General features: G+C 45.9%; 41 protein-coding genes and 1 pseudogene (2 of these 42 cut by a window edge). 26 read left to right on the top strand and 16 right to left on the bottom strand.

The genetic code is table 11. From position 1 onward, the window contains the following. Both ACN6NF_RS01200 and ACN6NF_RS01195 read right to left on the bottom strand, forming a co-directional pair. On the bottom strand, positions 1-707 hold the start of the coding sequence (locus ACN6NF_RS01200; protein WP_474314413.1) for a methyl-accepting chemotaxis protein. Its footprint begins 805 nt before the window's first position; only the first 707 of its 1,512 coding nucleotides appear in the window; its start codon is at positions 705-707; its stop codon lies off the left edge, out of view. A 258-nt stretch (positions 708-965) separates the two neighbouring features. Further along, complete coding sequence (locus ACN6NF_RS01195; protein ID WP_474314411.1) at positions 966-2,219, bottom strand: cation:dicarboxylate symporter family transporter; 1,254 nt, start codon at positions 2,217-2,219, stop codon at positions 966-968. A gap of 212 nt (positions 2,220-2,431) precedes the next feature. On the opposite strand from ACN6NF_RS01195, the gene ACN6NF_RS01190 reads away from it, so the two are divergent. Then, positions 2,432-3,736 carry a sensor histidine kinase gene (locus ACN6NF_RS01190; RefSeq protein ID WP_474314410.1) on the top strand — a complete coding sequence of 435 codons (1,305 nt, stop codon included), beginning with the start codon at positions 2,432-2,434 and terminating at the stop codon, positions 3,734-3,736. Between the two features lie 5 nt (positions 3,737-3,741). Next, positions 3,742-4,671, top strand: a complete 930-nt coding sequence (locus tag ACN6NF_RS01185) for a response regulator (protein ID WP_474314408.1) — start codon at positions 3,742-3,744, stop codon at positions 4,669-4,671. A 101-nt stretch (positions 4,672-4,772) separates the two neighbouring features. On the opposite strand, the gene ACN6NF_RS01180 is transcribed toward ACN6NF_RS01185, so the two are convergent. Together ACN6NF_RS01180 and ACN6NF_RS01175 are read right to left on the bottom strand one after the other, a co-directional pair. Continuing rightward, positions 4,773-5,255, bottom strand: coding sequence for a MarR family transcriptional regulator (locus ACN6NF_RS01180; protein WP_474314406.1), 483 nt, complete (start codon positions 5,253-5,255; stop codon positions 4,773-4,775). 102 nt (positions 5,256-5,357) lie between these two features. Next, a complete protein-coding gene (locus tag ACN6NF_RS01175) occupies positions 5,358-6,857 on the bottom strand; it encodes a monooxygenase (RefSeq protein ID WP_474314404.1) in 1,500 nt (499 codons plus the stop codon). Positions 6,858-7,164: 307 nt separating this feature from the next. On the opposite strand from ACN6NF_RS01175, the gene ACN6NF_RS01170 reads away from it, so the two are divergent. From ACN6NF_RS01170 to ACN6NF_RS01160, 3 genes and pseudogenes are all read left to right on the top strand, one after another. Then, the gene (locus ACN6NF_RS01170) at positions 7,165-7,662 is read left to right on the top strand and encodes a DinB family protein (RefSeq protein WP_474314402.1); all 498 of its coding nucleotides are present in this window, start codon (positions 7,165-7,167) and stop codon (positions 7,660-7,662) included. Positions 7,663-7,851: 189 nt separating this feature from the next. Then, positions 7,852-8,004, top strand: coding sequence for a hypothetical protein (locus ACN6NF_RS01165; protein WP_474314400.1), 153 nt, complete (start codon positions 7,852-7,854; stop codon positions 8,002-8,004). Further along, positions 7,986-8,465 (top strand): annotated as a pseudogene (locus ACN6NF_RS01160) (MFS transporter); the annotation flags it as partial. The gene ACN6NF_RS01165 and the pseudogene ACN6NF_RS01160, both read left to right, overlap by 19 nt. Before the next feature lie 30 nt (positions 8,466-8,495). Here the strand turns inward: ACN6NF_RS01160 and ACN6NF_RS01155 are convergent. Further along, entirely contained in the window at positions 8,496-9,317 is an 822-nt protein-coding gene (locus tag ACN6NF_RS01155) for an endonuclease/exonuclease/phosphatase family protein (protein ID WP_474314399.1), read from the bottom strand. Positions 9,318-9,322: 5 nt separating this feature from the next. Beyond that, on the bottom strand, positions 9,323-10,987 hold the full coding sequence (locus tag ACN6NF_RS01150) for a PTS transporter subunit IIBC (RefSeq protein WP_474314397.1): 1,665 nt from the start codon (positions 10,985-10,987) through the stop codon (positions 9,323-9,325). 244 nt (positions 10,988-11,231) lie between these two features. Here ACN6NF_RS01150 and ACN6NF_RS01145 point away from each other — a divergent pair, with 244 nt between their 5' ends. From ACN6NF_RS01145 to ACN6NF_RS01105, 9 genes are all read left to right on the top strand, one after another. Beyond that, complete coding sequence (locus ACN6NF_RS01145; RefSeq protein ID WP_474314396.1) at positions 11,232-12,239, top strand: LacI family DNA-binding transcriptional regulator; 1,008 nt, start codon at positions 11,232-11,234, stop codon at positions 12,237-12,239. Between the two features lie 154 nt (positions 12,240-12,393). After that, on the top strand, positions 12,394-14,676 hold the full coding sequence (locus ACN6NF_RS01140; protein ID WP_474314394.1) for a glycoside hydrolase family 65 protein: 2,283 nt from the start codon (positions 12,394-12,396) through the stop codon (positions 14,674-14,676). A 24-nt stretch (positions 14,677-14,700) separates the two neighbouring features. Beyond that, positions 14,701-15,366: a beta-phosphoglucomutase gene (gene pgmB / locus ACN6NF_RS01135; RefSeq protein ID WP_474314543.1), complete on the top strand. Its 666-nt coding sequence runs from the start codon at positions 14,701-14,703 to the stop codon at positions 15,364-15,366. Positions 15,367-15,530: 164 nt separating this feature from the next. Then, positions 15,531-17,009: a spore germination protein gene (locus ACN6NF_RS01130; protein WP_474314393.1), complete on the top strand. Its 1,479-nt coding sequence runs from the start codon at positions 15,531-15,533 to the stop codon at positions 17,007-17,009. Beyond that, positions 16,978-18,168: a Ger(x)C family spore germination protein gene (locus ACN6NF_RS01125; RefSeq protein WP_474314390.1), complete on the top strand. Its 1,191-nt coding sequence runs from the start codon at positions 16,978-16,980 to the stop codon at positions 18,166-18,168. The genes ACN6NF_RS01130 and ACN6NF_RS01125 overlap by 32 nt, the downstream gene beginning before the upstream one ends. Then, complete coding sequence (locus tag ACN6NF_RS01120) at positions 18,168-19,286, top strand: GerAB/ArcD/ProY family transporter (protein ID WP_474314389.1); 1,119 nt, start codon at positions 18,168-18,170, stop codon at positions 19,284-19,286. Before ACN6NF_RS01125 ends, ACN6NF_RS01120 begins: the two co-directional genes overlap by 1 nt. A 206-nt stretch (positions 19,287-19,492) precedes the next feature. Continuing rightward, a complete protein-coding gene (locus ACN6NF_RS01115; protein WP_474314387.1) occupies positions 19,493-21,148 on the top strand; it encodes an SWIM zinc finger family protein in 1,656 nt (551 codons plus the stop codon). Then, the gene (locus ACN6NF_RS01110; RefSeq protein ID WP_474314384.1) at positions 21,145-24,108 is read left to right on the top strand and encodes a DEAD/DEAH box helicase; all 2,964 of its coding nucleotides are present in this window, start codon (positions 21,145-21,147) and stop codon (positions 24,106-24,108) included. The genes ACN6NF_RS01115 and ACN6NF_RS01110 overlap by 4 nt, the downstream gene beginning before the upstream one ends. Before the next feature lie 112 nt (positions 24,109-24,220). After that, the gene (locus ACN6NF_RS01105) at positions 24,221-24,565 is read left to right on the top strand and encodes a hypothetical protein (protein WP_016820169.1); all 345 of its coding nucleotides are present in this window, start codon (positions 24,221-24,223) and stop codon (positions 24,563-24,565) included. Positions 24,566-24,656: 91 nt separating this feature from the next. Here ACN6NF_RS01105 and ACN6NF_RS01100 read toward each other — a convergent pair whose 3' ends face one another. Continuing rightward, a complete protein-coding gene (locus ACN6NF_RS01100; RefSeq protein WP_474314380.1) occupies positions 24,657-26,750 on the bottom strand; it encodes a pectate lyase family protein in 2,094 nt (697 codons plus the stop codon). Positions 26,751-27,091: 341 nt separating this feature from the next. Between ACN6NF_RS01100 and ACN6NF_RS01095 the strand changes: the two genes are divergently transcribed. The 8 genes from ACN6NF_RS01095 to lacZ all read left to right on the top strand — a co-directional run bounded on the left by ACN6NF_RS01095 (position 27,092) and on the right by lacZ (position 38,530). Further along, complete coding sequence (locus ACN6NF_RS01095) at positions 27,092-27,613, top strand: ClbS/DfsB family four-helix bundle protein (RefSeq protein ID WP_474314378.1); 522 nt, start codon at positions 27,092-27,094, stop codon at positions 27,611-27,613. 75 nt (positions 27,614-27,688) lie between these two features. Further along, entirely contained in the window at positions 27,689-28,324 is a 636-nt protein-coding gene (udk, locus tag ACN6NF_RS01090; protein ID WP_013368919.1) for a uridine kinase, read from the top strand. A gap of 236 nt (positions 28,325-28,560) precedes the next feature. Then, positions 28,561-30,126 carry a response regulator transcription factor gene (locus ACN6NF_RS01085; protein WP_474314375.1) on the top strand — a complete coding sequence of 522 codons (1,566 nt, stop codon included), beginning with the start codon at positions 28,561-28,563 and terminating at the stop codon, positions 30,124-30,126. A 39-nt stretch (positions 30,127-30,165) separates the two neighbouring features. Next, positions 30,166-31,980: a cache domain-containing sensor histidine kinase gene (locus ACN6NF_RS01080; protein ID WP_474314373.1), complete on the top strand. Its 1,815-nt coding sequence runs from the start codon at positions 30,166-30,168 to the stop codon at positions 31,978-31,980. A gap of 345 nt (positions 31,981-32,325) precedes the next feature. Then, positions 32,326-33,615 (top strand): ABC transporter substrate-binding protein, encoded by a 1,290-nt coding sequence (locus ACN6NF_RS01075; RefSeq protein WP_474314372.1) that lies wholly within the window; start codon positions 32,326-32,328, stop codon positions 33,613-33,615. Positions 33,616-33,716: 101 nt separating this feature from the next. Continuing rightward, on the top strand, positions 33,717-34,613 hold the full coding sequence (locus ACN6NF_RS01070; RefSeq protein ID WP_474314371.1) for a carbohydrate ABC transporter permease: 897 nt from the start codon (positions 33,717-33,719) through the stop codon (positions 34,611-34,613). Then, positions 34,610-35,434: a carbohydrate ABC transporter permease gene (locus ACN6NF_RS01065; RefSeq protein ID WP_474314369.1), complete on the top strand. Its 825-nt coding sequence runs from the start codon at positions 34,610-34,612 to the stop codon at positions 35,432-35,434. The genes ACN6NF_RS01070 and ACN6NF_RS01065 overlap by 4 nt, the downstream gene beginning before the upstream one ends. Before the next feature lie 51 nt (positions 35,435-35,485). Continuing rightward, positions 35,486-38,530 (top strand): beta-galactosidase, LacZ type, encoded by a 3,045-nt coding sequence (lacZ, locus tag ACN6NF_RS01060; RefSeq protein ID WP_474314367.1) that lies wholly within the window; start codon positions 35,486-35,488, stop codon positions 38,528-38,530. A 95-nt stretch (positions 38,531-38,625) separates the two neighbouring features. Here the strand turns inward: lacZ and ACN6NF_RS01055 are convergent, their stop codons facing one another. From ACN6NF_RS01055 to ACN6NF_RS01045, 3 genes are all read right to left on the bottom strand, one after another. Further along, on the bottom strand, positions 38,626-39,441 hold the full coding sequence (locus ACN6NF_RS01055; protein WP_474314365.1) for an alpha/beta fold hydrolase: 816 nt from the start codon (positions 39,439-39,441) through the stop codon (positions 38,626-38,628). Positions 39,442-39,670: 229 nt separating this feature from the next. Continuing rightward, complete coding sequence (locus ACN6NF_RS01050; RefSeq protein ID WP_474314362.1) at positions 39,671-40,609, bottom strand: YwqG family protein; 939 nt, start codon at positions 40,607-40,609, stop codon at positions 39,671-39,673. 114 nt (positions 40,610-40,723) lie between these two features. Further along, a complete protein-coding gene (locus ACN6NF_RS01045; RefSeq protein WP_474314360.1) occupies positions 40,724-41,617 on the bottom strand; it encodes an AraC family transcriptional regulator in 894 nt (297 codons plus the stop codon). Positions 41,618-41,747: 130 nt separating this feature from the next. Between ACN6NF_RS01045 and ACN6NF_RS01040 the strand changes: the two genes are divergently transcribed. Beyond that, the gene (locus ACN6NF_RS01040; RefSeq protein ID WP_474314358.1) at positions 41,748-44,006 is read left to right on the top strand and encodes a beta-L-arabinofuranosidase domain-containing protein; all 2,259 of its coding nucleotides are present in this window, start codon (positions 41,748-41,750) and stop codon (positions 44,004-44,006) included. A 219-nt stretch (positions 44,007-44,225) separates the two neighbouring features. On the opposite strand, the gene ACN6NF_RS01035 is transcribed toward ACN6NF_RS01040, so the two are convergent. Next, positions 44,226-45,374, bottom strand: a complete 1,149-nt coding sequence (locus ACN6NF_RS01035) for an RDD family protein (protein WP_474314355.1) — start codon at positions 45,372-45,374, stop codon at positions 44,226-44,228. After that, positions 45,358-46,224 (bottom strand): LysR family transcriptional regulator, encoded by an 867-nt coding sequence (locus ACN6NF_RS01030; RefSeq protein ID WP_474314354.1) that lies wholly within the window; start codon positions 46,222-46,224, stop codon positions 45,358-45,360. The genes ACN6NF_RS01035 and ACN6NF_RS01030 overlap by 17 nt, the downstream gene beginning before the upstream one ends. A 134-nt stretch (positions 46,225-46,358) precedes the next feature. On the opposite strand from ACN6NF_RS01030, the gene ACN6NF_RS01025 reads away from it, so the two are divergent. Continuing rightward, complete coding sequence (locus ACN6NF_RS01025) at positions 46,359-47,348, top strand: zinc-binding dehydrogenase (RefSeq protein ID WP_474314353.1); 990 nt, start codon at positions 46,359-46,361, stop codon at positions 47,346-47,348. Between the two features lie 86 nt (positions 47,349-47,434). Here the strand turns inward: ACN6NF_RS01025 and ACN6NF_RS01020 are convergent, their stop codons facing one another. The 3 genes from ACN6NF_RS01020 to ACN6NF_RS01010 form a co-directional block, all read right to left on the bottom strand. Beyond that, on the bottom strand, positions 47,435-48,826 hold the full coding sequence (locus tag ACN6NF_RS01020) for an MATE family efflux transporter (protein WP_474314350.1): 1,392 nt from the start codon (positions 48,824-48,826) through the stop codon (positions 47,435-47,437). Between the two features lie 277 nt (positions 48,827-49,103). Beyond that, positions 49,104-50,474 carry a glycoside-pentoside-hexuronide (GPH):cation symporter gene (locus tag ACN6NF_RS01015; protein WP_474314348.1) on the bottom strand — a complete coding sequence of 457 codons (1,371 nt, stop codon included), beginning with the start codon at positions 50,472-50,474 and terminating at the stop codon, positions 49,104-49,106. Positions 50,475-50,501: 27 nt separating this feature from the next. Next, positions 50,502-52,445: a glycoside hydrolase family 127 protein gene (locus ACN6NF_RS01010; RefSeq protein ID WP_474314346.1), complete on the bottom strand. Its 1,944-nt coding sequence runs from the start codon at positions 52,443-52,445 to the stop codon at positions 50,502-50,504. Positions 52,446-52,638: 193 nt separating this feature from the next. On the opposite strand from ACN6NF_RS01010, the gene ACN6NF_RS01005 reads away from it, so the two are divergent. Together ACN6NF_RS01005 and ACN6NF_RS01000 are read left to right on the top strand one after the other, a co-directional pair. Then, on the top strand, positions 52,639-53,514 hold the full coding sequence (locus tag ACN6NF_RS01005; protein WP_474314344.1) for a helix-turn-helix transcriptional regulator: 876 nt from the start codon (positions 52,639-52,641) through the stop codon (positions 53,512-53,514). A gap of 109 nt (positions 53,515-53,623) precedes the next feature. Continuing rightward, the gene (locus ACN6NF_RS01000; protein ID WP_474314342.1) at positions 53,624-55,021 is read left to right on the top strand and encodes a phytase; all 1,398 of its coding nucleotides are present in this window, start codon (positions 53,624-53,626) and stop codon (positions 55,019-55,021) included. Positions 55,022-55,173: 152 nt separating this feature from the next. Here the strand turns inward: ACN6NF_RS01000 and ACN6NF_RS00995 are convergent, their stop codons facing one another. Beyond that, positions 55,174-57,671 carry the 3' portion of an alpha-L-arabinofuranosidase C-terminal domain-containing protein gene (locus ACN6NF_RS00995; protein WP_474314339.1) on the bottom strand. 1,243 nt of this gene lie beyond the right edge of the window, so only the last 2,498 of its 3,741 coding nucleotides appear in the window; its start codon lies off the right edge, out of view; its stop codon occupies positions 55,174-55,176.

Below are 57,671 nucleotides of genomic sequence, written 5' to 3'. Positions count from 1 at the left end.
CAAAATATATTATCCGGGTGCTCAATGTCTCCATCCACCAGAATGACGTCATAGGGTGCCTCCACCAAAACACGATTGATGAGATCAAATCTGGTAACTAGAGCCTGAAGCTCCTCGGACTTAATCTTCTGATCGTGCACATCCAACAGAGCGCCTGCAATCCGAAGTGGCACTCCCTTCTCGTCGCGGATCGTCGTTCCGGTAGCCCGGAACCAGCGGTATTCTCCATGCTTCAGCTTCAAACGATACTGTACGTCATATGGCGTCTTTCCCGTAAAATCCAGCAAATGATCAGACAATTCTGCCAAAGACCTGTCATAATCTTCGGGGTGCAGTCGAGATGACCAGCTATCCAATACATTGGGGAAGTCCTTTTCGCTCTGATACCCCAGCATAGCACGGAATTCTTCTGACCATGTGAACGTATTATTTGGATTGACGGGATCACCCGCAATAACCTCCATGTCCCATAAGCCAATCTCTATCGCCTTGGTAACAAGCTTCAAACGGATATCAACATGTTGAGCATCATTTTTCATGGACTCTATCGCTTGGTTAACATTGTTTGCGATTTCTTGAACCTCAGGAGAAGCTGAGGAAACCTGTATTGCAGCAGCATAATCTTTTTGCTGTATTCTTTGTGAAAGTTTGCGGCTTTCTTCTACTAAAGGAGCAAGTGATTGGGACTCATTTTTCTTGAGAAACATACATGATCTTCCCTTCTAAGCCAATATATAAAACGGTATAATTTAATATCGGAATTTTATTAAGAATCATTATAATTAAATTTTTAATCACATAGGTATTAAGACTTATTTTTCATGTCCATATACCTATAATCCCATACATAAAACATCGAAAAATGTCGAAAAAGGAAGCGGGTTAACAAGTCTGGAAACAAAAAGAACACCTCTGCATTACTTCGCAAAGGTGCTCTTGTTATCTGATAATCAGTTCAATGTACTTCATTTAATTGAGGCAACGTATTCCTCGCCTTTTTCTTTATCATATTGTCCTTCCCATTTGGACATGACTACAGCCGCAAGCGAGTTCCCTAAAACATTGACTACCGTACGCGCCATATCCAGAATGCGATCGATACCCGCGATAAAGGCCAAACCCTCCAGCGGGAGATTCACTGCTCCCAGCGTAGCAAGCAACACGACAAAGGAAGCGCCCGGCACGCCTGCAATACCTTTGGAGGAAATGATCAGCACGAGTACCAGCGTGATTTGGGTCGTGATCGGCATATCAATGCCATACATTTGGGCAATGAAAATTGCAGCCAGTGCCTGATACAGCGTGGAGCCGTCCAGATTAAAAGAATATCCGATCGGGATGACAAAGGACGTGATCCCCTTCGGACATCCGAATTTCTCCATCTTCTCCATGATCTTAGGCAGAACACTTTCCGAGCTGGCCGTCGAATATGCAAGCAACAGCTCACTCTTCAAAATCTTAACCATAGTCCAGAGACGGGTACCGCAAAGCTTGGCGATAATTCCGAAGACAATCACAATGAACAGTAACATGGAGCCGTACACTGACAGTACAAGCTTCAATAACGGCCATAACGAAGCTAATCCAAACTTGGCCACTGTCGTTCCAATCAGTGCAAATACACCGAACGGAGCGAGGCGCATAACCTGATTGGTTACCCAGAACATAGCGTCGGCTACACCTTCAAAGAAATTCAGCACAGGCTTGCCCTTGTTACCAATCGCAGCTACTCCTAGTCCAAACAACACGGAGAAGAATATAATAGCCAGCATATCTCCTTCGCCCAGGGCTTGAATAACATTGGTAGGTACAATATGCACAATCGTATCTATAAAGCTATGACCTGACTTTTCCGCAGTCTCCACATAGGAATGGATATCGCTCTTAGCCAGGTGGGACATGTCCACGCCATCACCGGGTCGAACCAGATTGGCCACAAGCAGTCCAAACAGGATCGCAATAGTCGTTACAATTTCAAAGTACAGAATCGACTTCCCGCCGAGTTTCCCCAGTTTCTTCATATCTCCGACGCCGGCTACACCGATAATGAGTGTTGAGATAACAATAGGTACGACAATCATCTTGATCAAGCGGATGAAAATATCACCGATCGGCTTTAGGTAGACTTCCACCCCTGAATTGCCGTAAAATAAGGCACCAACAATAATACCTAAAGCCAGACCGATAAAGATTTGCATGGTTAAATTAATCTTTTTCACTTCGTGTCCCCCCCTGGCTGGTTTGTATATTTTCGCAGTATGCAGCTCTTAATATTCAAATGATGTTATTTATACTACAATCCGAACTATAAAAACCGACAGTTATCTACACATGTATTTGTTTTTTTCTATAAATTCACAAACATTAATGTAGAGCCTGTGAATTTATCTTACATTGCTTTTCTGAAACAAATACACGGAGGTGAATATGGATGAAACTGAATACCCTTCTTTTCCTGCTGATGCTTATCTTTGTACCCCTGGCAGGTGAGTTGAATATTCACCCGTTCGATAATACATTTCGTCTCAGCTTCGGTACGCCTGTATTTTTTTTCTTTCTGTTATCTATACGTCATATTCCGCCTGCACTTTCGGGAGTGTTTGCAGGGATAGCAGTAGTCGCATTTCGCATTTCACTCAATCATTACCTCCATCCCGGTTTTTCCTTTGAAGAGTTGATGACTTTGCATGGACCTACCTTTTTTTATTACATGGTCTATGGTTTGCTCTTTCAGGTCCTTAACATTAATGCTGAGCCTTACCGCGCACTCCGCGTGGGCATCCTCTCTGTGGGGATTGAAGTTGCCGCAAGTGTGGCGGAGCTAAGTGTCCGGCGAAGCATTGACGGGGATTTCTGGGACATCATTAAAATCAGCAAAGTAGCTTTCATGGCCATGATCCGCAGCTTCTTCGTGCTTGGGTTCTATAATATAATTCGATTAAATCAGTCTGTTCAGCATGAAGAGGCACAAAGACAGCAGACGGAGCGAATTTTACTCCTGGTATCAGACTTGTATGAGGAGTCAGTCCAGTTAGGCAAAACCCTGTCGCACGCAGAGCAAATTACCCGTGAAAGCTATGAACTGTACCGTGAGCTGCAGCAGGATGAATCTCTGAAAGATAGAGAACATTACGCCAGACAGGCGCTTCGTATTTCTGGACAAGTCCATGAGATTAAGAAAGACAGCCAGCGGATTTTTGCCGGTTTGTCCAAGCTCATTGATTCCGAAAGCGACGTGCATTATATGACTTCGCAGGAACTTGGCGAGCTGATCGTCCGAACGAACAGCAAATACGCCCAATCGCTGGGCAAGTCCATCCGCTTCACGCTGAATTTCGATCCTTTGTTACCCAAACTGCATGTTTATACAGCTCTCACTCTGATTAACAACCTGACATCCAATTCAGTGGAAGCGATGAAAGACAGCGGAAGGATTGACGTTTCCATTCAATTTCTGCCGGGACAAGAGGATATAATATCCTTTAGTGTCACCGATAACGGTCCAGGTATTCCTCAGCGCAAACGGGAAATGATCTTCACACCGGGATACACGACCAAGTATGATGAGGTAGGACAGCCTTCGACCGGCATGGGCTTATTTTATGTTCGTGAAGTCGCGGAGAGCCTTGATGGAACGCTTGAACTACTACAGAATGATGATGAGCATACAGATAGATTGCAGACCACTTTTAGAGTCATATTGCCTTTACGGAAACTGACGGAGAAAGGAAGATAGCCCGGATGCGTTTTTATATTGTAGATGACGATCAGGGGATTCGTTCTATGCTGGCAGACATTATTGAAGACGAGGGTTTAGGGGAGGTCGTTGGGGAAGCGGAGGATGGTTCCTACGTGAATAGCGGCCTGCTGGAGCTGAACCGGATTGATGTGTTGCTGATTGACCTGCTGATGCCACTTCGTGACGGCATTCAGACCGTGCGTGCACTCGGTGATCAATTTAGCGGAAAAATCATTATGATTTCTCGGATTGAATCCAAAAATATGATCGGCGAAGCGTACTCGCTCGGTATTGAATATTATATCGCCAAGCCCTTGAACCGACTGGAAATCATTGCAGTTATCCAAAAGGTGATCGAACGCCTGCGCATGCAGCAGTCGATTACAGATATTCAGCGCACACTGCAAGGACTGTCGATGTTCACATCGAATAGCCCATCATCTACACTGGAACCGACTCGAAACATTGTAAGTTCGGGACAGTTTCTGCTCTCCGAAATGGGAATGATTGGCGAAGCCGGAAGTGTAGATTTACTGGACATGCTGGAATACCTGGACCAATATGAGGAGGAAACAGGTAACCTCTCCCCCTATCTGTTCCCCTCGCTAAAGGATATATTTGCCAATATAGCGTTGAAGCGATTAGGAGACTCGGCCTCAGCAGTAGAGCTGAGCAAGGAAATCAAGGCATCGGAGCAACGTGTCCGCCGCGCCATTTTCCAGACATTAAGCCATATTGTATCGCTCGGATTGACCGACTATACCCATCCTAAGTTCGAAAATTATGCATCCAAGTTTTTTGATTTTACAGAAATCCGCAAAAAAATGCTAGAACTGCAAAACAATGTGGAGCCTTCCCTGTCGCAAGCCCGCATTAATACGAAAAAGTTCGTGCAGGTGCTCTATATGGAAGCCAAACGACTATTGCATTAAAAAGAAATGCACCTGCATCTCCCCATGTAGCTATCACACGGAGATTAACAGGTGCACACGTTGATGATTTAAATGTCCCTTGATTCGAGACTCTTGTTCTGCTACTCCATAGCTTCCAAGAAACCTACACCATCGGACAACAGACGTTTCAGGACATTCAGCTCCTCCGGGCTGTAGCGATCTAAAAATTGAAATAACTGCTGCTGTACCTTAGCATGCAGCCGCTCATGTACAAGAAAGAGCTTTTTCCCCAACGGGGTTAGCCGAAAATAAATTTCTTTTTTGTTGTCGTTCAGCTGGGTTCTGCGAATCCAGCCCTCCCTGAGCAGCTTGGTGCTCACTTTCGAAACGGTACCTTTGCTCAGCTCCATGCGCTCCGCTAATGACGTAACATTGATCGGCTCATGCCTCCCAATGCAATCCATAACGTGCACATCCGTCATATTGAGCGAAGTCATTCCATCAAAGTGCTCGCGGATTTCCTTGAGAAAGATCATGCCCTCTCTCTGCTGATGCTGCTCCAGCTGGTGATTCATCTTAATAAGCAAATCATAGACATGCTGAACCGATGTCGCCTTCTCCATACGAACAAGTAGTCACTCCTTTGGCATACTCCTCCTCTCATTATAGCCCACATTTGTTTCACAGGAAACAATATGACCATGTCATGATCATCCCTTTTTCCTTTATACGAACGTCGCAATACCATCCTTAATAACACTCAATATATCCGTTTGTTTCAAAGAAATGGCCCAAGCGATATACCCATCCGGACGGATGAAAACCGTATGCACATCCCTCCATCCAGCAGGCAATTCATCGGCTACGGCCTCCACGTATGAAATATGTGAAAGTGAGATATCGCGAAACTCATTCGATACCTTAGCATCCTGTGCAAGATGGAGAAGCACAAACCGGCCTTCATGAAGAAGATCGTACGCATACGATGTCACTCCGTCAGGCAACCGCAATTCAAAATCAGCAAACCGTTTCCCGTTCAGCGGATGCTGCGGTATAATTTCAGCCCCTGGATAACACACATCCAGTGCGCTGATCTGCTCTGCCATAGATTGATTGATTTCCGGATGGCGGAACCATTCCTCATGTAATTGGCGGTGCGCCAAGACAGCAGGTGTAAAATCCATTAAGCGGGTCTGAACCTCGGTATTCCGTAAAAACTGCGTATTAACCGGATAGCGTTCGTTATGATAGCTATTCAGCAGCGTGTCTGGAGCCCAGCCACGAATCACTCCTGCTAGCTTCCATCCCAGATTCGCAGCCTCTTGCAAGCCAACATTCATTCCCTGTCCACCTGCCGGGAAGTGGATATGGGCAGCATCACCTGCTAGCAGGATTCTCCCTTTACGATAGGTCTGCGCCTGCCGCGTTGCATTCCCAAATCGAGATAACCAGCGAGGATTGAATACGCCAAGATCTGTACCAAGCAGATCGTACAGCTCTGTGCGCACTTCTTCCAGCGTTACAGGTACGTCTTTCGGGACATTCATCAGCCGAGGTGTGGTCAAAATGACCCGATAAATATCTGAAGACACAGGAGCAATCATCACCCCACCTCGTTCACTATATTCGGAATGTACGCCGTTTTCAGGCGGATTGGCTAACTCTACATCCGCTAATACAGCGGTCAGAGTAGCATCCGTGCCCGGAAAAGCAATCCCCGCTTGTTTTCGCACGATGCTCCCGGCCCCATCCGCTCCTACGACATAGGCAGCAGTCATCACCGATACATTGGCTTGTGGTCCAGACGCGCGTACACTCACCACTTCTACGCCCTGCTCCTGCTCCCGCACAGATACCACTTCCATGCCACGATGAACGACAACTCCCAGCTTGAGCGCATGCTCCTCAATCAACTGCTCTGTAATCACCTGTGGGATAAACAGCGTATAATTGGAGGAACTATCAAGCACAGAAAAATCCAAGCGGGTATCCAGCATGGCAAAGTGACCTGTACGTATCGGTCTGCCGTGCTTCATAAACCGCTCCTTCAATCCACGCATATCAAACATCTCAAGCGTCCGTGGATGTAGCGTAAGCGCACGCGACTGGCGAATAGGCTCCTCCAAACGTTCAATCACACATACGCTTACCCTCGCCAATGCCAACTCAGCAGCTAACCACATCCCAACAGGTCCGCCGCCTACTATAATCACTTCATAATCCATGTTCACACCCCTATCTAAAAACTTTATTTCCATCATCAATTGTTTCACAAGAAACAATATATACATACGGAAAGCTCCCCTTTACATTTCCGTATATATTTAAAAACATATCATGCTTTTATTTATTGTTTCGATAGAAACAATTTTATTGTAATTTAATTGAGAACAATTATCAAACATTTTATTTAAATGATTTTTACCCTTTCCTTTAAACCACACCTCCATTTACATTTTGGGAAATATAATTGTATAATCGTAAAATAAGACTAGGCTAGAAACAAGCTCTCCATAGAAGGGATGATCATACATGTCGGATGCCAACCAATTATTCGGTCAAGCGCTGGTTAAATCACTGGTCGGGGAACGTGGACATATTCGCGTGGCTCGGGCTTTGCCGGACATTGACGTCGAGCTGGCAGGGAAGAAACACGCGGAAATGCCCTACAGCATTTATCAACTGCTGAAACATATGATTTACTGGCAGCAATTTATGCTGGAGCATTTGGAAGGACGAAAGCCCCAGCTTCCAGGTAATGTCATGGAAAGCTGGCCCGAAGAAACTGGACCGCAAAGCGAAGAGGCATGGCAGGCTGTCATTAACGAATTTTTACAGGGTGTAGATCGGGCTGTGCAAATTGCCGAAACCGCGCAGCTGGATGAATCACTGGCTCATTTTCCAGGTGAAACAAAAGCGGGGCTGCTGCGGAATATAGCTTCCCACAATTCCTATCATTTGGGTGAAATCGTACTGTTGCGCCGCATTTATGGAGCTTGGCCACCACCAGGAGGCGGCTTTCCTGCTTAAAAGCTACACCACATCCTTATCATACGTGTCACACCTCTAAAATCGCATTGGGATTTAGGCACAGCATGGAGTACGCCTGCGTATCCTATGAAGGAACCCACTGGCTCGAATGGAAGCCGTTCATTCATAATCAGGAGTCATCGGGTAAACGGTTCCTTTGATGCAAGCTCGAAGAGAGGTTTCGAGGATATGGTGAGACACTTATATTTAAATCGTAATATTGCCTGTATGATCGTGATCAGCCTTATTGCTAACATGAGTGGAAGCATGATCCTTCCACTCTTTGCTATTTATGTAGAGCAATTCGGGATATCTACACTTGGCTCCATTGGAGTCCAGTAGAAATCAGCTTAGCCTTTACAATCATCGGCATATAGACCTTTGTATCAGCACCCTTTATTGGCAAAATATCTGATATACTCTAGGATCGCTTGCTGTTATGTATCATCGGTCTATTATTGATCATGCTGGAAATTATCTTATTTTTATGGTTCACAGAACCGTGGATCGTATACTTTGGGATGTTCATCGGAGGTATAGGAGGAGCCAGCTACCTAGATTCCTTTTACTCGCAGCTAGGGGATGTTATTCCTGAAGAAAATAGAAGCTCATTTATCGGCAACGTCGTATCTTTGTCCGAATTGGGGGCCATTGTGTCTCCAATCATTGCAGGCGCACTCATGGACCGTTTTAGCCTCAATACCCCCTTTTATTACAATATGATATTAGTAATGATTGCGATTGTTATTCAATATGTAATTCGATTAAAATCGAAATCCGTAAGAAAAAGGCCAATTGCATAAGCAAGTGGCCTCCTTTGTGTTTTGTGTTCATCACAGCTCCAACTCGACTGCAACGCCGAAATGATCGGATACCACGGATCCTGTTTTCCCGTTCAGTACAACCGTTGAGGATTGAACCTGTACTGTCTTATTGGAGAAAATATAATCAATACGGAGCGGCTCTGCGTTACTTTCCCAGCCTGCAATAGCTTTGATGACCGTGTGTCCTGCATCACGTACTACTGCATTCGGATGGGTGTCTGACCAACCGGATTGCAGTACATAGTCATATCCTTCTCCGCAGACTTCAGCTGCGTTGTTGAAATCACCCATTATAAACACAGGAGTCGGAGCAAAAGAATCGAGCACTTTTGTTGTACGATCCCATAGTCCACGGAAGGATTCCTCATCATTCCACCAGTTATAGTGTCCACTGACAAACCAGGCCTGCACTCCGTCCACTACAGTCTGAATGCCCACAATTTTACGCGAGCGGTAGTTGTCATAATCCTGTATTGAGGAAACGTATTCGTTCACCGTACCTGTAATCGGTGTTTTGGACAGAATCGCCAAACCCTCGTCATATTTAGCAAAACCAATATGCGCGGGAGCCCACGTCCAGTGATAAGCTTCGGACAATAGATCGTTCAGCACATAAGCATAGTTATCACGTTTAATGACAACTTCAGGATCTGCACTATAGTACGCGCCCAAATCGTCCGATGACAACGGAGTCTCTTCTATGGACTGGTTGACTTCCTGCAAAGCAATGACATCAAACTGCTGTTCATCAATAAAAGCAGCCAATTGCTTCAGCTTATCGTGCTGGTTTTCTTCCATCCAAGCATGTGCATTTAAGGTTAACAATTTCAAACGAATCACCTATTGAGTATGTCTTGTATATCTGATTTAAGCACATCGGCCTTTGGTCCGTAAACCGCCTGTACCCCATTATCTACTTTAATTAAGCCCAAGGCGCCTAACGCTTTCCACGTTTTTTCATCCCCGACAGCTTCTGTATCCTTCACCGTCACACGCAGACGGGTCATGCAAGCATCCACCTCGACAATATTCTGCTCACCCCCAAGTGTCTTAATGATATCCGCAGCCAGTTGATTTTGAGTTGAAACCGCTGCCACGCCATCCGTTAATGTACTATCTGCCTCGGAAGTCGCTTGAGGCTCCTCATCTGTATAATTCCCCAGTCTTCCCGGCGTAGCCATTTTGAATTTGCCGATCATAAAATACGCGATAAAGTAGGTTGCTACCGCAAACACAACGCAAGTCAGCACGAAGTTGATTATATCCTGTACCAACCCCGCATTTATAGACAATGGCAATCGAGTCAGCAGTTCAATCATACCAAATGAATGTAAACGCAGATGTATGATATCAGCCATTCCGAACGCGATTCCGGTAAGAATAGCATAAACTACATACAACACGGGCGCTACGAACATAAACATGAATTCCAGCGGCTCCGTCACCCCTGTTAAAAAGACCGCTGCAGCAGCTGAGAAAATCATCGACTTGTACTTGCTCCGTTTATCTTTATCTACACGGCGATACATAGCTACTGCCAGCCCCATAAGGATGCCAGCTCCGCCGATCATTTGTCCTACCTTGAAGCGGGCAGGCGTTACGTCTCCCAGCAAGCTGTTGTAGGCTGCCGGATCAGTACCACGAAGCGCACTGAGATCACTAGCCCAAGCCAGCCACAGCGGGTCTTGCCCAGCAACAACGCTTCCTGCTCCAGAACCCGTGAGCACCGTGTAAACGCCACCAAGTTGAGTATAGTTAATAGGAACGGTCAGCATATGATGAAGACCAAAAGGAATCAACAGTCTCTCCAGTGTACCATAGACAAACGGCGCTACAAAAGGAGCCGACTCTCCCGAAGTCGCCAACCAGACGCCAAATTGGTTAATCCCTCCTTGGACAAATGGCCAGACAGCAGACATGATCAAACTAACGATTACAGACCATAAAATCACGACAAAAGGAACAAAACGCTTACCGTTAAAAAAGGCTAGAGCATCTGGAAGTTTGCGGTAATTATAATATTTATTAAATACCACGGCCCCGACAAAGCCGGAGATGATACCGACAAACACGCCCATATTGAGTGCAGGCGCCCCCAAAATAGAGGTGAAATAACCACTAACCGGAATCGTTGCACCGAAGAGGGTATGGGTAGTTGCTCCCTCTTGGGTTAGCATCTTCGAGGATACGCCCAAAATCGTTCCTGTTGAAATATTGATGAGAACAAAGGCAATTAAAGCCGCAAAAGCGCCGCCCGCCCGTTCCTTAGCCCAGGAACCACCAATCGCCACGGCAAACAGGATGTGTAAATTGTTGATAATGCCCCAGCCCAGATTCTCCATGACCCCGCCGACAGTCACCCAGAAATGAATATCGCCAGCCAACATCGCCACTACTTTACCAAGTGAAATCATAATCCCGGCTGCTGGCATGACAGCAACAACCACAAGAAGTGCCTTCCCAAGCTTTTGCCAAAAATCAAATGATAGAAGTTTTTTCATGCTCGTTCAGTCTCCATCCCTTATAGTATGTATAGCATGGGTAGTGCTCAATAAAAAAATTATGCAATCGGTTGCACGATTATTATAATGATATCGCTTTCTATTGGCAATACCCTAGTTATAAATATCTTGGTTAATGATGATAGAAATACTCGAAAAAGCCGCTAATTTGTTGAAATTGGAGCAATATCGTATGATAGAACATAATATTTTCTGCTTGAGATAGCAAAAGGAGACGAAGACGATGGCAGTAACCATCAAAGATGTCGCAAAACGTGCTAAAGTTGCTACTTCCACCGTATCCCGTGTCATTCAAGACAGCCCCAAAATCAGCGAAGCCACCAAGGCACGCGTTCGCAAAGAAATGAAGGCGCTTGGCTATGAACCCAACTATTCCGCTCAAAGCCTGGCTAACCGTGTCACACAGTCGATAGGCATTATTATGCCTGAATCGGACGTGGCGATCTTTCAGAATCCTTTCTTTCCGGAAAGCCTACGCGGGATCAGCGAATGGGTAAACGAGCACAACTATACACTGTCGATTGTCACAGGCAAAACGAGTGATGAATTGCTATCCCGCGTAAAGCTGATGACCCGGACCGGACGCGTTGACGGCTACATTGTCCTGTACTCCAAGCAAAAGGACAGCATCGTGGAGTATCTTCATAAAGAGAAAATCCCCTATACCGTCATCGGCAAGCCTCAGCAGTTTGTCAGTGAAACTACCCATGTAGACAACGATAACTACCAGGCTGCCAAGGATGTGGTCACTTATTTGACGGGGCTGAATCATGAGCGCATTGCTTATGTTGGCGGTGATCAGGAACACATCGTAAATCTTGAAAGGCTCCGAGGCTACCAAGATGCGCTACGAGAAGCTGGCTTGCCTCTACCAGAAGAATACGTGGTCAGGGAGCCCTTTAATCTGGAGGAAATGCGCACGTTATTACAGGCTTCCCCGCCACCTACAGCGATGATCGTTAGCGACGACCTTGTAGCCATGGCCGTACAGAAAATGCTTGCTCAGTTAGGCGTATCCATGCCAGAGCAGCTCTCCATGGTGAGCTTTAATAACTTGATGCTGGCTGAGCTGATGAATCCCCCTCTTACTTCCGTGGATATTGATATCTTCAGCCTTGGTTATCAGGCTGCCAAAAGTCTGATCGAAAAAATTAAAGACCCGAAAGAATTGACCAAGCACATCATTGTTCCCCACCGAATTGTAGAGCGCAAATCAAGCCAGACACTATGAATCTCTAAGAAATGAACAAGAACTGATTTTGTGGATATTCATAAAATCAGTTTTTTTGCGTTGACAGGGCAAACGGTTGCACTATATACTGAACTCGCTCATATATTGGTTCCGTTAAAACAACGATCTCATTTTCCGAGAGGGGTACGCAATCATGGTTTACAACCGATTATTTGACGTAGATAGTTGGAAGCTGACAACACACACTCTACATAGCACACACATGCGATTACAGGAAAGCTTAACGTCCATAGGCAACGGTTATATGGGCATGCGCGGCAATTTTGAAGAAACTTATTCAGGGGATCATCATCAAGGGACGTATATCTCTGGCATATGGTTCCCTGACAAAACAAAGGTAGGCTGGTGGAAGAACGGCTATCCTGAATATTTCGGCAAGGTCATCAATGCCATGAATTTCATCGGCATCCGTCTGATTGTAAATCAAGAGGAAGTGGACTTATTTACGGCACACATCAGCGATTTTGTACAGGAACTGGACATGAAGCAGGGAATCCTGCGGCGCGCTTGTACTGTGAACGACCAGATTCGTATCACTACAGAGCGTTTTCTGAGCATTACTACACGTGAATTATGCCTGATTGATTATCAGGTCGAAAATATAAGCGATCAGCCTTTAAGCATTGAGCTTGTTCCTTATTTGGACGGCAATACGAAAAATGAGGACACAAACTATGACGAGGTATTTTGGCTGGAAGAGGCCCGCGAGGTTCAAGAGAAATTCATCAGCCTGTCCACAACGACGATAGATAATCCCTTCGGTATTCCGCGCTTTACCGTAAACGCTACCATGGGTATTGTAACCGAGGGGCAAGATGAGCAGACGACGGAAGAGAGCTTTTTGTATGCTGCACGCCACTATCAATATAACGTCTCGCCAGGTGACCGTATCCAACTGCAAAAAATTGTAGCCGTCACCACTTCACGCGATATGGAAAAGGATGCATTGATTCCGCAAGGTGAACGCATCGCCGTGGAAGCTGTCAACAAAGGCTACACCTCTCTTAAGCAAGAGCATATCGACGCTTGGGCCAGACGCTGGGACAAGGCAGATGTCGAAATCGAGGGAGATACGGAGGCCCAACAAGGAATACGCTTTAACATTTTCCAGCTATTCTCTACGTACTACGGTGAAGATGCCCGTCTGAATATCGGACCGAAGGGCTTTACGGGTGAAAAATATGGCGGTGCCACCTATTGGGATACAGAAGCATATGCCGTACCTATGTACCTGGCGCTTGCAGACCCGGACGTAACGCGAAATCTGCTGCTGTACCGTCACCAACAACTGGAAGGTGCCAAGCATAACGCAGCCCAGCAAGGGCTTCGAGGGGCACTGTACCCTATGGTCACTTTTACAGGCGTGGAATGCCATAACGAATGGGAAATTACCTTCGAGGAGATTCATCGTAACGGTGCGATTGCCTATGCCATTTACAATTACACCAACTATACGGGGGACTTGACTTATCTGCATGAATACGGAATCGATGTACTGGTCGAAATTAGCCGCTTCTGGGCCGATCGGGTTCATTTTTCCAACAGTCGTCAGCAGTATATGATCCACGGGGTTACCGGGCCGAACGAATACGAGAATAACGTCAATAACAACTGGTATACCAATACTTTGGCTGCATGGGTTCTGAAATATACATTATCGGTCTTGCCTCAAATTTCGACTGAGAAAGCGCAGCGCCTGGCAGTTACAGCTGATGAGCGTGCACATTGGCAAGATATCATCAACAACATGTATTATCCGTATGATGAAGAGCGAGGCGTCTTCGTACAGCACGATACCTTTATGGATAAGGATTTGCAGCCTGTATCCACTTTGCATCCTAGCAATCTGCCACTTAATCAGAAATGGTCATGGGATAAAATCCTGCGTTCCTGCTTCATTAAGCAAGCGGATGTGCTGCAAGGGCTCTATTTCTTTGGAGACCAGTTCACGCTGGAGGAAAAAGCGCGCAACTTTGCCTTTTACGAGCCAATGACCGTTCATGAATCCAGTCTGTCTCCTTCGATTCATGCCGTGCTAGCCGCTGAACTCAAAATGGAGGATAAGGCAGTCGAAATGTATAAACGGACAGCTCGTCTGGATCTGGATAACTATAATAATGACACCGAAGACGGACTTCATATCACTTCCATGACAGGAAGCTGGCTGGCGATTGTACAGGGATTTGCCGGGATGAGAACCTATAATGAAACACTCAGCTTTTCCCCTTTTCTGCCGAAGGACTGGAATAAATATACGTTTAAAATCAACTATCGCGGCCGCTTGCTAAGTATTCTCGTACAGGAGGGTGAAGTAGTCATTACCCTGCTGGACGGAGAACCGCTGACACTGGAGTTGTATGGACAGCCAACGCACATTACCAGCGGGCAGCCGTTGATGGCGAGCAGTACTTCATAAATGAACCAACCAGGGGGTAAGCAAATGAAGGCAGTCATTTTCGATTTGGACGGAGTCATTACAGATACCGCTGAATATCATTTTCAGGCATGGGGTAGCTTGGCAGCAGCGCTCAGCATCCCTTTTGATCGCGAATTTAATGAACAGTTAAAAGGAATCAGCCGTACGGAATCGCTCGACAAAATACTGGCGCGCGGTAACCTGTCCAATACGTTTTCAGAAGAAGGCAAGCAAGATCTAGCCGTGCGAAAGAACACCGAGTATCAGCGGCTCATCTCGGCTTTGACTCCCGCAGACGTTCTGCCGGGCATTCGGGCGCTTCTGAAGGAGCTTCGTGAAGCAAAAATCGGCATCGCGCTGGCTTCTGCGAGCAAAAATGCAGCGTTTATACTGGATAAGCTGGAGCTGGCACACTATTTTGACAGTGTGGTGGATGTCACTGCCATTCGGCATGGAAAGCCTGACCCGGAAATTTTCCTCGCTGGGGCCGCAAATCTGGGCGTTCAGCCTGCCGACTGTATCGGTATAGAAGACGCACAGGCTGGCATACAGGCGATCAAGGGTGCCGGGATGTTCGCGGTCGGGGTAGGCACGCCTTCGCAAATGCAAGGTGCGGATATCGTGGTAGCTACTACAGCCGAGCTTTCTTTGAGCATGCTGGAGGAACATTTTTACGAGTTCAAAAAATGATCCAATTCAGAAAAGTTCATATAACGTTATATATGACTAAAGACGGACACCATTAGGTGTTCGTTTTTTTTCTTGTACTGGAAAAAGAATAAATGAATATTTATCACTATTTTACACATATTACATGCATATCATGCTTTAAGCTTTTTGAAGGAGGATGAGTCATGGCAAGATCACTCGAGGCGAAATTGGACCATCTAAAAAAGACCCTGGGTCATCTTCCTGATGTCGTCTTCAAGAAAATGAATGTGGGCCAAACGGGGATTCATGTCATTATGATCTATCTCTCCGGTATTGCGGATACGAGCATCATTAACGAACAAATCGTCAAGCCGCTCATTTTAACTGGAGTCCGTGAAAGCCACTCTCAAGTTAATCCTGAGAAAATAAAGGAGGAGCTGATACAACAGACAGCATTTACGATTGATATGGAAGAAGAGACAGACCTTGAGACGTGTGTACACGAAGTGTTATCGGGAAATACCTGTCTGCTGATCGAAGGAACCAATGAAGTCTTTTTTGCTTCTACGGGCCAGTTTCCGTCACGAAGTGTCGATGAACCAAGCACCGAAACTTTGGTTAGAGGGCCGAGAGAAGGTTTTATTGAAGATTTGGAAAGCAACCTAGCAATGGTAAGGCGGCATATCAAAGATCTAAGTTTCAAAATAGATAAAATAACCATAGGAAGGAGATCTTCACGGAAGTTAGCGATCTTGTACATATCAGATATCGCAAATCCGGTGCTAGTTCAGGAAGTTAAACGAAGAGTCGAAACGATTGATGTGGACGATGCTCCCGATACCGGGATTATTGAGCAATGGATCGAGGAACATCCATGGTCTCCGTTTCCCCAGATTCAGGCCTCTGAACGCTCGGATAAAGCCATAAATGCTTTAATGTCCGGAAGAGTTGTCATTATGCTTGATGGCACTCCTTTTGTCCTGATTGCTCCCATGACCTTCTGGATGCTGGCTCAATCTCCAGAGGATTATTACGAGCGTTTTCCTTTAGGAACATTTTTCCGTATGCTTCGTTTAATGGCTCTGTTCATTGCAACATTTCTGCCTTCGCTGTACGTTGCACTTATTTCTTTCCATCCAGGATTAATCCCGCCTGAGCTGGTGATGTCTATTGTTGCCTCAAGGGAAGGGATTCCTTTTCCCGTTTTTGTGGAAGCTCTCATTATGGAGTTATCATTGGAAATACTGCGCGAGGCAAGTCTGCGGCTACCTAAAGGCATAGGACAAGTTATCGGTATTGTAGGCGGTCTTGTTATTGGACAAGCCGCTGTCGAGGCGGCGGTCGTAAGTGCCTTTCTGATTATTGTCGTTGGTCTTACGGCCATTGCGTCCTTTGCAAGCCCGCAGTACAGCGGCAGTATTGGAATCCGGCTTCTTCGTTTCCCCATTATGATGATTGCAGGAATTTATGGGCTGTATGGTGTAATTTTAGCCTTTATTTGTTTAGGCGTACACATGGTCCAGATCAAAAGCTTTGGAGTTCCTTATATGTCACCTCTAGCCCCAATTCGCTTAAGAGATCAACAAGATACTTTAGTTCGGGTTCCTTTTAAATATCTCAAAAAGCGCCCTATGATGCTAAAGACAAAGGATGAGACACATTCTAAATGGAAAGGGAAGTAAGCCTATGAGCTCCTATATCTTTCTACTTCGTCGAACCCTGTGGGTGCAAAAATGCATCGCCACATGGATCGCATGTGTTCTCCTCGCTGGTTGTTGGGACAGCAGAGAGATTGATAACTTGAGTATTATTCAAGGCGTCGCCATTGATACGGATCAGCAGGATATGCTGGAACTTACCTACCAGCACTTAATAGCGCAGAAATCCAGAAAAAATATGTATAGGAACGTAACAACCTTTAACAAAGATTCCATCCAGTCTGCTTCCAGGGAACAGGCCAAGCAGGTATCTCGTGCTCCTTTATACAGTTTTATTCGCTTGATTTTGATTAGTGACCAAGCTATACAAAAAACAAGACTCGACCAATTGTTAGATACGTTTACCCGCTCCTATAAACCGAGCCGAAAATCACTTGTTCTAATCGTAAAGGGCGATGCGAAAGAAGCGCTTAATAAGATGGGCAAACATCAAGAGATACCTTCCATTGACCTTGAAGCTTTGGCCAAAAATAGCGATCTCAACTCCGAAATCCCCCATGAAATGACATTAGGGGAGATCTCTACACACATTTCACAAGAAGCTGACTTCATCATTCAATGCATAGAAACCAATGGAGGCAATCACTTCTCAGGCGCAGCTTTGGTCCGCGGCAAAACGAAGAAATTTGCTAATTGGATAGAGGAAAAGAAAGTCATCGGGATCAACTGGATGCTGGGAAAAACGAAAGATTCAGTTATTAAAACAGAGGACCCACAGTCAAAACAATCCATGGTGTTTGAAGTTGATGATGTCCATACAAAGCTTATCCCCCACCTCAGCGGACAGGATCTCTCATTCACAGTTCGTATTAAAACAGATGTCAAACTAAACGAAAGCACGGTTAATTCTGAAGACTTCCTGAAGGAATCATTCATCCAAACCGCTAAACAAGAGGTGCAGGATGAAATCAAACAGACCATATCCCAATCGCTAAACACCCTTCAGAAAGAAATGAGAGCAGATGTAGTCGGTTTTGGCACAAAAGTAAAAGTGAACTATCCCGCTTACTGGGATCGGGTAAAGGAAAATTGGCAAGATACATTCAGCCAAATACCGATCGACGTTCAGGCTGAAGTACAGATTGAACGAACAGGTGCTTATACAAAAGGAGAGGGAGAGTAATGTCCAACATACCTTCTATCAAGCAGGAAAAAATCTCCACAATTCAAGCCTTACTTACAGTCACTTCGACCGTGTACGCCGTGGGAATTGTCAGTTTGCCAAGAACCATCGCGGAAAAGACGCAAACGCCCGACGTGTGGCAGGGACTTTTGCTGGCAAGTCTGCTTGGGGTAGGCATCATTTTTATCCATGTTAAACTGTGCCGGAGATTTCCAGGGAAGACGTTCTATGAGCTCAATCCTGTGATCGCGGGTAAATTCATCGGCCTGCTCATCAATATTGCATTTATTGTACATTGCACGATGATCTGCTCTTTTGTATGTAGAATGATGGCGGAATTCCTCAAAGGTCTTGCACTGGAGAGAACCCCAATAAGCATGATTCTCTTACCGTTTCTTCTGCTTATTGGGTATTTGACCTGGGGCGGTCTCCATGCAATGGTTCGATTGATTGAGCTTTTTTTCCCTTTAACCTTTATTGTTTTTTTATTGTTGGTCGTTCTTAATGTCAACCATTTTAATCTTGATAATTTGCGCCCTGTTTTCCATAAAGGATGGCGTCCGATCTTTGAATCACTTAAAGTTATACCTTTCTCTACAATGGGTTTTGAATCCATCCTTATACTAACTAATGTGATGACCCACCCACAAAAAGCATGGAAGGCTGGGTCGATCGGCTACTCAATTGCAATGGGTTTATATATTTTAATGGTAACGATGGTTGTCGGCTGTATGTCAGTTGAGGAAGTTTCCCGACTGCAATGGCCAGTCGTTTCTTTTGCACAGCAAATTGAATTCCCTGGTGCGTTCCTGGAGCGATTTGAAATATTATTTATCATTTTGTGGACGATCAAAATTTTCATGACCGCCTCAAACTATTATTTCTATATTGTAACGGGGATCAGCCAGCTCACCCAAAAGTGGAACAGGTATATCTGTTATCTCCCGTTAATTATATTATTTTGCCTGAGCATGTATCCCCAAAATTTTGTTGAAATAGGCAACTTCGATAAAATAATAGGTTATTATGGAATTGCTGTATGCGCGGTAGTACCCTTGGTGCTTCTTGTTATCTCTATGGTCTTCCATCGAACAGAGAATCCGGATGGGAAACAATAGAGAATGCCTCCCCATTCTTGCTGATGACTCAAGCCCTCTTACGCCACAGCGTAAGAGGGCTTTTTACTGTACTTGGCGGTTATACTTCGAAATTTTCCAACTGCTCCCTCCACTCAATTTATATTCGTGAACTGATATAATGGAAGAGTTAAGCTACTATTAGATCAATATCAGATCAACTATTCTCTCTTAGGAGACTAATGCATATGAAGCCAACCTATCTTAGGGATGATATACAGTGGCAGCAGCTTATTCAAAATGTGGCTGACCATTTTAATGATGTGACGATCAAACGGGGTTTTCAGTACTTTAAGCAGGGAAAGGTCAAAGAATTCGCAATGCCTGATGCCGACCATATTGCGGCTGTCGTGGATGGGAATGAACTCTACGAAGTGGATCTCCACTTGAGTGCTTTTGCTGCCAGCAGATGTACATGCCCTGTTCGCACCAACTGTAAGCATATGATCGCCGTATTGCTGAATTACGCGAATGAACAGGAACGTTCCGTCCACGCATTAGTGAACGCTCATTCGGCTGGTTTTACTCGGCTGGCTGCAAAAGCAGACACCCGTACTACACCTGCTTCCCGGTCGAATCTTTCGCCGGAGCACAAAGAAACAACAAGAGATGCTCTTCGTAAAACAGCAAGCAACCTACCAGACATGCCCGTTTCCGAATGGCATGATCTGTTCGATCAGTGTATCGCCCTTAATCACGTGCACACACAAAATTCTCAATATGTGCAAAGTGCTTTAGCTTCGATCTACGCTGTGAAGCCGCCGCTCTCACCTGGTATGCAGCAGCTATATGGATTACATGCTCATCTGCGTGTGCTGGAAAAGCTGGTACCTCAGGCCCCCATGACGGGCTATCCCACTCATACCTATATGGGTTACTACACCCAAATCGCCGCAGATGAGCTGAAAGAGGCGATCGAGCGTGATTTTGAGCGTCCACTGGAGCTGACTGATGAACCGATGCATGAAGCTCGTATGGCAGAAACTTTAGCTTATTTGCGCCGAAAAATGCTGACAGAGTCGCGAAATGGCACTTATTTTTCAGACGCGTATTATCAGTTTTGGCTGTACTGGGTGTATCCTGCAAGGCAGGACTCCAATATATATACGGAAGAATTGCAGCATTTACATGCAGCTGAAGAGGAGCTTAGTGCTACGTTGGCGCGGCTTCCGTGGATGCTGGCTCGGAGCTGGATGTATGTTTACCAAGCGCATGATCATAAAGCATGGGAATTGCTAGAGGAGGCGGAACGAGCTTTTCCACTAAAAATCTCCTCCAACCAATTGCTGTTGTTCTTACATGCGTTGCGACAGGCGGAAGATTGGGTACGTCTCAAAGACGGACTGCGACATATCGGCCCCCTGCTTCACAGTCATCGGGATGATCATTTACAGGATTATATGCATGATTGGGAGCTAGTATTGCAGCACCTTCCAGATGCAGAAGAGGACATGTGGGACACGCTTATGGGTATGCTCCCATTTGCCGGGGAAATGTATGAAGAGGCTCTGCTTGCTCATGAAAAATGGCGGCAATGGATCGACTATCAGCTAAGCATACGCAGTGAACCTTTAAGTTTTCGGGTGAGCGTGCTGCAACCTATTGAAAAGAACGCCCCCGAGTTGCTGCTGCCCTTTTATCATCAAGCGGTAGAACGATATGTGCTGGAAAAAAACAGAGCCAGCTATAAAGCGGCAGTTAAGCTGTTAAAGCGGTTGTTCAAGCTATACAAGAAAATGAAGCAAGAAACACGCTGGGAGCTGTTCTTCACGATCTTTACCAGCCGTCACAGCCGCCTGCGGGCGCTGCAGGAGGAATTGCGGAAAGGGAAATTGTTATCATGAGCCAATATACTGAAACGATTACGGTGCATATCCAATTAACTACCTATGGGGACGCGCTAATCTATGGTGATTCCTCCATGAACTATAGCATTTCCGGCCAACTGTTGAAGCAACGTCTGTTTGCTTGGCATGAGGCTTCATTTTATGGCACCGAGCTGGAGATTCAGCATGTTCAAGACACAGATATTATCGTGCTGCCCTCAGAGCAAGTGATCCCTTTTCTGGCGGAGCAGGAGCTTCTACAGCATATTGAATGGATCTGGGACGAGGCCAATACCCCGTGGCTTCGGCTGATCCCTCCATTGGCTCACTGTATTGAAGCGAAAGCCTATGTGCCCCGCTTTACGTCGTTTCAAGCGGGGAAGCTGCAATGGGAATGGGATGCAGAGGCATTGGAAAATGTCCAACCGGCAGAGCTTGCCTTGCTGGACAGCCTGGATGAGAACGAGCGCGATGGCCTGATCGCGGCATTCTCGGCCGCTGTTTTTCAGCGCTGGTACGGCACCGAAGCGGAAGCCGCTGATTTGCGAAGAGAGTATCCGATTCTCTTCACCCCCAATCGACAGGCTGCTGTGGGCCTGGATGCCCAGGCATGGCTAATCGCCATTGGCTGGAAAGCCGATACCGCGCCATTTCGCCCGCTTCTGCAACTACTGGAGCCAGAGCTGGAGGACGACGAGCCGTCCTGGCAGCTCAAGCTTGTGTTGCAGGACAAGCAGGACCCGGCCTTGCTGGTGCCTGTGCAGCTTGCCGCTGATGGCTTTGCATCCGGCTCATGGCCTGATGCATGGACGGCGCATGTGCGTGAGCGCTCAGCCGGATGGCTGGAACGCTTGACCGCCATTTTGCCCGCAGGGCAGCGTGCCGGAAGCCGCGATGACATACTGAGCCGCCCGCTCTCTGACGAAGCTGCGTGGCAATTCCTGACGACCGACAGCCAACGTCTGCTGGAAAGCGGTTGGCAGGTGCTGCTGCCCGCTTGGTGGGAGGCGGCCACCCGCAAGAAGCCGAAGCTGCGGGCCAAGGTACGCCCAGGCGAAGGAGCGGGAGAACGCTCGAAGGGGGGCTCGCTGTTCGGACTGGATTCGATTGTCCAGTTCGATTGGCGTGTGGCCATCGGTGACGCCGATCTGAGCGAGTCGGAGTTCGCCGAGCTTGTGGCTCGCAACGAGCGCTTGGTGCGCTTCCGCGGCCAATGGATCGCGCTCGACCCTGCGCTGCTGGCGCAAATCCGCCGGGCCATGGCCGGGATCGACAGCACTCAGGGATTGTCCTTTCAGGACATCCTGCAGCTGCATCTGCTCGGCAACACCGACGAGCCTGAAGGCGACGCCTCGGGCGAGCAGCCAGAGGACCCGGCACGCTTTCGACTGGAGGTCGAGCTGAACGCCCATCTGCTGAAGCTGATCAGCCAGCTCGGACGGCAATCGGAATGGCCCGCTCTGGACGTACCCGATGGGCTGCGAGCCGAGCTGCGGACGTATCAGCAGGACGGATATGCCTGGCTTGCCTTTTTGCGACGCTTCGGATTGGGCGCATGCCTGGCCGATGATATGGGCCTCGGCAAAACGGTGCAGTTTATTACTTATTTACTGCACCTACAGGAAATTGCCGCCGAGACGGGTGTGCGCTCCAGTTCGCTGCTGATTTGCCCGACTTCGGTGTTGGGCAACTGGCAGAAGGAGCTCAGCCGCTTCGCTCCTTCCTTGAAGGTCATGCTGCACTATGGAAGCAAGCGGGAGCAAGGAGGCTTGTTCCGCGAAAAAGTCGAGCAAGCCGATGTCATCCTGACCTCCTTCGCTACGGCAACTCTGGATCAAGAGCTGCTGCAAAGTATGACTTGGGATTCGATCTGCCTGGATGAAGCGCAAAACATTAAAAATGCGCAAACCAAGCAATCCACAGCTGTGCGCAGCTTCCCTGCACGTCATCGTATCGCGTTGACAGGAACACCTATTGAAAATCGGCTGTCCGAGCTATGGTCCATTTATGATTTTATCAATCCAGGTTATCTGGGCAGCTCACGCGCCTTTAGCAATCGCTTTATGAATGCTATTGAGAAAGAACATAATGAGCAGCGCACGCTGGATCTGCAAAAGCTGGTTAAACCCTTCATGCTGCGGCGCAAAAAGAAGGACCCTGCGATACAGCTTGATTTGCCTGACAAGAACGAGATGAAAACGTATATTCACCTCACCTCCGAGCAGGGCGCGCTCTATGATCAGATTGTTAAAGAACTGATGGAACGGATGCAGAAGCTGGAGGGGATTGAGCGCAAAGGAGCCATTTTATCAGCTCTGACTCAGTTGAAGCAGCTTTGTGACCACCCTGCTCTCTTATCCAAGGAGACACTCCTGGATGCAGCAGCTTCAGGTTATGGTCTGCCCGATCTTGAAGCGGTTATTAGCCGTTCATCCAAGCTGGAGCGCATTCTGGCTATGGTCAAGGAGCTGCGGGAAGAGGGCGAGCGCTGTCTTATTTTTACGCAGTATATTGGTATGGGTCAGATGCTTCAGCAGGTACTCGCTCAGGAACTTCAAGAACCCGTGCTCTATCTGAACGGTAGTACATCCAAAACTGCGCGTGACCGAATGATCGACCAATTCCAATCGCACACGCTTCCCCCTGACGAGCAGCCGTCTGTGTTTATTTTATCGCTCAAGGCCGGGGGGGTGGGTCTCAATCTGACGGCTGCCAACCATGTCTTTCACTTTGATCGCTGGTGGAATCCGGCTGTGGAAAATCAAGCTACAGACCGAGCCTACCGGATGGGACAAACCAAAGATGTACAAGTTCACAAATTTATCTCGCTAGGCACGCTGGAGGAACGCATTGACGAGATGCTGGAGAGCAAGCAGCAGCTCAGCGACCAAATCATCACCAGCACCGAGGGCTGGATTACCGAGTTGTCGACGGATGAACTGAAAGATCTCTTCACGCTACGGCGCGACTGGGCATAATGAGGTGCTAAGTTCGTTATATGCCTATTTTAAGGAAGAGTAGTTTATAGCACGGTCCAACACTCCTTTGTGTGCATTTAATATCTCATCACAACAAAGGAGTTGATTTTTAGTGGCCATTCGTCCTCCACAAACGCTGAAATCTACGGGCAGAAAGGTTCCTGTTACGAGATATCGCAATGTGAGTCCAACCCAAACCCTTCGTAGATTTACAGTTATCTGGGCTAACAATGATGGTGTACCCTTTAACACGTCTGGATTTTTTGCAACACTCCGGCGTTTAGATGGAACCTTTGTGCAAGCTGCAGGCTTCGACCGCTTTGGTACTGCCCGATTCAACAGAGTCCGCACACCTACGAACCAGCCTTATATACTGCGTACTTTTAGAGATGACGGAGTATTATTCCGCGTTAGATCCGTACCTGCTGGCGTATCCTCATTTGTCGTTATTGGTTAAGTTCGTACCGAACGCAGCCTAAACGTGTTTAACAACAAAAGCAGTCAGAACAGAGCGCATCTGTCCTGACTGCTTTTTTCAAACTACCTACCTACTCGGAATCTTCTTCCACTTGTACGTCTTTCGTAGCGGCTGTATTGTACACCGTTTTGAACCAGTTCTCGCTCGGCCAGTTTAGCTTGCCTGCACCCGCTCCATCCTTGGCCTGCAATTGAGCAACCAGGTTGGCAGGGTCTTCAGCTCTATAGCTGTATGGCAGTGTTGTGAACCCATTCCAAGAGAAGCTCTTAGCCTTTGCTGGATAAGGAGCTAGTGGACTATTCGCAGCGTCACTGCCTCCTCTGAACACGGCACCGTTGTCCGAAAAGATCACATCCTCGGCTTTGATTTTACCTGTATAATCCGCTTTGTTAGGGTCTTTTTGATTATTACGTACTGGAGAAAATACATCTATTAAATACGATTTTTCTAGCAAAACCGTGCCGTTTTCTGTTGAAATCGCACCATTACCCACGACGTCAAAGTGATATCCTTTGGCAGCGATCGCTTTGGCCATGTCGGACGTAATTCTTTTTTTGGCTCTGGCCAATCCAGCATCATCCATAACGATGTTATATGCATGAGCATTACCTCCACGCAAACGTGGCATACGGTCCTGAATATCCAGATAATAATTATGATGCAGCGTCACTTCCAAATCAGCATTGTCGCCTGCCATTTCGGTGGCACCCACCAGATGCGCTTTCTTTTGTCCTGCTGCAATATCAATGATATCTTCTTTACTCATGCCCACTGCACTGCTTCTCAAATAAGCGTACATAGGATAGGAGGACTTATCTGCTTCCATGGCGTTGACTTGTTGGGTTACCCAGCTGTTGGAGCTGCGGTCATCTCCTTTGAACAAGGACCAGGAAATCGTAACTCCGTTACTACCCTTTTTCACATCTACCAGACCATCATAGGCTTTGTTAAATGTACAATGGTCGATCCATACCTTAGAGCTTGCACCTTCAATGGTAATATAATCCCAATCATTCTTGTCATAATTTCCTTTGGTTGCTTCATCCCATTCCCACAGTTCATCAAATTCAAGGTTACGGAAAATCAAATTAGAGCTTCGTTTGATGACAAAACCGGCATGCTTGATTTTCGCACCATTGGCTGAGAACATCGTAACTCCATTCATATTCTCGATATAGACTTTGCTCACCCCTGTCTTTTTCAGAACAGGATGGGTTTGTACAGGATTGTTGGCGCTAAATGGCATTACCTTCGCAGCGCTAGGGATTTCATTCCAGCCAAGGTCCAGATCATTCATAATCTCAATCACTTTAACCTTGCTGCCTTTTTTCAATGCTTCGTTGAGATCTACAGCATTGTACACCTTTTTGTAATTGGCATCGGTATCGGCAATGTTCCCACCACCTGTATTACCATACGAAAAGCCAGTCAAATTATAATTATTTTGGGAGGTTACACCAGGCTCCACCCCAGGAGTCGGTTGTTCTGTACCTGGTGTCGGCTTCACAGGTGGTGTACTTGTACCCCCTTCTGAAGAAGCACCCGATACAATCACATTATCGAACTGGGCAACGGTTTTAGCCGTTACCAGGCCTATGGCTCCAGCTGTGAGGCTGGTGTCTGTTGCGGACAGCTCCAGTTGATCATTAACATACATTTTGATTTCCAAACCGGATAGTTCCAGCTTCACTCTGTACCATGTATTGGTGTCCAGTTTGTATTTTTTATTGGTAGCCAGTGTCTTCATGGAGCCATTAACTTTTTTACGAATCTCAAGGGCTCCGCCTTTCTTGTTGTACAACGATGCTGCATAGAAGTTGTTAGAGTCTGTGTATCTACCTGCCACATATACTCGATTAGAGCCATTGAAATCATTTACATATACATCTGCTTGCACACTATAATTTGTCCATGAGGTATTGCCTTTTACGGAATGGCTTTCGCTTCGACTAGATTGTTGGTATGTAGAACCATTCCCGTCCTTGACCACAGACCAGTTCCCTGAATCTGCGGACCAACCTTGGGCTTCTCCTTGTTCAAAATCATCACTTACCTGTACATTCTCGTCAGCCTGTGCATGGCCTAATAGCGGTAATGATAAAGACAGTGCCAACGTACTGCTTAACATTACACTTGCACATTTTTTTAACAAACTCGATTTCATATAACAATTCCCTTCTCAATTGGATTTATGAATACTAAAGCAAACGGTATATAACGTATTGATGGAGGAAATCATATCCATACACCAATGAGGGCCCCTAATCGCTATACTCCAATAATTATAGGCACTTAAATAAATATTAAAATATGTCTAATTACTTATCTTTTGTCTTAATTTTTCTATTAATTTTTCGTTCTTTTTCGCGAACACACCAAATGATGTTTCATAAAATCACAAAAAACGAGATTTTTTTATTTTTGAATAAGACATACGGTTGTCATATTGAGAATGGTACATATAAAGGGGTGAGTATCACCAATATCATGTAAAGGAGCGATTAGATGTCTAGCTACGACTACGCTTCCAAATCAGAGTTAAAAGAAGCCATTCATACCTCCTACTTACGATTTGACGGTGAGTTCCAGGAGATCGACGAAAGCCACAAGGATACTCGAATCGACGAAGTAGATAAAACACCCGCAGAAATGATAGCCTATCAGCTCGGATGGCTTCATCTTGTCATGAGTTGGGACAGAGACGAACGAGAAGGGAAAACCGTCATCATGCCTGCCCCGAATTATAAGTGGAATAGACTAGGCGAACTATACCAATCATTCTACAAGACCTATTCCCACTACTCTCTGTATGAATTACGCGATATGTTCAAGTTGGCTGAGCAAACGTGGCTGGATTGGGTGGACACACTCAGTCATGAAGAGCTCTTCACCCAGGGCATTCACAAGTGGACAGGCACTAATCCGAACTGGCCTATGGCGAGATGGATTCACATCAACTCCGTAGCACCGTTTAAAACATTCAGAGCCAAGATCCGGAAATGGAAGAAATACAACGTGCAACAGTGATGAAAAAAAGTGTGCATTGTGCTACAATACTTGAGTTGTATCGGGATACATTTAGGGAAGGGTAAGTGAAACGCCATGCTTATTATTGGTATTGCCGGCGGTACAGGTTCCGGTAAATCGACGGTAGCACGCGCCGTCGTTGAGCGTCTGGGATCTAATAAAGTGACTTTCATATCTCAGGATAACTACTATAAAGACCATTCACATCTGAGTTATGACGAACGTGCTTTGGTCAACTATGATCATCCGTTTGCCTTTGACAACGACTTGCTGATTGAGCATCTCCAATGTCTGAAAAAAGGACAAGCAACTCAAGCACCTGTTTATGACTTTACGGTTCATGCCCGTTCCACGGACGAGACGGTAGAGCTTCTGCCGAATCATATCGTTATGTTGGAAGGTCTGCACGTGCTGTCAGACGAAAAACTCCGCAGTCTGCTTGATATTAAGGTATTTGTGGATACAGATCCTGATGTGCGCATTCTTCGTCGGGTTCTTCGCGATATTGAGGAACGTGGTCGCACCATCCATTCGATCCATGATCACTATTTGACGACGGTTAAGCCGATGCACGAGGCATTTATTGAGCCTTCCAAGAAATACGCCGACCTGATCCTGCCTGAGGGAGGACATAACGAGGTTGGTATTCAACTGCTGTCTATTTTGACTGAAAAGTATTTGGCAGGAGATCGGACATGGGGTACTGTATAAAGTAATCCCGGTTGTTCAGGCTGTCGAGATTTTCTCGGCAGCCTTTTTTGTCTTATATATGCCATTTGAACTAAATTATCTTTGGAATCACCGTGTCGTTTATGTTAGCATGTAAAGATTGAATGCATTCGTCTTTAGTTAAATTTGGAAGCGTTATCAACTGTGTCCGTCAGGTGATTAGGCCCTCGCCTTAATGGCGTCTTTTTTGAATAGATATAATTATGGAGAGTGCTGTCATGAATGAGCTATGCAACATTTTGATTGTAGATGATGAGATATTGGTGCGGCAAGGGATCAAACATCATTTGTCGTGGGAACAATACGGATTTCGAATTGTAGGTGAGGCCTCCAACGGGAAAGAAGCCCTGGAGCTGATTGAAGCCTTGCGTCCTCATATTGTCATTACAGATATCGTAATGCCGATCATGGACGGCGAAGAGCTGACACGCATAGTCAGACAGAACTATCCAGATATCGAGGTCATTGTGCTCAGCAGCTACGGCGAGTTTAATTACGTACGCTCCACCTTTCAGCAAGGTGTGGCTGACTATATTTTGAAGCCGAAGCTGGACACAGATGAGCTGCTTCAAGTGCTTCAGCGAACGGCCCGCAAAATCCCATCCATTCAGTATCAGGAAGATGCCGGGAATAATCGAATTACGATAGATCATGTGATCGAAAAATTGATCTCCGGCTATAGCATAGATTATGACGCTGAACTGCTGAAGCAAGCATTTCCTTATCCCCGTTTTGCGCTCATAGGTATAGAACAGTCGGTACAGCAAGATAAGGGGCGCTCTACTACTACCTCTGCTTCGGACCTATTTTCCAAGCTTACAGATCGGTTAGCCTCTGCCTGTGAACACATGGTTCTGCGACAACTGCCATCTGATGTGTATGCAGCTGTTTTTTTAGCCAATTTGGAGCCACGGGAATTAGACGCCTGGATGGCTGCGGTTAGGGAAGTTGCTCAAGAGACGAAGCAGGTCGATCCACAGACAGGCTGGGCGGTCAGTCATCTATTTGATGATTTTAACCAGATTAGCAATGTCTATCAGGATGAGCTGCCCAAATTACTGAGTTACCGCTTTTATTTCCCAGAGACAGCGCTGCTGATGGAAGATGAACTCCCTCAGCCTGTTCAGGTGAATCGTTCGTTTAACTTAAAACAGTTTACGGAAGAGATGAAGCGTGAGCATTTTGATACGGCTTTTCAGGATTTGAGGTCCTATGTAGCCGCCATGTCCGGTAACTATACCTCTACCGCTTTTGAATTCAAATCGCTGCTCGGAAATATCGTGTTCAACATTACAATTTTGCTCGGGAATCAGGGGTATGATATGAAGGAGCTGGATGCGGCGAAATATTCGTATTTCAAAACAATTAATGATGCTCCTCATATACATGAAGCCGTGCGGTTGCTGGAGACTTTTTTGGAGGAAGCGAACCGACAGATCCTGGCCAAAACACAGCAAGGAAGTAGTACAAGCATGAAAAAACTGCTGGAGTATATTGAGGAACATCATGCTGAAACACTCAATTTGACGACCCTTGGGCAATATTTTCATTTTAACCCCTCTTATTTGTCCAGTTATTTTACGGCACACCATACAGAGGGATTTAGCGAGTATCTGAACAAAATCCGGGTTGAGAAGGCTGCTGAATTACTGCGATCGGGGACGCTGCCCATTTCAGATATTAGTAGTACAGTAGGTTATTCGGACCCCAGCTATTTTACTAAAGTGTTTAAAAAAGTAAAGGGCTTCTCGCCCAGCCAGTACCGCCGGGAGCATCTCCATTAGTGAGCAAGCGCATATCTGCCAGCAGAAAAGAGATCGAATATGAAAAGATATATCCACAAGATCAAATATCAAGGTCTGTTCTTCAAAATCTTTATTGTTATGGTGGTCAGCATCACTGCGGTGTCGTTGCTGACCTCTTTGGTGACGATTCGAATGTCTGAACGACTATTCGCTGAAACATTCAGTATTACGAATGCCAAGGTGCTTAGCCAGATTCAATCCAGCTTTGAATCCTTCAATGATTCTATCGTGAATGCTGTAACCCACGCTTCGGAAAATGGAACCGTCAAAAACTATTTGACTGGCGGCCAATCTGACTCGATTAATTCGGCAAGGATCTACTTCGGTATGGCACAGCAAATGAGGCAAATTAAATCGAACGTCGATGCTTATGATGTCGGTGTTGCTGTAACAGGGATGAACGGTCGGAGCTTTTACTCCGACTCGTCCTATTGGCCCGTAACTGCCGAACAGCTTAAGAACAGTGCCATTACAGCCCGAAGCGTGGCACGGCCGGCACAGCTTATGTACCAGATGGATACGGAGTTGTTTCATCAACAAATGAATAGCACCGCACAAAAGCCATCCCCCTATATTATTGCCTCCAAAGTATTTATGGAGCGCACCAGCGGTACCATGTACGGTATGATCTACATTGCCATACGAGAGCCGGAATTTCGGCGTTTTTATAACAATTTCACGAGCAACGGTAATGATGTGCTGATCTTGGACAAATCGGGACTGATTGTATCGAGCAACCGTCAGGACCTGATCGGACAACGCTCCAGTGAGCTACTGGGCTATGCCACCAAAATCAATGAACAGGGACTAAACTATATTAATGCGGATGTGATGAATAAGGAAAGTATCGTTCTTTCCAACTATATCCCTTCATTTGATTTTTATCTGGTGAACATGATCGATAGACAAACCGCGGTTGGGCAAATTATTGACGTTAAATCTGTTGTATGGATCTGCATCGCCATCGTACTGATTGCTTTGGTGATTGTTTTTCTGATTTCTCGTCGCCTGATTCGTTCTTTGACTCGGTTGGTCAAGCAAATGTCGACGATACGTGAGAAAAATTTTGATAATTATATCCCGGTTACGGGCAGCTACGAGGTCAGACAGCTAAGTCATGCTTACAACTACATGCTCGATGAACTAAATGATTATATTCGTAAGCTTTTAGAAACCCAAAAAGGCCAACGAAATGCAGAGCTTGCTGCACTACAACGGCAGATCAATCCACATTTTCTGTACAATACATTGGCTTCAATCAAAATGCTGGTACTCAAAGGAAACAAGGAAACCGCCGCCGAGACGATTAATGCTCTCATTTCCTTGCTGCAAAATACAATCAGTAATGTGAGCGAAACGATCACCATCGAGCAGGAAATGGCCAACATGCAAAATTATGTATTTATTAATCATGTGCGTTATGGGCAGCGGGTACAGGTAAATTATTTTGTATCACCCGATTGTCTGGAGTATCATGTGCCCAAGCTTATCATTCAGCCTTTTATCGAAAACTCTTTTTTCCATGCGTTTAATGAGATAAACACAGGACACATCTATATATTGGTGTCGAAAACAGAGGATACATTGATCTGTGAGGTGGTCGACGATGGAGACGGTATGGATTTGGACGGGCATACAGCGCAGGACGGATTGCCGAATCCCAAGAGCAAACGCCAACTATTTACGGGCATCGGCATCCAGAATGTGCACAATCGCATTACTCTTTTATATGGAGAAGAATATGGTGTGACCATTTCCAGCAAGAAGGGCGAGGGCACCAAAGTAAGAATGACACTGCCACTGATCGTAAAACCCGCTCCTCCTACCCCATAAAAAATATAGGCTGAACTAAACAAAAAAGGTGGAACAAGAATGGAGTGGGCGGAATGGTGCTAGCCATCTAGACACAACAGCGATGGGAAGCACCATTCGGCCGCGCAGTGGCGCTTCGTGGAAACCTTTAGTTCAATCTATAAAAAGTACCTAAGTCTAAAGAAAGTACAAATGTAAGCGGTACCTTTTTTGATAAATCATAATAATAAGACCAATCTGTATAAAGATATTCCTAACTGCCAGCAAAGCAAGGATGATAAACTAAATTCATAAACAAGGTAACCGCTTTCAAAAAAAGTTCTACATGGTTAGCCACATATAAAAAAAGAGTAGGGGTTGAACAAAATGAAAAAAATGTCTTTCCTTCTGCTGATCGCAAGCTTGATCTTGCTATCCGCGTGCTCCAGCAATTCTGAGAAAGCAGCTACGACCACAGATTCAGGCAAGAAAGAAATTACAGTCTGGGCTTGGGACCCGAACTTCAATATCGCAGCCCTGAAGCTGGCAAAAGATCGTTATGTTGCCAAACATCCAGATGTAACCATAAACATTGTTGAATATGCTCAAAACGATATCGTTCAAAAAATGAATGCCGGCCTCAACTCCGGTTCTACTAAAGGATTGCCGAACGTGGTTCTAATTGAGGATTACCGGGCACAGAACTTCCTGCAAGCCTATCCCGATTCTTTCCATGATATGACTAATTCGATCAAAGCATCCGACTTCGCTGATTATAAAATCGGGCCGACCAGCTACAATGGCAAGCAGTACGGAGTTCCATTCGACTCCGGTGTAATGGGATTGTATGTAAGAACGGATTATCTGGAACAAGCTGGCTACAAAGTAGCGGACTTGACCAATATTGATTGGGACAAATTTATTGAAATCGGTAAAGCTGTAAAACAAAAAACAGGCAAAGATATGCTGACTCAAGATCCGAATGACCTCGGTCTAATCCGTGGCATGATCCAAACTGCAGGTTCTTGGTACCTGAAAGAAGACGGTAAAACACCAAATCTGGCTGGTAATCCGGCTCTGAAAGAAGCGCTCTTGACGTACAAATCCTTGTTCGACGCCAACATTGTTAAAATGAATGCCGACTGGAGTCAATTCTTGGCCGCATTCAACAGCGGTGCAGTTGCTTCTGTACCTACAGGTAACTGGATTACGCCTTCGATTAAAGCTGAAGCTTCGCAATCCGGTAAATGGGCTGTAGTTCCTTTCCCTAAACTGAAAAATATACCTGAATCCGTGAATGCTTCCAGCCTCGGCGGCAGCTCCTGGTATGTCCTCAACTCGGACGGTCAAGATACCGCTGCTGATTTCCTGAAAGAAACATTTGGTTCAGATACAGAACTGTATCAAGATATGCTGAGCAAAATCGGAATTGTCGGTTCATTGAACGCAGCTTCCAGCGGTAAAGCTTATGACGTGGAAGATGCTTACTTCGGTGGCGACAAAGTATACAAGAAGTTTGCTGATTGGACTAAACAAGTTCCAAAAGTCAATTATGGCCTGCACACTTATGCCATTGAGGACATCATGACTGTTGAAATTCAAAACTACCTGAACGGAAAAGATGTAGATACAGTTCTGAAGGACGCTCAAGGACAAGCGGAAGCACAGCTTAAATAAGACAGTCCATCTAGCCAAGGCTAAACAATAAAACGATAAGCACTTAAAACCTTGGGCTTGCGAGTTCAAGGTTTTAATGTTGCATAGGGAGTTGACATGGTATGAAAACAGCCGCGCCCAAAATGACTACAACACGTATCAAAGCAGGTATGACAGGATGGTTGTTCATATCCATCGCAGTGATCATGATTGCCGCTTTTTATTTCTATCCGATGATTCAGGCGCTGATCTTATCCTTTAAAACGGGTACAGGGTCTAATCTGAGCTTTAACGGCATTGATAACTACAAGCGTCTGTTCACCGATAAAATGTTCATCACCGCCGTGAAGAATACGTTTATCTATTTAATTTTCCAGGTACCTTTAATGGTCATTCTGGCTCTGTTCATTTCCGTATTATTGAATGATAAAAACCTGAAATTCAAAGGCTTTTTCCGCACCGCCATCTTCTTGCCGTGTATCACATCCCTTGTAGCCTATTCGGTTGTTTTCAAGTATTTGTTCTCATCTGACGGTTTGGTAAACTCCTTGTTGCTGAATCTGCACGTGATTGGCACGCCAATCCAATGGATTACAGATCCTTTCTGGGCCAAAGTAACGATTATTATCGCGATCACATGGCGCTGGACAGGGTACAACATGATCTTTTACCTGTCGGGTCTTCAGAACATTGACAGTTCCATCTACGAAGCGGCCCGCATTGACGGAGCTTCCCCGATCCGGCAGTTTTTCAGCATTACCGTTCCACTGCTTAAGCCGATTATCCTGTTCACCTCAATTACATCGACGATTGGTACACTTCAGCTCTTCGATGAAATTATGAATATTACGAAGGGTGGACCAGGTAACGCGACATCTTCTATTTCGCAATATATTTATAATCTGTCCTTCAAGTATTCATCCGACTTTGGTTATGCGGCAACCGTATCTTATTCCATCGTCATTATGATCATTATCTTGTCGATCATCCAGTTTAAAGTGGCAGGTGAGAAAAAATGATGAAAACAAAAAGAGCATTTACGTACGCCTTTCTGATTCTTGTGTCATTCATTTCGGTTTTCCCGTTCCTGTGGATGCTATCCAGCTCCACGAACCTGTCAGTCGATGTGACCAAAGGCAAGCTTCTGCCTGGCTCTCATTTGATGGATAACATGCACAATCTGCTGGAACAAGTAGACATCGTTACTGCACTCAGTAATTCTGCAAAAGTTTCTATTTCAACGACACTACTGGCTATGCTCATTGCATCACTGGCTGGCTATGGCTTTGAAATTTACAGAAGTAAAGCGAAAGACGTTGTCTTCAATATCCTGCTGATGTCGATGATGATTCCGTTTGCGGCAATCATGATCCCGCTTTACCGGATGTTCGGCAGCATTTCTAACGTGATACCGTGGGTCGGCATTGATACGCTCTCTTCTGTCGTTATTCCGACCGTAACTACGGCGTTCCTGATCTTCTTTTTCCGTCAAAGCACCAAGATGTTTCCTAAGGATCTACTGGAAGCTGGCCGGATGGATGGATTATCCGAGCTGGGTCTGTTCTTCCGGGTGTATATGCCTACGATGAAAACAACCTATGCCGCTGCCGCAATTATCACGTTCATGTCCAGCTGGAACAACTACCTCTGGCCTCTGATTGTACTGCAAACGCCAGAAAATCAAACCATCCCGCTGTTGATCTCGAACCTCGGCTCCAGCTATGCACCGGACTACGGCGTTATTATGATTGCCATTGTTCTGTCCACATTGCCGACTGCACTGGTATTCTTCCTGATGCAGAAGCACTTTGTCGCAGGTATGGTCGGCTCGGTAAAATAATAGATTTCTGTATACGGTCTTCATTCAATTTAAAAATAAGGAGTGTTCGCCTTGACCATTCATACCCCTAGTCTGGACTGGCTCACCGATGTAACCAAATTCGCGGTAAATCGCTTGCCTGCCTATTCCGATCATAAATATTACGCCACGCTTCAGGAAGCAGAACACCAGGCCGATATGGCCTGGCGTCACAGCCTGAATGGGAGCTGGAAGTTCAACTATGCGACGAATCCAGCCACTCGCCCAGCAGAATTCTATGCCCCTGACTTTGAATATGGCGGCTGGAGCGATATTCAGGTGCCGGGTCATATTCAGATACAAGGCTTCGGCCAAATGCAGTACGCCAATACGATGTACCCGTGGGACGGACATTCGGATGTTCGCCCACCTCATATTCCACAAGACCACAATCCGGTCGGAAGCTATATCAAAAGCTTTGTTTTACCCGAAAATATGGATTCTGACGCGCAGCCTGTGTTCATTTCTTTTCAAGGTGTTGAGTCGGCTTTCTATGTATGGCTGAACGGACAATTTGTCGGTTACAGCGAGGACAGCTTTACACCGTCTGATTTTGAACTGACACCCTACCTGCAAGCTGGCGAAAACAAGCTGGCGGTCGAGGTATATCAAAGAAGTACGGGAGCTTGGCTGGAGGATCAGGATTTTTGGCGTTTTTCCGGCATTTTCAGAGACGTATATTTGTACACGATCCCTACTGTTCACGTACGCGACCTGCATGCCAAGGCGGATCTGGATGCTACCTACACGCAGGGCCTGCTGGAACTGAAACTGACTTTGGAACAACCAGCAACGGCTTATACAACTGTCGATGTGAAGGATGCCGCCGGTCATACAATAACTTCTTTAAAAGCTGACTTTACAGATGGCATCGCTTCGCTGTCGGCAACCTTGGAGCAAGTAGAGCGCTGGAGCGCAGAAAAGCCTTATTTGTACACATTGTTCATTCAAATTTACGATGCTGATGGAACACTCGTTGAGGTGATCCCACAAAAGGTCGGCTTCCGTAAATTCGAGATGGTGAACAAGGTCATGCATCTGAACGGCAAACGCATTGTGTTCAAGGGTGTGAATCGCCATGAATTTAACGCTCGTACCGGACGTGCAATTTCCCGTGAAGATATGCTGTGGGATATTCGGACACTCAAGCAGAACAATATGAACGCTGTCCGTACCTCTCATTACCCGAATCAGACACTGTGGTATGAGCTCTGCGATGAATACGGGATATACGTGATTGACGAAATGAACTTGGAAACACACGGTTCCTGGCAAAAACTCGGCGCAGTCGAGCCTTCGTGGAATATTCCGGCCAATCTGCCGGAGTGGCAGGATATCGTTATGGATCGCGCCATTTCCATGCTGGAACGGGACAAAAACCATGCATCCATTCTGATCTGGTCTTGCGGAAATGAGTCGTATGCAGGTGAAGTGCTGCGCAATGTCGCTAACTATTTCCGGTCCACCGATCCGAGCCGTCTGGTACACTACGAAGGCGTGTTTCACAATCGTACGTACGATGATACCAGCGATATGGAGAGCCGGATGTACGCCAAGCCCGCTGATATCGAGCAATACTTGAACGACAATCCACAAAAGCCGTATATCAGTTGCGAATACATGCATGCGATGGGCAATTCCGTGGGCGGCATGCACAAGTATACCGAGCTGGAGAACAAATACGAGCTGTATCAAGGCGGTTTTATTTGGGATTACATCGATCAAGCGGTCATGAAGAAAGATCGCTACGGACGCGAGTACCTCGCGATCGGCGGCGACTTTGACGACCGTCCAACAGACTATGGTTTCTGTACGGACGGAATTGTCTATGCGGACCGGAAGGTTTCACCAAAGATGCAGGAGGTCAAATTCCTGTATCAAAATCTGAAGCTCATCCCGGATACCAAAGGTGTGACCATTCGCAATGAAAACCTGTTCGAGGGAACAGGGGACTATGAACTGGTATACAGCCTGTTGCATGAAGGTCAAGAGATCACGCGAAATGTGAGTCATGTAGATGTGGCGGCTCAGACCGAAGCCTATATTCCATTGACGTTCCCAAGCACAGACGAGAAGCCTGGGGAATATGTCATTCACACGGCGCTTGTTTTAAAGGAAGCGACGCTCTGGGCTGAGGCTGGGCATGAAGTGGCCTTCGGGCAGCATATTTTCATTGTGGAAGATCCAAGTCCGCTAAAAGCTCCTACAGGTGGAGCCCTACGAGTAGTACATGGCGATGTAAATATTGGCGTTCACGGTGCAGATTTCAGCATCATGTTCTCCAAAGGAGCAGGTAGCCTGACTTCACTTCGCTACGCCGGATGTGAGATGATCGCTACGCCTCCTGCTCCATTATTTTGGCGGGCAACCACTGACAATGATCGGGGAACCGCACTGGGTTTTGAAGCTGGTGGCTGGTTCGCTGCAAGCCTGACGCGTAAATGTGTGGGTATCGAGGTCACAGAAGAGCAGGCAGACCGTGTGACCATTACGTTCCGCTACACCCTAAGCATTCATGCCGACGTACAGGTAACGGTAGCCTACACCGTCTTGGCGGATGGCAGTCTGAACGTAAAATCCACCTATGAAGGTGTATCGGGACTGCCTAACCTGCCGATCTTTGCCCTTTCGTTCAAGGTTCCAGCGGACTACCGCCATCTGGACTGGTATGCGATGGGACCAGAGGAGAATTATATCGACCGTGCCTTCGGTGCTAGACTCGGCGTATTCCGCAACGAAGCTGCGGATAACGTGTCCGGGTATGTCGTGCCACAGGAATCCGGCAATCGTACAGGCGTGCGCCGTGTCGATATTACGGACGATTCCCAGCGGGGCATCCGCATTACCGCACCTGCCACCGCGCCGGTGGAATGCAATATTTCGCCGTATACAGCGTTCGAGCTGGAAAGCGCATACCATGTGTATGAGCTGCCGAACGTGTATTACACCGTTGTCACCGTTGCTGGCAAGCAAATGGGCGTAGGCGGCGACGACAGCTGGGGTGCTCCAGTACATGAGGAATACCAAATCCCAGCCGATCAAAAGCTGGAATTCGAGTTCACCGTGCAGCGGATATAAATAAACTGCCCGCATAGGCAAGTATATATAGCAAAAGCCCTTCCGCTACTTCCCTGATGGAAAGCCGGAAGGGCTTTTGCATTTTATCATTCCAATCATACTGTCTCTGTTACTCTTTCAAGCCACTCACGCATAAGTGACTCAAATAATAGAGCCTGTTCAATCTGAAGATTATGCCCTGCTCGATCTAAAACGGCGAAGGTTGCTCTAGGATAATTATCTAAAATTCTAAAAGCATCTATGTAACCAACGACTGCATCTTGTCGTCCAAGAGTAAATACTGTTGGTTTATCAAAAACTAATTTATCTATATTGGTGGAAAATCCATAGTTTCTTTGAATCTTGCTAAGAAAATCATAGTCAGCTATCTTACAACCTGCCACGATCTCTTCAGAATACCTTTTCCAATTATATTCATTGAGAACGACTTGATTTGCACTAAAATCACTTATTTGCTCTTCACTTAAGGTGCCCATAAACTCGCGATCACAATGAACAACAAAATGCTCGGGCAGTATTCTTTTTTTGTGTTCAGGAATAATTAATGGACAAATCAGAGCAGCTCCACCAATACGATCTTTATGTCTATTAATTATTCCCCTTGTAATATATCCACCGTACGATTCGCCTGCTATGAGATAATCTTCGTCTGGGACAAGAGTTTCAATAAAATTTATAACTGCTTCTAGCATATCATCTGAATTACATATTTGATCGTAATCCTTTGTTTGTCCCATTCCAGGCAAGTCAAGATAGATACGACGCCAATCGGAATTACCTTCAAATATCGGTTCCATGCACCCACTCATTAACCGATGGTCTGGTGTAAAACCATGGATCATTATAATCGGTTTGCCTTTACCAATTTCCTCGTAATATATATTGGCATTCTTGACTTTACAATATGGCATATAGACCCTCCAAAATTGAGTTATTTATAATATTCTTACACCAAAGAAGAATCTACGTTGTTTTATCAAAAAAACCAGATCTCCGGTTCGTTTTGATTATATACTCATATATAACACATGTAAAGAACACTTGTTCCCTTTTCTTGTTTCTGGAGTTAAACTAACCTGCCCGTGAGCTTAATGGAGCAACGTCCCTTTAATACTTTATTTTCCCAGTATAGAACTTTAGCTAGCTCGTAGCCAGATTGACATACGTTTGCGTGAAGTCAAGGTTTTGCAAGTCTCTTTGATCTATAAAAAACTCCAAATACCCTGCGTCCCACCAGCACATACCGACCTCATTCAAGGATGATACAGAGAGCAGAACATGCCAATTTTCCGAAGCTTGATCGTGCTTTCCCCGATTCGCCTGGTATTCTTGCAGCTGAGGCAGCACTTCAGATCGTAACTGCTCCGCATACTCCGTACTTCCCCTATGCATAGCTTGCTCGGCTTCCTGGTGGATCTGACTCTCACTCTTATGCCAGTTAAATAGAAGACCCTCTAGCCCGTTTCGGCACAGATAAGCATCCCGGCGAGTGTTCCCGGCAAAAGATTGATGCTGCCCCCACACCGTGTCACTTTGTTCACATACAAGCTCATACAACTCTTCGTATTGATCTACAAGAATATCTCCTAGCTCACCCTCCGACCGAATGGTAATAATCGGCTGAAAGGAAATGGCATACGCGGTGAAATCTCGTTGCTCTGCCGACACCTCTACGCGCCCAGCGGGCGGTAATGTTTTCTGCAAAGCGCTGCTATCGCCGTTATAGTAAAAGATTTTATGGTCAATATCATAAGCTGGCTCATCCAGCCCAAGAAAAAAGTATAGTATACCCTGATGAGGCAATCCCTCAAATGGTGAAAAAGGCAACTCACTTAGATTGATCTGAGCAATAAACGTATAATATTCCCCGTCTGAATTACATGGCCACTCGATCGAAGGCGGCAGATCTGGATAACCGGCGATCCGACTATTTCCAACGTGTTCATAGTTTTCCTCATGCTCTAGATGAAATTGTATAGCAGCTTCGGCTTCCTGATAGATCTCTTCTTTTAACTCATCATCAAGTGAATGCTCTTCGAGTATTCGAGTCAGTTCTTCTTTTAATGGTGATTGCAGCATACCACTCGCCCCTTTTAACAAAGTATTATGTATTGCACTCTCATTCAATCTCTCTTAAATCAGATTATCAAATTATAGTCTGATAAGCCATGCCTGCTGTAAAGCGGAAATGGACTAGACATTGTTCATAAATGTTTTGTGATAGGCATTCCGGTATTGCGAGGGAGTCATATGGATTCTCTTTTTGAACAATCGCATAAAATACTTCTCATCCGTGTATCCCGCTTCCTCCGCAACCTGCTTAATGCTCATATCTGTACGGGAAATCAATTCCTTCGCTTTGTTGATTCGAATACTGTGAATGAACTCCAAGGGGCGCATGCCCGTATTTTGCTTGAATAAACGAGATATATAATCCTTGTTGTAATTGAACTTCCGAGCCAGATCGGTCACGGTCAGCGGTTCCTCAGCATGAATTCGAGTCCACTCGATAATTTTGTTCATGCTCACATTCCCCTGTGAATGGACAGGATTGGAGATCAAGCGGCTGAGGGCCAGTTCAGATATCTCGATCAGCAGTGAGGTGAACAAATAGTTAGCACTGTGATATGTAAGATAATGTGAGTTGGCGACATGCAAAATTTGATTGACAATAATATGAATCCGATCTCCATTATCTGCCTGTACGCTTTGCGGTAAATAGATATCGCGCATTACGCCATGACGCTGCAAAAGCCCGTCCATAGCACTTGTTTCCTGCTTCATTTCCTCACTAGATAATACATTCGGGGTCGCAGGCACATCGAAGTGAAACCAATAAAATTTAACCCCCGGCAACGATTCCATGTATCCTCGGTGCGTACGACCAGGGTACAGCAATAGAATATCTCCTTCCCCTACTTCAAAATCCTCCTGTTCCTCCCGTATATATACTGTCTCTTGGACACCCAGGATCAGCTCAAAGTTCTCAATGGAACGGCTCATATGCTTCCATGGCACCTCGGAAACGAACTCGCCTGCCGAGATCAGTTGGATCGGAACATCTACATTCACTTTCAGATAGGTCATGTTATCGCCTCTTTAGATTCATGTTCGGATTTGTCCACCTATTGTATGGTTAAGCTACTGACATACCGCGGTTGCAATGCTAATGTAGTGGAGAAATATACACTTTCATCTTAGCTAAGGAGCGATGATTTTGAAAGCACAAGCTTTTGACTTGCATAAAGTAAGCATTGATTCCGGCCCACTTTACCACGCCATGGAGCTGAATACGACCTATCTGCTGAGTTTGGAACCCGACCGTTTATTGTCACGTTTTCGTGAATATGCGGGACTGAAGCCCAAAGCGGCTCATTATGAGGGCTGGGAGGCGCGCGGCATCAGTGGACATACACTTGGTCACTACCTGTCTGGCTGTGCACTAATGTTTGCCTCTACAGGCGACAAAAGACTGCTGGAACGAGTAAACTATGTGATCGATGAGTTGGAAATATGTCAAAACAGTCATGGAAACGGATACATTTCTGGTATCCCGCGCGGGAAAGAGATTTTTGAAGAGGTCAAAGCCGGAGATATTCGTTCCCAGGGCTTTGATCTTAACGGAGGCTGGGTACCGCTATATACGATGCACAAGCTCTTTGCAGGCTTGCGTGATGCCCACCTGCTCGCTCATCATCCCAAAGCATTAGCGATGGAAATCAAACTCGGCGACTGGCTGGAGGATGTATTCCAAGGACTGAGCCATGAGCAGGTGCAACAGGTACTCCATTGCGAGTTTGGCGGCATGAACGAGGTGCTGACCGATCTGGCGGAACATTCTGGAGAGACACGCTTTCTGAATCTGGCGGAACGCTTTTATCATGGAGAAGTGCTGAATGATCTGGCAGACAGCCGCGATACGCTGGCAGGACGACATGCTAATACACAGATTCCTAAGATTATTGGTGCAGCACGGCAGTTCGAAGTGACAGGCAAACCTCTATATGCGGACCTCTCCCGCTTTTTCTGGGATCGGGTGGTTCACAAGCATTCCTACGTAATCGGCGGCAATAGCTATAATGAACATTTTGGTGAACCTGGCAAGCTAAATGACCGTTTGGGCGAAGGCACCTGTGAAACCTGCAACACCTACAATATGCTGAAATTAACAAGACATATGTTCGAATGGGACGCGTACGCAGCTTATGCCGACTACTATGAACGAGCAATGTTTAATCATATTCTGGCTTCACAGCAGCCTGTAGATGGACGTGTTTGCTATTTTGTATCGCTGGAGATGGGTGGACACAAGTCCTTTAATTCTCAATATGAGGATTTTACATGCTGCGTCGGGTCCGGTATGGAGAGTCACTCTATGTACGGCACTGCGATTTATTTTCACTCAGCAAATACAATCTATGTTAACCAATATGTCCCTTCTACCGTGACGTGGGATGAGATGGATGTACAGCTCAAACAAGAAACTCTCTTTCCGCAAAATGGGCGAGGAACGCTGCGTGTCATAAGCAAGGAGCCCAAGTTCTTCACGATCAAGCTAAGATGTCCGCACTGGGCGGAGCAGGGTATGATGATTAAGATCAACGGGGAAGAGTATGCCGCAGAGGCTTGTCCTACCAGCTATATTGTAATTGAACGGGAATGGAACGATGGAGATACGGTCGAGTACGATATTCCTATGACAGTAAGAGTTGAGGAAATGCCAGATAATCCGCGTCGGATTGCCTTCATGTACGGTCCACTTGTGCTGGCTGGAGATCTGGGTCCTGTTGAACAGGAGTCCAACGAGGAACATCTGCTGGCATCTGTTCTGATCGGATCGGCTGATTCCCTGACAACCAAGCTGACTGCTGACGGAAACGAGCCTAATACATTCCATCTAAACGACCTGGGCTATATCGGGGACTTGCAACTTCGTCCGTTTTATCAGATCTATGATCGTTCTTATACCGTCTATTGGGATCTCTTTTCCAAGGAGGAATGGGCATCAACGGAGGCAGAATACCGCACCGCGTTAGCGTACCAACTAGAACTGGAGCGACGTACAGTGGATGTTGTACAGCCTGCCGAAATGCAGCCTGAACGGGATCATGCCTTTACTGGCGAACATGTAGGCTTGGGGTCTATCTATAACCGCAAATATCGCGATACATGGCCTGGGGGCTGGTTCTCTTTTGTCATGAAGGTGCTCCCTGATGAGCCTGTCCAATTAGCAGTGACCTATCTGAAGGACTCCGACCGCTCTCATCGTGACTTTGACATCATCGCAGATGGTCAGAATTTGGGAGAAGGCAAGCTGGAATCCGAGGAAATGAATAAATTCGAGACGTTTGCCTATGAGTTGCCTCTGTCTGTGACGAGCCACAAAAATGAAGTGATAATTCAATTCAAAGCCCATCCACAAGGCAAGGTGGCGAAAGTGGCTGGATTACGAGTGATCAGACATTCTATTGTATGATCAAATTATCTATATAAATCTACGATAACGCCACTACGCAGGCGGATAGTGCTTCCCATCGCCACCGCTTCGCTTCTACAGCGCTATTCCGCCTAATCCGTTTTGATGTCCATCTTTTAAATCCAGCTTAAATACAAAAAAAACAGATGCTCCTATGAGCTATCTGCTTTTTTTGTTTACCCTAATAACTTCGAATATAGTGGCTGCTTCATGTTCACTTTACATGATGTTCATTTCACGGAAACTGTCTCTAATCTTGCGTAGCTCTTGCTGGGCTCGACCGTATCGGGAAGCGTAGGTCCAAGCAAGCACTTGATGATAATGCGAAGGCGTTTCAATCGTGGTCACATTATACATGATCGGAATCCCGTCCACTTCTCCTTTTAGGGTGAATTCAATGGCTGGGTATCCATTCACCAGCCTGTCGGAGGCCAGCCCCAATTCGGGATCCGTAATTCCTGACACCAAATGATCCTCAATAATCCCTTTATATTCTTGAAGGGTCATACTGCTATCAAAGTCGCTTTTCGGTTCAGACAATACAATCAAATACCTATCGGTAAATTCATTTTTAATGGAAATATCCGCTTCCTCATTAATCCCATTATCTCTTGACCAATTCCACGGAGCCGTAATCGCAAACTGGTTATCCTTACTGATAAATACCTCTGGCTTCACGATTTGAGTGATAAGCGTAGAAATTAAGGATACAGCCAAGACAATCGAAGCGATCGTCATCAGGATGATTGCTCCTGCAATAATTCCGGTTTTCTTTCTGCCTACCTTCCCCAAATCCCGTACCTTAACTACATATGTATTGGCGACCATATCTCCAATTCGTTGTTTCCGAGGTGTCACCAGCACACAGATGCCGGCGGGCAGCCCCCAGAAAAGCAGCGGATTCGTATCCACCAGATGTATGAGCGTACGGATCAACGATTTAATCATGCCTGGCGGCCTTCCTTCTCCATTCACAACCTGAATACGAAGTACAAACTTGCCCAGCGTATAGCCTGTAAGTCCTTCCAGTAACAGATAATAGCAGAAAGAGCCAATCAAGAACAGAATTAATACCATGCCCAGATTTGGAGTTTCCGTTTCAGATAGTTTCTTAGTTGCGAAATAAACCAGCCCTCCATACCCAAAGACGATAAGAATGAAGTCAATCATCCAGGCGGCCCATCTTCTGAAAAAGATAGAGGCTCCGTATGTCTCTGATAATATCGCCATCCTATCTGGTTCTCGTCGTTGATAGCCGCCATTCCTCACAAATTCCTCCGACACTGCTGTAGATGAATTTTTCGATAAATGATGTTCTTCCAAATGATACACCCCTGATGTCAATTTAATCCTAGTTAAGTATAGCATCCTTTTTCATCCAGTGGAGCAAGCCTAACAGCGCACTGGAGTAAGCCGAATCACGCCGATGAACAAACCATACCTCTAATTTACGATAGGTTTCGGGTAAACGGTGCGAAGCAATACTTCCCGCCTCCTCTGCCTTTACAATTGACGAGTATGGAAGCATAGACACCCCCAGACCAGAGGCTACACCACCTAAAATGACTTCCAATGTTCCGAATTCCATAATCTGATACGCATCCACACCTGAATCGTTCAGAAAGTTCTCTGCTCTTGTCCGATGTGTGCAACCTACATCAAAGAACAGCATAGGCTTGGCAAGCAACTTGCTCATATCCCTTTCTCCCGGTTCCGAAATAAGCACCAACTCCTCTTCAAAAGCCGAAATATGCTCTATATTCGAATCATCGACAGGGCCATAGACGAATGCCCCATCTAATTCGTAATTCAATACCTTTTGTACAAGAGCATGCGTCCCCCCGGTCATAAGTGACAGATGCACATCAGGGTATTGAGCGTGATATCCCGTCAATAAAGTCGTGAGATGTGTAACCGCCGTCGTCTCAATCGAGCCCAGTCGCAACGGTCCCGCAGGCTGATCCGAATATTGAGTAGACTTCTCTGCCTCGTCGAGCAAGGTCAGTATGGATTCTGCATACTCCAGCAGATTCTCTCCTGCCGACGTTAGCGTCATTCCGCGGTTAGATCTGCGAAATAGCGGTACGTTCAATTGTGCCTCAAGCTGCTGAATCCGCGACGTTACATTGGACTGTACATAGTTCAACACTTGCGCAGCCCTTGTGATACTGCCCTCGCGAGCAACAGCCCGAAAAATTTTCAAATCACTGCTTTCCATATATACATCACCTGCTTGGTATGATCATTTATGATACTGACGTTCGATTTTGTTCATTTTACCGGATGCTTGCCGCTCTGTACAATTCAAAGTACATGCAAATGCATCTAAAATCGATCACAGGAGGCTTTAAAATGAAAGCTGTAATACATACCGGCAAAAACGGTCTTGAGGGCCTGATGTATAAGGACGTTACGGTCAGACATCCGGGGCACGGCGAAGTGAAGGTCAGACTCAAAGCCGCAGGCTTGAACCATCGGGATCTGTTCCTCATGGCGGATCGAACCGCCAACGATGCTCCACTCATTCTCGGATCGGATGGAGCAGGCGTGATCGAAGCTGTGGGCGCTGGCGTCCCAAGCTCGCTGGTTGGCACTGAAGTAATCATCAATCCATGTATCGGATGGGAAAAGGCGCACCTCGTCCCCTTGATTCCTGCCATTCTGGGCGGTCCTTCAGACGGAACATTGTCCGAATCGGTTATCATTCCCGTTCAAAATGCAGTCAGCAAGCCAGCTTACCTGTCTTGGGAAGAAGCAGGGGTACTGCCTCTGTCTGCCTTGACCGCTTACCGCGCTCTCTTCACCAGAGGCCAATTACAGCAAGGGGATCATGTGCTCATCCCCGGTATTGGCGGCGGGGTAGCCACGTATGCCATGCTCATGGCTTTAGCAGCGGGCGCACGGGTTAGCGTCACATCACGTAGCGAAGTCAAAAAGCAAGCTGCCCTCGCCCACGGCGTTCATCATGCATTCGACAGTGATAGCGATTGGAAAGAAAGTATGAACGGAGATACCGTGGATCTGATCCTTGATAGCATCGGACCCGCTACGTTCGATAAATACCTGGATGTCATCAAACCGGATGGTCGAATCGTTACATTTGGCGCAAGCTCAGGAGATCACATAGAGATTCCGCTGCGTTCTATATTTTTCCCACAGATTAGCATCATCGGTACCTCTATGGGCAGCAGCGAGGAATTCGCAGATATGCTCCAATTCATGGAACGTCATTCCCTTCATCCCATTATAGATAGCGTCTTCCCTCTACAAGATACGGCGCAAGCCTTTTACCGTATACAGCAGGGAGCTCAGCTGGGCAATATAGGGATCAGACTGGAATAATGCGTACGTAACCATATGCGTCTAGAAAAAAATCCACTACTATAAAGTGCCTCATCCTGAGGACAATTTTATAGTAGTGGATCTATTCAGTCGATCAAACGGTGCTGAACCCATTTGTTGCCGCGGAAGCGCCAGAGGAAAACGATCCCCCGCACCCCCCATTCAATATCCATGGCCAGCCAGACACCCACAATTCCCAAATTGAACACAATGCCCAAAACATACCCGAGCACTACCCGGCACAACCACATGGACAGCATCGAGGTGAGGGACGTAAATTTAGAATCACCTGCTGCCCTAAGCGCAGAGGGTGTAATAAAGGCGATCGACCAGAGTGGAATCTGGGCCAACGTATTAATCAGCATGACCATAAAAATGTCATCTACAATTTCAGCAGGCGGATGAAACAGCCCTACCATCGGCTTAAACAAAGGCATTAGGATCAGCCCCATTAGAATAAATGAAGCGGACGACAGCCAAATAAATGATTTGGTAAACTTGCGGGCATCGTGTACATTTCGACGCCCCATGCATTGACCGACCACGGTTACAATCGTAAGAGCCAGAGCATTCGCAGGAATTTGGAACACGTTAGCTAAGGAGGAGCAAATAGCATTCGTCGCCAATGCATTGGTCCCCAGGTTCACAATGAAAATTTGGGTTAAAATTTTACCCCCATTGAAAAACATCTGTTCCGCTGCAAAAGGAAGACCAATAAACAGGATCTTTTTAAGCATAGCCAGATTAAAATAAAGCATATCCCTAAGCTGAACACGCAAGTCGTCATCTACCCTGACCAAATAAATCAGCGCGCAGGCAGCCCCTGCATATCTGGACACATTGACTGCAATCGTCATACCCAGTACACCCATATCCAACAAGTTAATAAATACAACATTCAGCAGCACGTACGAAAGGTTCATGATAAGCGAAAGAGCCAGCGATGCCCTCGTCTTGCCAATCCCTCTCAGCGCCCCACATACCGCTTCAACAATTGCAATCCCTACAAAGGACATACAGCTTCCCAGCAGATACACCTTGCCGTTAGCCAATACGTCAGGCGAGGCGGAGCCAAACAGCACACTTAAAATTGGATTGTACAACACGATCATAAACAGACTGATGCATAAGGCCAGCAAGGAAACGGAGGATATGGTACCGGAGGTTGCTTTAGAGACCATAAGGTCATTACCGCTCCCCTTATACTGCGCCACAACAACTGTTCCCCCGGTAGACACAGCCACAAACACATTAATTAGAAAAATATTTAATGAATCAATCATATTTACAGCACTAACCGCCGCCATCCCCGACGAACTGATCATTGCTGTGTTCACCAAATTAAGACCCACGATAAAAGCCTGATCAATCAGAAGCGGGATAAACAGGGCAATAATCTGCCGATAATCAATAGACTCTCCTGAAAAATGCCTATTCAGAAAGCCATGCGTTCTCATCCTTACACTCAGTTGACTCATATCATCACATTCTTTTTATCAAATTGAAAAAAAACCCTTCGGCAGAAGAGTCTTTCATGGCGAAAAAATGTATAAAGTTGCAAGGCTAGATGTCTCCGGCTCTTGATTCTGTACACTTTTCTCTACATAGAAGTATCACTCTAAAAGAAAATTCTGTCAATGGATTTGCTCACATTTGAATAGAAAAAAACATAAAAACCCGCTCAGCTCAGTGAACAGGTTTTTATGCGGCATGACCATGTTATAAAATCTTATTAACACCTTGTTAAAAGTATGATTATGATCTTCTCGCAATTAAATCTTGTTGAATAGAAGCTTCATTCTTCTCGAATTTCTTATAGAAAAACATAGGAATGATTCCGATTAAGAAGACGATAAACGGTAGCCAGATAAAGCTGAACTGAATGCCAGACAAAGCAGTCGGGGTTTGGACCTTTCCAGCAATATAGCCTGTGCTACCCATAACCCATGCTGGCAATAATCCGCCAACTCCGCTACCCGCTTTGATACAGAATGCGCTTCCAATAGAAGTCAGAAATCCACTTGCCCGAATTCCATTTTTCCATTCCCCGTAATCTACTGTATCGGACAACATTGCAAATGGCATCGAGCACGCAAAGCCTGATCCTAATGCACCTATGATCCAACCGGCAATAATAAGGGTTAAGTTTGTACTCCCCATTAAAATCACGACTTGACCTAGTGCAGCTAATATCAATCCGATAATCATGATCGTATTTTTACTTAATTTTCTGGCGAAGAACGGAATCAGAACCATCGAGATCAATTGCAAAGAGGTGAGTCCATTGATTAAAGGCACCAAGTCCTTACTATCCAAATTGTATTGCAGATAAAAAATAAGTGTAGCCGAACGAATATTCAAGCCGATCCAGTAACACAGGTTAGCAGCTACAACGAGCATCCAGGGCCAGTTTCGCTTGATAGCTGTAAAGCTTTTAGCAATCGGGACAGCTTTCGTTTTCACTGCCGCATTTTCACGCAAATCGGCAAACGCTATGAAAAACATAATAATCGCCATGATTCCAAATAAAACGAGCGTTAAGGAAAAGCCTTTTTGATCATTTCCCTGTCCAAAGAAGGCTACGAGGGGTAATGTGAACGTCGTGGCGATGAAGAAGCCCACGTTTCCCCCGACCATACGGAAAGAGTTCAAAACTACGCGTTCATTGGAATTGGTGCTCAGGTTAGGCAGAATAGACGTAATCGGTGTACTGATTCCCGTATATAGGATACCTGCTATGATATAAGTGATAGCCGCGTATGCAATTTTCCCCGATTCGCTCCAATTGGGCGTCGTGAACGTAAGGACCATGAATACGGCAAACGGAACAGCTAACCATAGAAAATAAGGTCTGCTCTGACCGTATTTCGATTTGGTCCGGTCAATCAGGATGCCCCAGATCGGGGCATCAATGGCATCGATAAAACGGGTGATAAATAGTAATGTCCCGGCAATCCCGATAGAAAGACCGAATACATCTGTATAAAAATATAATAGATAACTGGAAATGACACAGTATAGTAGATTGCCAGCCGTATCTGTTAACGAATAGCTGATTTTACGATGAAAAGGAACGGTACTGGTTGCTTTTTCAGGTGGTTCCGTACTCACAATTCTCGTACTCATGATCTTTCCTCTCCCCATGCGAATGAATTATGATTCATAAACCCATACACGCATTTCCCCTTTGGCCCGATTACACCAGGCGTAGTAAGGAATAGCAGTAATTTGTTGAGGAACAAGTTCAGGGGGCTCCGAGCTGTATAATGCATTTGAACCTTTTACCCGATATCCCTCTATGGTCAGCTTTACAATGCCACCTAGCAGATTCTCGCTAAACTCTTCTGTAATAGGACTATCCTTTGGTAATCTTAACCCTGCCAGGTTCGCCCCATTATCGGCTTCTTCCAGACAGTACACGACTGGACCGCGTTGGAGAGCAATTTGCTGCTGGTTCATGGAGACAAGCGGGTTGCTCCGAATGCGCTCGACTGGCATAGCCAAATGCAATGTGACCACATCGCCGTCCTTCCAAGTACGTTGAATCTCGACATAGCCTTTTTCCAGATGGTCTATAGAGATAGCTTCCCCATTTACCTTGACCTCTGCCTGCTTGCACCACCCTGGAATTCGCAGTGCCCATTTAAATGCAGTTGGCTCTGTTACATGGATTGAAAGGACAAGATCCGCATCCCATGGATAATGATGAGTTTGTGTAATTTCAACCTTATGGCCTGATAAAGTCATGTTCACCTTGCTGGCAATATACAGATGCGTATATAACGTATCATCAGTATAGGTGTACATATTGTCCTCCACCGATGCAATCATTCGCGCCAAATTGGGTGGACAGCAGGCGCAGAAGAACCATTTTTGCCGTTCTGTTTTTACATGCTCCTGATCCTTTCTCGACTTTTGAAAAGGATTGACTTCCAGCGGATTCACGTAGAAAAACCGTTTCCCATCCAGATCCATTCCACTGATCGTTCCATTGTAGAGCGCACGCTCCAGGACATCGGCATATTTCCGGTCCGGCGCTAAGCGCAGCATGCGATTGGCCCAGAAAGCCAGCCCAACAGAAGCGCAAGTTTCACAGTACATGCTGTCATTGGGAAGATCATGATGGCAAGTGAACGCTTCCGCGTTCACCGTAGACCCGATTCCGGCGGTAATGTACATTTTGTGGTTCGTGACATCATCCCACAGCGTTTCACAGGCTTGTAACAGGGAAGCATCCCCTGTTTTGGCAGCCAGGTCTGCCATCGCAATATATAAATACACTGCTCTTACCGCATGGCCGACGGCCTCTTTTTGCTCCCGCACAGGTTGGTGTGCCTGCTGATATTCAAAGCCTAAGCCGAAATTAAGGTTGTTATCATCATTCCAGGTAGGCTCTGTTTGAATATGCTTTCTCTTTTCTTGCTCCTCCACAAAATAAATTGGATGCTGTCCCCGCTGTTCGATAAAATATTGCGCTAATTTAAGATATTGATCCTTAGCCGTTACGTCGTATAATTTGATCAAGGCCAGCTCAATTTCTTCATGCCCCGGATAGCCTTTCCGTTTCCCTTCTTCCGTACCAAAAGTCTGCTGAATCAGGTCTACGTATTTCTCCATAATGTGAAGGAATTTCGTCTTGCCCGTCGTTTCATAATAAGCAACAGCCGCTTCTATAAAGTGTCCTGCACAATACAGCTCATGATTATCTCTTAGGTTCGTCCAGCGATTATCGGGTTCCTTGAGTAGATAATACGTATTCAGATACCCATCCTCAGCTTGAGCTCTCCCCAACAGTTCAATGACTTCATCGGCTTGCTCTTCAAGCGCAGAATTTGGATGATCCCTTAAGCTAAAAGCAACCGTCTCCAGCCATTTGGCAAGATCACTGTCTTGGAAAACGGTTCCATAATACTCCCCACTGGATTCACCGGCCGCAATTCTAAAGTTCTCAATCGCATGACTGGGTTCTGTATCTGGTAATTCATCATTTAATGCTTTCCACTGATAGGGAATGACCTCTTTCGCCACAACCTGCTTATACTTTTTCCAAAATGAATCATCGACGATGACATGCTTCACTGGCTTTGCCATTTTCATTGGATAAACATCCCTTCCTAAAAATAGAACGCTTTCATTTTTGAAAAAATAAGGATAAAGTAATGATAATATCGAACAAGCTAACCTGAGCGCCCCTTGCTACAGTCCTTATTTTATCAACCTGAATTTATAAAAAAAATCGCGATCTTTAACTAAAACTTATACGATTTCACACATAAAGGAGCTGACTTCCATGAGCAAAGCAGACTTTCTATCTTTCCTTGTTCCTCCACTGCCTTATTTCATAGAGGGAAATTTTACTACATATCAAAAAGGGGACTGGCATCCGAATCGCTATAACTTGGGTTATTTTGACGTAATTATCATCAAAGAAGGACTACTGCACATCGGTGAGGAGGATGAATCGTGGAAAATAACTGAAAATCATGCACTCATTCTTGAGCCGGACAAGCACCATTTCCCCATCGAGGCATGTACAGAACAAACCTCCTTTTACTGGTTTCATTTTCAAACCAACAGTATGTGGTGTGCCCAATCCTCGCCGAATTTTATTATCCCTAGCACCCCCATTCCTGAGCTGCATTTTCACTCAGAACATACCACCATCCATCTACCCAAATACCAAAAACTAATTAATCCCCATGAGCTGTTCTCCAAATTGGACTATTTACTAGCCTCTACTTTAAAAACTCGAAAGCTGGCTCTATGGGAGACTCAACAAACATTTGTGAATATTTTTCAGGGTTTGGAATATGATGAGAATTATAAAAGCAGTTCCTCCAAGTTAGCTGAACAGATCGAAATATTTTTAAAACAAAACTACAGAAATGCCGTCACTAATAAAGATCTGGAGGCACATTTTCACGTACATCAAAACTATCTTGCCAGATGCATGAAGGCCGCCTTCCAGCGCACGCCGCTTGAGTATTTAATGGACTACCGCCTGGATCAGGGACGCAGTCTTTTGCTGCAAACCGACTGGTCCATCCAGCAAATTACGGAGGAAACAGGATTCTCCCAAGCCAGCTATTTTTCAAAGTGCTTCAAGGAGAGATTCGGAATGTCACCGAAAAATTACAGACAGCAATACTGGAAACCGGCCAACTGAATGTTTACGTCTCTTTTACATTTCTTTTACATTTTGATTGTATTCTTTTGATAATGTCGCTTTATACTGAGTCGGTTATATCATTTTCACTTCGGAAAAGGGGCAACATATGAAGGTAACTAAAATTGCACTATTAACCATGTTAACCGGGATTCTAGTATCACCAGACCTGATCCATGCGGTAGACACTCAGCCCACGGGATACGAATCCCTTCGTACACAGGCAGATAAAATGGGCGCAAAAATTACGTGGGACAGTGATGACCATTCGGTGTTGATCAAGCTGAAAAATGGCATTGTCGGGACTTTTACAGTTGGTGAGAAGCAATATCGTCTAGCTGGTCAAACCGGGAAAGCAGATCGTGAAATAAAGATGATCAACGGAAATATATATCTTCCTACAAAAGTGATCACTGCGCTTGAAGCGGAGAATAGCAAATATGCAGATCCCAAGGATGCAGTTCCCACCTATAAAGTGCTCCCCTCTGTCGAAACAGAAGCCGTGGAGGATGGAGAAGATGCAGCTGACGACCCTGCGATCTGGCTTAATCCCGTTGATCCGGATAAAAGCCGAATTTTAGCTACTAATAAAGGCGGCGGAATTTTGGTCTATGATCTGGATGGCAAGCAACTGCAGAACATCAAAGTCGGAAAAATGAACAACGTGGATCTTCGTTACGGCTTCACACTGGGCGGTAAAAAGATCGATATCGCTGGCGCAACCAATCGAACCAACAACACGATCGATATTTTTGCCATTGATGGTGAATCAGGAACGTTGGCCAACGTAGTTGACAAACCTATTAAGGCAACCATGAAAGAAGTATACGGATTCAGTTTATACCATAGCCTCATGACAGATAAGTTTTACGCGCTCGTTTTGGGCAAAGAGGGCGAATTCGAGCAATATGAGTTGACTGACAACGGAAACGGCAAAATTGCCGGCAAGCTTGTCCGCCAGTTTAAGCTGGCTACGCAATCCGAGGGCATGGTCGCTGATGATGAATATGGTACGCTGTACATTGCTGAAGAGGATTACGCCATTTGGAAATATAGCGCCGAGCCAGACGGTTCATCCAAGCCGCTGCAACGTGTTGATATTGCAGATGGGCGCAGACTTCACGATGACATAGAGGGACTCACATTGTATTATGGCAAAGACGGCAAGGGGTACCTAATGGCCTCCAGCCAAGGCAACAGCAGCTATGCGATCTATGAACGACAAGGCGACAATGCCTATATTAGCAACTTCACGATCGGAGACAGCCCTACCGTAGACGGTACGTCTGTCACAGACGGTATTGATGTTCTTGGCTACGGATTAGGCAAGAATTTCCCTCATGGTATCTTCGTTGCACAAGATGACGAAAATCTCCAAAACGGCAAGAAGTTAAATCAGAACTTTAAAATGGTACCTTGGGAGCGAATTGCTACAGGTGCGGCTACCCCGCTAACGATAGACGATGGCACCAATCCGCGTGAATTGGTAAACAGAAGCACGAAGTAATGCCCATCAGGCAAATCGAGACAACAACGTTCTGACTTGATCCATAGAAAAAAGGGGTGTCCTAAAAGCCATAAAACGGCTGCTTGGGACACCCCTTTTTGTTTTTAAGCGGGAAAAGGTTCCAACATTCCTTACCCTAACTATCTCGTACCTTACGCTTTAATATCCAGTACCAGTACATTTACCGAATTAGCCGGTAATTGTAAGAGGACAGAATCTGTATGAAGTGTGACCTGCTGTTCGGTAGGCACTACCTTTTCATCATTTTTCTTATTCACGTTAGGTACATGAACAAGCGAGGAATCGCCGGTTAGTGTAATCAGCTTGGCACTGGACTCAACATTCAAATCTTGTAGATTCAGCTGCGTTGCCTTATCTACGTTGTCGGCATTTACAAGCTTCACATATACATGTTCAGCATCTCGGGTCACCGAATGAAACACGTCTCTGTTGTAAGCCTCCAGCTTGTAATCCAGCACTTTGCTGGTTGTCTTGCCGTCCGTGTAGGAGCAAATCAGATTGTTGCCCGTTTCTCCCCCATAGTTCACCGTGATGGTGTAGTCGGTATTATCGGCCAGTTCTTCATAGCTGGCTGCTCTCAAGTTGCCCGCCGCTGTACTGGAAGAGTAGTCACCCATGGTATAGCCTTCTATACCTTGCTTGTAAACCTTCACGCCGGTAGCATTGCCACCATAGCCAATCGCGTATTCGATGACATTCTTTTTCTCAGTGGTAATATCCGTGAGACCTGCGCCCACATAAAAACCGTCCGTGCCGGAAATGCGGGAAGCAATGACCTCTACCTTGTAGTCGTTCCAGCTTTCGTTCAAGATGTACAGGCCGTTCAGACCGCTATCTTGGGCTTTGAGGACAAGCCCCTTACCTTCCTCCACCGTAGATCCCACGGAGCCAGGAATAACTTGCCAGGTCGAATTCAATTCCTTGGTAAAATCTTGCTCCAGCAGTACACTGCCGTCCTTATTGGAAGTAACGGTTACACGCTTAACCACAACCTCGGCGTTACCTGTCGCGATCTCAATTCCACCCTGAGGAATGAGGTCGATTGGCTGGCCGTTTTTGTAAGTAGAGAACGAAGTGGCCAATACTTTATTGCCCAAATATTGGGCATACATTTGCTGCACATAATAGTTTGGTGTAAACCATACAGTTTCGTCATCGAACCAGATACAATCCGGTGTCCATCTGTACGTTCCGTCCGTCAGGACTTTGTTAAACAGCGGCGCATACGCGGCCAACCGGACGACGTCGGCATTATTTTCGAAACCAGTCATCACCGCTGCTTCCGCTACTGCGCCCGCCAATGTATTCTTATCTGTCGAGGCATACTCCCCAACGAAAACCTTCGATGTTTCTTTCCAGTTGACACTGCCATCCGTGTTATAAGCTCTGTAGTAGTAATTATAGCGGTCCACATTATTCAATAGATATTCATTAGAACGGTAATAGTGTTCATCGGCAATGGTGTCCATATAGTCTTTTTGCTTTTCATACCAGGTTACAGTTTCTTCCGTCACCTGGTTACCGTCCGCAAAAGCAACCTTGGCAGAGCCCTCCATATTACCGCTCAGGAACTTCCAGCCCTGTTGATAGGCATCGTCGTCTGCTTGAGCGCCAACCGTGGAGATGATATGCAGCTCATATCCCGGATAGTTTTTCTCCATGTACTCATCAATCGATGTCTTGAACACTTCAAAGTTGGCGAAGAACTCTGTGCCCCAGTTTTCGTTCCCCACGCCCAGATAACGCAGATCGAACGGTGCTTCATGACCCATTTTTTTACGCATGGCAGCCCATTCATTATGTTCAAAATCGACGCTGATCGCAAAGTCGATCAGATCCGTAAAATTCTTGATGTAGTATTCTCTTAATGCGCCGCCAGCCGGATGAGCATAATCTGAACGGGCTTGGCAGAGCACACCGCAGGCCATAACTGGGAGCGGAGCAGCATTGAGGTCTTCTGCCAACTGGAAATATTCCATATAACCAAGACCCATGGTCATCATATAGCCCCATACATTAAAGTTTTCCTTGCGCAGCTCGATATCGCCAATGGATTCCTTCCAGTCGTATACGTTTTCCCATATAAACGATCCTTCGGAAATACATCCCCCTGGAAAACGCAAAAACTTCGGATGCATGCCGACCAGCGCGTTTACCAGATCCTTTCTCAATCGGTAGTTCGGATTACCCTGATAGTTGGCGTGTGCCGATGGGGAGTGCTCTTCCTCTCCTGCCCCCCATACATCTTGTGGGAATAAGGAGACCATATCAATGGAAATGTCGCCTTCAAATGTGAGCGCCAGCTGTCCCAGAACCGTAGCTGTACCTGTCAGCACCAGCTTGGAATCGACACCGTACTTTTTCCACGTGTTTCCACCTTCCACCTGTACGGTTACCGAATCACTGATGGCCTTTTCCTTCGAGTCTTGCAGTTGCAGTGTGATTGTACCCGCAGAATCGGCCTTCGCCCAGATGGTGAACTCATACTTGGCACGCTCCTGGATGGACATGGCACAATTCTGGTTGGAATCAGAAAAGCCTTTGTTTCGAATCGTTGCCCCATCCGCTACCGTCACATAATAAGAGTTCACATCCTTGTCTTTTACGCCCAAAAACTCATTTAATCCAC

It is taken from the genome of Paenibacillus sp. TSM33, assembly GCF_056099025.1.
Note: the sequence above shows the minus strand (reverse complement) of the source record. Positions and strands in the feature narration are given on the sequence as shown.

Excerpts from the sequence above, each read along its gene's own strand:
- ACN6NF_RS01190 (WP_474314410.1), top strand. The coding sequence starts at position 2,432 with ATGAAACTGAATACCCTTCTTTTCCTGCTGATGCTTATCTTTGTACCC.
- ACN6NF_RS01185 (WP_474314408.1), top strand. The coding sequence starts at position 3,742 with ATGCGTTTTTATATTGTAGATGACGATCAGGGGATTCGTTCTATGCTG.
- ACN6NF_RS01180 (WP_474314406.1), bottom strand. The coding sequence starts at position 5,255 with ATGGAGAAGGCGACATCGGTTCAGCATGTCTATGATTTGCTTATTAAG.
- ACN6NF_RS01175 (WP_474314404.1), bottom strand. The coding sequence starts at position 6,857 with ATGGATTATGAAGTGATTATAGTAGGCGGCGGACCTGTTGGGATGTGG.
- ACN6NF_RS01170 (WP_474314402.1), top strand. The coding sequence starts at position 7,165 with ATGTCGGATGCCAACCAATTATTCGGTCAAGCGCTGGTTAAATCACTG.
- ACN6NF_RS01165 (WP_474314400.1), top strand. The coding sequence starts at position 7,852 with ATGGTGAGACACTTATATTTAAATCGTAATATTGCCTGTATGATCGTG.
- ACN6NF_RS01150 (WP_474314397.1), bottom strand. The coding sequence starts at position 10,987 with ATGAAAAAACTTCTATCATTTGATTTTTGGCAAAAGCTTGGGAAGGCA.
- ACN6NF_RS01145 (WP_474314396.1), top strand. The coding sequence starts at position 11,232 with ATGGCAGTAACCATCAAAGATGTCGCAAAACGTGCTAAAGTTGCTACT.
- ACN6NF_RS01140 (WP_474314394.1), top strand. The coding sequence starts at position 12,394 with ATGGTTTACAACCGATTATTTGACGTAGATAGTTGGAAGCTGACAACA.
- pgmB (WP_474314543.1), top strand. The coding sequence starts at position 14,701 with ATGAAGGCAGTCATTTTCGATTTGGACGGAGTCATTACAGATACCGCT.
- ACN6NF_RS01130 (WP_474314393.1), top strand. The coding sequence starts at position 15,531 with ATGGCAAGATCACTCGAGGCGAAATTGGACCATCTAAAAAAGACCCTG.
- ACN6NF_RS01125 (WP_474314390.1), top strand. The coding sequence starts at position 16,978 with ATGAGACACATTCTAAATGGAAAGGGAAGTAAGCCTATGAGCTCCTAT.
- ACN6NF_RS01120 (WP_474314389.1), top strand. The coding sequence starts at position 18,168 with ATGTCCAACATACCTTCTATCAAGCAGGAAAAAATCTCCACAATTCAA.
- ACN6NF_RS01115 (WP_474314387.1), top strand. The coding sequence starts at position 19,493 with ATGAAGCCAACCTATCTTAGGGATGATATACAGTGGCAGCAGCTTATT.
- ACN6NF_RS01110 (WP_474314384.1), top strand. The coding sequence starts at position 21,145 with ATGAGCCAATATACTGAAACGATTACGGTGCATATCCAATTAACTACC.
- ACN6NF_RS01100 (WP_474314380.1), bottom strand. The coding sequence starts at position 26,750 with ATGAAATCGAGTTTGTTAAAAAAATGTGCAAGTGTAATGTTAAGCAGT.
- ACN6NF_RS01095 (WP_474314378.1), top strand. The coding sequence starts at position 27,092 with ATGTCTAGCTACGACTACGCTTCCAAATCAGAGTTAAAAGAAGCCATT.
- udk (WP_013368919.1), top strand. The coding sequence starts at position 27,689 with ATGCTTATTATTGGTATTGCCGGCGGTACAGGTTCCGGTAAATCGACG.
- ACN6NF_RS01085 (WP_474314375.1), top strand. The coding sequence starts at position 28,561 with ATGAATGAGCTATGCAACATTTTGATTGTAGATGATGAGATATTGGTG.
- ACN6NF_RS01080 (WP_474314373.1), top strand. The coding sequence starts at position 30,166 with ATGAAAAGATATATCCACAAGATCAAATATCAAGGTCTGTTCTTCAAA.
- ACN6NF_RS01075 (WP_474314372.1), top strand. The coding sequence starts at position 32,326 with ATGAAAAAAATGTCTTTCCTTCTGCTGATCGCAAGCTTGATCTTGCTA.
- ACN6NF_RS01070 (WP_474314371.1), top strand. The coding sequence starts at position 33,717 with ATGAAAACAGCCGCGCCCAAAATGACTACAACACGTATCAAAGCAGGT.
- ACN6NF_RS01065 (WP_474314369.1), top strand. The coding sequence starts at position 34,610 with ATGATGAAAACAAAAAGAGCATTTACGTACGCCTTTCTGATTCTTGTG.
- ACN6NF_RS01055 (WP_474314365.1), bottom strand. The coding sequence starts at position 39,441 with ATGCCATATTGTAAAGTCAAGAATGCCAATATATATTACGAGGAAATT.
- ACN6NF_RS01050 (WP_474314362.1), bottom strand. The coding sequence starts at position 40,609 with ATGCTGCAATCACCATTAAAAGAAGAACTGACTCGAATACTCGAAGAG.
- ACN6NF_RS01045 (WP_474314360.1), bottom strand. The coding sequence starts at position 41,617 with ATGACCTATCTGAAAGTGAATGTAGATGTTCCGATCCAACTGATCTCG.
- ACN6NF_RS01035 (WP_474314355.1), bottom strand. The coding sequence starts at position 45,374 with ATGCTATACTTAACTAGGATTAAATTGACATCAGGGGTGTATCATTTG.
- ACN6NF_RS01030 (WP_474314354.1), bottom strand. The coding sequence starts at position 46,224 with ATGGAAAGCAGTGATTTGAAAATTTTTCGGGCTGTTGCTCGCGAGGGC.
- ACN6NF_RS01025 (WP_474314353.1), top strand. The coding sequence starts at position 46,359 with ATGAAAGCTGTAATACATACCGGCAAAAACGGTCTTGAGGGCCTGATG.
- ACN6NF_RS01020 (WP_474314350.1), bottom strand. The coding sequence starts at position 48,826 with ATGAGTCAACTGAGTGTAAGGATGAGAACGCATGGCTTTCTGAATAGG.
- ACN6NF_RS01015 (WP_474314348.1), bottom strand. The coding sequence starts at position 50,474 with ATGAGTACGAGAATTGTGAGTACGGAACCACCTGAAAAAGCAACCAGT.
- ACN6NF_RS01010 (WP_474314346.1), bottom strand. The coding sequence starts at position 52,445 with ATGAAAATGGCAAAGCCAGTGAAGCATGTCATCGTCGATGATTCATTT.
- ACN6NF_RS01005 (WP_474314344.1), top strand. The coding sequence starts at position 52,639 with ATGAGCAAAGCAGACTTTCTATCTTTCCTTGTTCCTCCACTGCCTTAT.
- ACN6NF_RS01000 (WP_474314342.1), top strand. The coding sequence starts at position 53,624 with ATGAAGGTAACTAAAATTGCACTATTAACCATGTTAACCGGGATTCTA.